The sequence below is a fragment of the Nocardia sp. NPDC059154 genome, from assembly GCF_042755705.1.
Lineage (GTDB): Bacteria > Actinomycetota > Actinomycetes > Mycobacteriales > Mycobacteriaceae > Nocardia.
The window spans coordinates 1-44,546 of sequence record NZ_JBHZCS010000077.1 but is presented as its reverse complement, the minus strand read 5'-3'; the positions used below and the strand labels follow the sequence as shown (position 1 = coordinate 44,546).

43 protein-coding genes are annotated in these 44,546 nt (G+C 65.6%); 11 read left to right on the top strand and 32 right to left on the bottom strand.

What is annotated here, in order from left to right; genetic code table 11:
* Positions 1–168: 168 nt before the first annotated feature.
* From ACFXN1_RS42640 to ACFXN1_RS42630, 3 genes are read left to right on the top strand one after another with little or no spacing between them, the layout of a single operon-like run.
* Entirely contained in the window at positions 169–924 is a 756-nt protein-coding gene (locus ACFXN1_RS42640) for a hypothetical protein (RefSeq protein ID WP_379446508.1), read from the top strand.
* On the top strand, positions 921–2,060 hold the full coding sequence (locus ACFXN1_RS42635; protein WP_379446507.1) for a radical SAM protein: 1,140 nt from the start codon (positions 921–923) through the stop codon (positions 2,058–2,060). Before ACFXN1_RS42640 ends, ACFXN1_RS42635 begins: the two co-directional genes overlap by 4 nt.
* Before the next feature lie 5 nt (positions 2,061–2,065).
* Positions 2,066–2,737 carry a hypothetical protein gene (locus ACFXN1_RS42630; RefSeq protein ID WP_379446506.1) on the top strand — a complete coding sequence of 224 codons (672 nt, stop codon included), beginning with the start codon at positions 2,066–2,068 and terminating at the stop codon, positions 2,735–2,737.
* On the opposite strand, the gene ACFXN1_RS42625 is transcribed toward ACFXN1_RS42630, so the two are convergent.
* From ACFXN1_RS42625 to ACFXN1_RS42550, 16 genes are all read right to left on the bottom strand, one after another.
* A complete protein-coding gene (locus ACFXN1_RS42625; protein ID WP_379446505.1) occupies positions 2,734–3,660 on the bottom strand; it encodes a carbohydrate kinase family protein in 927 nt (308 codons plus the stop codon). The genes ACFXN1_RS42630 and ACFXN1_RS42625 overlap by 4 nt on opposite strands.
* A 5-nt stretch (positions 3,661–3,665) precedes the next feature.
* The gene (locus ACFXN1_RS42620; protein WP_379446504.1) at positions 3,666–4,130 is read right to left on the bottom strand and encodes an NUDIX domain-containing protein; all 465 of its coding nucleotides are present in this window, start codon (positions 4,128–4,130) and stop codon (positions 3,666–3,668) included.
* Positions 4,131–4,678: 548 nt separating this feature from the next.
* Entirely contained in the window at positions 4,679–5,563 is an 885-nt protein-coding gene (locus ACFXN1_RS42615; RefSeq protein ID WP_379446503.1) for a DUF4913 domain-containing protein, read from the bottom strand.
* The gene (locus ACFXN1_RS42610; protein WP_379463901.1) at positions 5,560–7,410 is read right to left on the bottom strand and encodes a type IV secretory system conjugative DNA transfer family protein; all 1,851 of its coding nucleotides are present in this window, start codon (positions 7,408–7,410) and stop codon (positions 5,560–5,562) included. The genes ACFXN1_RS42615 and ACFXN1_RS42610 overlap by 4 nt, the downstream gene beginning before the upstream one ends.
* 31 nt (positions 7,411–7,441) lie before the next feature.
* Entirely contained in the window at positions 7,442–8,731 is a 1,290-nt protein-coding gene (locus tag ACFXN1_RS42605) for a hypothetical protein (RefSeq protein WP_379442827.1), read from the bottom strand.
* The gene (locus ACFXN1_RS42600) at positions 8,728–9,534 is read right to left on the bottom strand and encodes a hypothetical protein (RefSeq protein WP_379442829.1); all 807 of its coding nucleotides are present in this window, start codon (positions 9,532–9,534) and stop codon (positions 8,728–8,730) included. Before ACFXN1_RS42600 ends, ACFXN1_RS42605 begins: the two co-directional genes overlap by 4 nt.
* Positions 9,535–9,836: 302 nt before the next feature.
* Positions 9,837–10,766 (bottom strand): hypothetical protein, encoded by a 930-nt coding sequence (locus ACFXN1_RS42595; protein ID WP_379442830.1) that lies wholly within the window; start codon positions 10,764–10,766, stop codon positions 9,837–9,839.
* A 58-nt stretch (positions 10,767–10,824) separates the two neighbouring features.
* A complete protein-coding gene (locus ACFXN1_RS42590; protein WP_379442831.1) occupies positions 10,825–11,763 on the bottom strand; it encodes a hypothetical protein in 939 nt (312 codons plus the stop codon).
* A 43-nt stretch (positions 11,764–11,806) separates the two neighbouring features.
* Positions 11,807–12,712: a hypothetical protein gene (locus tag ACFXN1_RS42585; RefSeq protein ID WP_379442832.1), complete on the bottom strand. Its 906-nt coding sequence runs from the start codon at positions 12,710–12,712 to the stop codon at positions 11,807–11,809.
* A 74-nt stretch (positions 12,713–12,786) separates the two neighbouring features.
* Positions 12,787–13,644: a hypothetical protein gene (locus ACFXN1_RS42580; protein WP_379442833.1), complete on the bottom strand. Its 858-nt coding sequence runs from the start codon at positions 13,642–13,644 to the stop codon at positions 12,787–12,789.
* A gap of 110 nt (positions 13,645–13,754) precedes the next feature.
* Positions 13,755–14,639 carry a hypothetical protein gene (locus tag ACFXN1_RS42575; RefSeq protein ID WP_379442834.1) on the bottom strand — a complete coding sequence of 295 codons (885 nt, stop codon included), beginning with the start codon at positions 14,637–14,639 and terminating at the stop codon, positions 13,755–13,757.
* Between the two features lie 67 nt (positions 14,640–14,706).
* Entirely contained in the window at positions 14,707–15,690 is a 984-nt protein-coding gene (locus tag ACFXN1_RS42570) for a hypothetical protein (protein ID WP_379442836.1), read from the bottom strand.
* Positions 15,687–16,253, bottom strand: a complete 567-nt coding sequence (locus ACFXN1_RS42565; RefSeq protein WP_379442837.1) for a hypothetical protein — start codon at positions 16,251–16,253, stop codon at positions 15,687–15,689. The genes ACFXN1_RS42570 and ACFXN1_RS42565 overlap by 4 nt, the downstream gene beginning before the upstream one ends.
* A complete protein-coding gene (locus tag ACFXN1_RS42560) occupies positions 16,250–16,666 on the bottom strand; it encodes a hypothetical protein (protein WP_379442838.1) in 417 nt (138 codons plus the stop codon). The genes ACFXN1_RS42565 and ACFXN1_RS42560 overlap by 4 nt, the downstream gene beginning before the upstream one ends.
* A gap of 125 nt (positions 16,667–16,791) precedes the next feature.
* Positions 16,792–17,679 (bottom strand): C40 family peptidase, encoded by an 888-nt coding sequence (locus ACFXN1_RS42555; protein WP_379442840.1) that lies wholly within the window; start codon positions 17,677–17,679, stop codon positions 16,792–16,794.
* 227 nt (positions 17,680–17,906) lie between these two features.
* A complete protein-coding gene (locus ACFXN1_RS42550; RefSeq protein ID WP_379442841.1) occupies positions 17,907–19,694 on the bottom strand; it encodes a hypothetical protein in 1,788 nt (595 codons plus the stop codon).
* A gap of 176 nt (positions 19,695–19,870) precedes the next feature.
* Here ACFXN1_RS42550 and ACFXN1_RS42545 point away from each other — a divergent pair, with 176 nt between their 5' ends.
* From ACFXN1_RS42545 to xerC, 3 genes are all read left to right on the top strand, one after another.
* Positions 19,871–20,944 (top strand): tyrosine-type recombinase/integrase, encoded by a 1,074-nt coding sequence (locus ACFXN1_RS42545; RefSeq protein ID WP_379442842.1) that lies wholly within the window; start codon positions 19,871–19,873, stop codon positions 20,942–20,944.
* Entirely contained in the window at positions 20,945–21,274 is a 330-nt protein-coding gene (locus tag ACFXN1_RS42540) for a helix-turn-helix domain-containing protein (RefSeq protein WP_379442843.1), read from the top strand. It abuts the gene before it with no gap.
* Between the two features lie 96 nt (positions 21,275–21,370).
* Positions 21,371–22,960 (top strand): tyrosine recombinase XerC, encoded by a 1,590-nt coding sequence (gene xerC / locus ACFXN1_RS42535; protein WP_379442845.1) that lies wholly within the window; start codon positions 21,371–21,373, stop codon positions 22,958–22,960.
* A gap of 26 nt (positions 22,961–22,986) precedes the next feature.
* Here xerC and ACFXN1_RS42530 read toward each other — a convergent pair whose 3' ends face one another.
* The 12 genes from ACFXN1_RS42530 to ACFXN1_RS42475 all read right to left on the bottom strand — a co-directional run bounded on the left by ACFXN1_RS42530 (position 22,987) and on the right by ACFXN1_RS42475 (position 35,206).
* A complete protein-coding gene (locus tag ACFXN1_RS42530; protein ID WP_379442846.1) occupies positions 22,987–24,462 on the bottom strand; it encodes an SCO6880 family protein in 1,476 nt (491 codons plus the stop codon).
* The gene (locus ACFXN1_RS42525; RefSeq protein WP_379442848.1) at positions 24,459–25,910 is read right to left on the bottom strand and encodes a hypothetical protein; all 1,452 of its coding nucleotides are present in this window, start codon (positions 25,908–25,910) and stop codon (positions 24,459–24,461) included. The genes ACFXN1_RS42530 and ACFXN1_RS42525 overlap by 4 nt, the downstream gene beginning before the upstream one ends.
* Before the next feature lie 818 nt (positions 25,911–26,728).
* Complete coding sequence (locus ACFXN1_RS42520) at positions 26,729–27,343, bottom strand: hypothetical protein (protein ID WP_379442850.1); 615 nt, start codon at positions 27,341–27,343, stop codon at positions 26,729–26,731.
* Positions 27,344–27,386: 43 nt separating this feature from the next.
* On the bottom strand, positions 27,387–27,623 hold the full coding sequence (locus ACFXN1_RS42515; protein ID WP_379442851.1) for a hypothetical protein: 237 nt from the start codon (positions 27,621–27,623) through the stop codon (positions 27,387–27,389).
* Positions 27,614–28,552 carry an alpha/beta fold hydrolase gene (locus tag ACFXN1_RS42510; RefSeq protein ID WP_379442853.1) on the bottom strand — a complete coding sequence of 313 codons (939 nt, stop codon included), beginning with the start codon at positions 28,550–28,552 and terminating at the stop codon, positions 27,614–27,616. Before ACFXN1_RS42510 ends, ACFXN1_RS42515 begins: the two co-directional genes overlap by 10 nt.
* A 116-nt stretch (positions 28,553–28,668) precedes the next feature.
* Positions 28,669–28,959, bottom strand: coding sequence for a hypothetical protein (locus ACFXN1_RS42505; RefSeq protein ID WP_379442854.1), 291 nt, complete (start codon positions 28,957–28,959; stop codon positions 28,669–28,671).
* Positions 28,956–29,618 (bottom strand): hypothetical protein, encoded by a 663-nt coding sequence (locus ACFXN1_RS42500; RefSeq protein ID WP_379442855.1) that lies wholly within the window; start codon positions 29,616–29,618, stop codon positions 28,956–28,958. Before ACFXN1_RS42500 ends, ACFXN1_RS42505 begins: the two co-directional genes overlap by 4 nt.
* 3 nt (positions 29,619–29,621) lie before the next feature.
* Positions 29,622–30,356: a hypothetical protein gene (locus ACFXN1_RS42495; protein ID WP_379442857.1), complete on the bottom strand. Its 735-nt coding sequence runs from the start codon at positions 30,354–30,356 to the stop codon at positions 29,622–29,624.
* 118 nt (positions 30,357–30,474) lie between these two features.
* Complete coding sequence (locus tag ACFXN1_RS42490) at positions 30,475–31,923, bottom strand: cutinase family protein (RefSeq protein ID WP_379442858.1); 1,449 nt, start codon at positions 31,921–31,923, stop codon at positions 30,475–30,477.
* Positions 31,924–32,067: 144 nt separating this feature from the next.
* Positions 32,068–33,180 carry a lipase family protein gene (locus tag ACFXN1_RS42485; RefSeq protein ID WP_379442859.1) on the bottom strand — a complete coding sequence of 371 codons (1,113 nt, stop codon included), beginning with the start codon at positions 33,178–33,180 and terminating at the stop codon, positions 32,068–32,070.
* Between the two features lie 2 nt (positions 33,181–33,182).
* The gene (locus ACFXN1_RS42480) at positions 33,183–34,421 is read right to left on the bottom strand and encodes a cutinase family protein (protein WP_379442861.1); all 1,239 of its coding nucleotides are present in this window, start codon (positions 34,419–34,421) and stop codon (positions 33,183–33,185) included.
* The gene (locus tag ACFXN1_RS42475; RefSeq protein WP_379442862.1) at positions 34,418–35,206 is read right to left on the bottom strand and encodes a hypothetical protein; all 789 of its coding nucleotides are present in this window, start codon (positions 35,204–35,206) and stop codon (positions 34,418–34,420) included. Before ACFXN1_RS42475 ends, ACFXN1_RS42480 begins: the two co-directional genes overlap by 4 nt.
* 714 nt (positions 35,207–35,920) lie before the next feature.
* On the opposite strand from ACFXN1_RS42475, the gene ACFXN1_RS42470 reads away from it, so the two are divergent.
* Positions 35,921–36,793 (top strand): helix-turn-helix domain-containing protein, encoded by an 873-nt coding sequence (locus ACFXN1_RS42470; RefSeq protein ID WP_379442863.1) that lies wholly within the window; start codon positions 35,921–35,923, stop codon positions 36,791–36,793.
* Positions 36,794–37,491: 698 nt separating this feature from the next.
* On the opposite strand, the gene ACFXN1_RS42465 is transcribed toward ACFXN1_RS42470, so the two are convergent.
* Positions 37,492–37,713, bottom strand: coding sequence for a DUF397 domain-containing protein (locus ACFXN1_RS42465; protein WP_379442865.1), 222 nt, complete (start codon positions 37,711–37,713; stop codon positions 37,492–37,494).
* A gap of 134 nt (positions 37,714–37,847) precedes the next feature.
* Positions 37,848–38,297: a hypothetical protein gene (locus ACFXN1_RS42460; protein ID WP_379442866.1), complete on the bottom strand. Its 450-nt coding sequence runs from the start codon at positions 38,295–38,297 to the stop codon at positions 37,848–37,850.
* Positions 38,298–38,909: 612 nt separating this feature from the next.
* On the opposite strand from ACFXN1_RS42460, the gene ACFXN1_RS42455 reads away from it, so the two are divergent.
* Together ACFXN1_RS42455 and ACFXN1_RS42450 are read left to right on the top strand one after the other, a co-directional pair.
* The gene (locus ACFXN1_RS42455) at positions 38,910–40,190 is read left to right on the top strand and encodes a helix-turn-helix domain-containing protein (RefSeq protein WP_379442868.1); all 1,281 of its coding nucleotides are present in this window, start codon (positions 38,910–38,912) and stop codon (positions 40,188–40,190) included.
* A complete protein-coding gene (locus ACFXN1_RS42450; protein WP_379442869.1) occupies positions 40,187–40,774 on the top strand; it encodes a GNAT family N-acetyltransferase in 588 nt (195 codons plus the stop codon). The genes ACFXN1_RS42455 and ACFXN1_RS42450 overlap by 4 nt, the downstream gene beginning before the upstream one ends.
* Here ACFXN1_RS42450 and ACFXN1_RS42445 read toward each other — a convergent pair.
* On the bottom strand, positions 40,771–41,055 hold the full coding sequence (locus ACFXN1_RS42445; RefSeq protein ID WP_379442870.1) for a hypothetical protein: 285 nt from the start codon (positions 41,053–41,055) through the stop codon (positions 40,771–40,773). The genes ACFXN1_RS42450 and ACFXN1_RS42445 overlap by 4 nt on opposite strands.
* 15 nt (positions 41,056–41,070) lie before the next feature.
* Here ACFXN1_RS42445 and ACFXN1_RS42440 point away from each other — a divergent pair, with 15 nt between their 5' ends.
* Entirely contained in the window at positions 41,071–42,372 is a 1,302-nt protein-coding gene (locus ACFXN1_RS42440; RefSeq protein WP_379442872.1) for a LysR family transcriptional regulator, read from the top strand.
* A gap of 133 nt (positions 42,373–42,505) precedes the next feature.
* Complete coding sequence (locus tag ACFXN1_RS42435) at positions 42,506–42,745, top strand: hypothetical protein (protein ID WP_379442873.1); 240 nt, start codon at positions 42,506–42,508, stop codon at positions 42,743–42,745.
* Positions 42,746–42,969: 224 nt separating this feature from the next.
* On the opposite strand, the gene ACFXN1_RS42430 is transcribed toward ACFXN1_RS42435, so the two are convergent.
* Positions 42,970–44,364 (bottom strand): ATP-binding protein, encoded by a 1,395-nt coding sequence (locus ACFXN1_RS42430; protein WP_379463900.1) that lies wholly within the window; start codon positions 44,362–44,364, stop codon positions 42,970–42,972.
* Between the last annotated feature and the right edge of the window lie 182 nt (positions 44,365–44,546).

Sequence of the window (44,546 nt, the reverse complement as noted above, 5' to 3'; positions counted from 1 at the left end):
CTGAAGGATCACGCGGTGGCCACCCTGCTGTCCGGGGATTACGACAGACTCAACAGCCGATCGCTGCTGCTACACCACGCTATTGGACGCAACCCTCCCTGATCTGCGGAAGTTACCACGCACCCGCGCATACCAGTATGCGTTCAATACATATCTCGGGGGCGGTTCTTGGCATGGTCCGACCGGCGCGCACATCGGACGCTTGGACCGTCCGAAAACGCGCAGAGAAGGGAGCAGGCCGTGGCGCTTTTGTTGGTAGTTCCGCTGTTCGGCCCGCCGGCCGCGGGCAAGACCACGCTAACCATGGTGCTCGGCGGATACGATGGCAGGCGGGTCTTCCGCCTCCGCGAGCATGTGCCGCACAAAGTCCTATCGACCACCGCTGGCAGTAGCGAGCAATTGGGGTGGATCGACGATTACATCGTGGAAGCGACCCTCGGCGACTACTTCCGAGGTGTCGCCGATGATCCGGACGCGCACACGGTGCTGATGGACAACTTCCCGGGATCGGCCAATCAAGTCGGCCAATTGCTCTCGGTGCTCAAAGAATTCGATCCGCCCAGCCGTGTCGAGGCCGTCGAGGTCCACACCGATGCACGGACGTTGAAGCAGCGCGCGCAGAACCGGAAGGTATGCCACCGCTGCGAACGCGACCCCATCTCCGATCCGCGGCTGCCCGCGATCCCCAAACCCGACGACATCTGGGCCTGCTCGCGCTGCGATGGCGTCCTGCACCCACGCCGAGGAGATTCCCCGCGGCTGTTGCGCGCCCGCAGCCAGCGCTACCAGAACGCCGCCATCGGTATTCGCACGGCCTTCGCCGATTGGGGTATCGACGTCACCGATCTGGACACCACCACGACCATCGACGGCGCAGCGAATCTCCTTTCCCCCCTGCTTATTTCACGGAGTCCAGTTCAATGACATCGGTTTCCTTACCCACCCCCAAAGTCGGCGCCGACAGCTACGGCCACGCCCGGATGCCCCGCCGCATCCACATGCCCGAGCCCGAGCGCATCGACCCCGTCAAGTACGGCCGCTTCCGCAACGTCTACCTCTACATCACCGAAGCCTGCCAATTGCGTTGCGAACACTGCTATATGGGCGAGCGGCTCGATCGGGCGTTGAAGCTGGACCTGCCCGTGATCGTCGACTGGCTCAAGACCTGGCGCAAGCTCGGCGGCGGCAAGGTGACCATCCTCGGCGGCGAGCCGACGCTGCACCCGTACTTCATCGACGCTATCCGCGCGGCCGGCAAGCTCGGATACGAAGACGTCATCACCACCACGAACGCCCAGCTACCGGCGGCCAAGAAGTTCCGCAACATGGATCCCTCGGACTTCGCGTACGTCCAGGTGAGCCTGGACGGCGGCAGCAAGGCCACCCACGACGCGGTCCGAGGCCCGGACACCTTCGACACTGCGATGGCGACGACGACCGAGCTGACCGAGCGCGGATTCGACACCCGGATCATCTGCACGGTCAACAAGGCCAACGAGGGCGATGTCCTTCGGCTGCTCGACATCGCCGACGACCTGAACGTCAGCCTGGTCAAGTTCCATGTGTTCAGCACCATCGGAACCGGCCACGGAAATCCCGACATGGCGATGACGCCGCCGGAGTGGGTTGCCTTCTGCGACAAGCTCAATCAGGTCGCCCCCGAGTTCAAGACCAGGGTGTGGTACCAGCCGACCTACGTGCGCCGCGACCAGATCGACCGGCACGCGCGCGAGGGCTACGCCGGCTGCATCGGCCGCACGCTGGATCGCATCTCGATCTTCCCCGACGGCCGGGCGTACGTGTGCAGCTACCTATTCGACACCAAGATGAACTACGCCCAGATGACCGACGGGCAGGTCCAACTCAACCACGGCCCCAATGAATTCGAGCTGTTCACCAGCGTGCTGACCGAATCCAGCTGCGGGGGCTGCAAAGCCAGCGCCTGCATGGGCGGCTGCCCGGCCGAGGAACTCGTGATGGGCGCGTCTTCGTGCAGCGCCTACCCCGACATCGTCCCAGTGTGCCGGTTGTGGAAATCCAGCGCCAAGCCAGAGGAGTGAATGCCATGTACGAAACCAACATCGCCGAAGGGCTGGACCTGGCGGCGACCGCCTTGTGCGGCATCGACTGGAACGACATCGACGAGGTCGAAAAGGCCGCGCTCGAGTTCTTCGAAACGGTCGCTGCCGAGCCTGCGATCGTCCGCTCCCGCCTCGACGAACTGCCGCAGCGGCCGGAGCTGCTGGACCTCTGCGAGCACTACGACATCCTGGACAAGGTGGTGTTGTTCAGCGACGATGCATCCGGCGTCCGGATCCGGCTGCACCTGTTCCTGCCCGGGTACTACGACCGGCCACATAACCACCGCTGGTCCTACGCCAGCCGGATCCTGCGGGGCCAGTACCGGCACTACCTGTTCGGCAACGCCGAAATCGACGACCAGCTCGACCCCACGAAACTGCCTGTGTTGCAGGTGCGGGAGGAACCGGTCGGCGGCACGTACGCGCTGCACCACACGATGGTGCACGCCGTGGTCGCCCAGCCCGACACCGTGAGCCTGGTCGTGCGCGGCCCCGCGGTGAAGGACCGCTTCGTGGTCAGCGACCGCGACACCGGAGAAGCCTGGTGGCAGTACGGCGCGTTCAAGGAATCCGTAGCGGAGGCAGCGAAGAAGCGAATGACGCCCGCGCGGCTTCAGGAAGTCGTCGACCGCTTGAAAGGCTGGGAGCTGTTCTAGTTTGAGGAGGTTCGCGCCAACGACGCGATCACCGACTCCAACTCCAACAGCGTCGGAAGCGGGGCGTTCTGGTGCCGCACGCACCGGAGCGCCCCGCTGGCCGTGGCTAGCAGCAGGCTGCGCTCGATCGGCATGGCGTACCGCAGCCCATAGAGCAAGCCGCCGGAGAACGCGGCGCCGGCGCAATGTGTATGGCGCACCTGCACGCGAAACGCGGGCACCGTCACGATCCGCTCCCGGCTGGCGGCGCTCGCACCGTAGGCCCCGGCGGTGACCACCACCCAGCGCGCGCTGGTCTCGGTCAACAGCTGCTTGGTGACTTCCGGTACAGCGCTGCGAGATTCATCGTCGACGTTGGTTTGGATGATCAGGTTCCGGTAGCCGGCCAGCTCGATGCGCAGCGCCTCCGACAGGGGCGATCCGCCCAGATTGACCAGCAGCTCGGTGCCGCAGTCCCGCGCGGCCCGGACCACGCGCAGCGCCGCGGTTTCGATGAGCTGGTACGCATCGAGATACACCAGCGACGCCGTGCCGATCGGCGAAAGGTCGCTGCGGCTCAACTCGTCGGTGATCCCGGGCAGATGCGCGAACCATGTGCGCGTATCCCGTCCGTCGGCGACCACGACGATCTTCGGAGTCGTGACGTCGGTGCTGACTACAGCAGTGGAGGGCACGTGATGCTGCTGTAGCCAGCGACCGACTCTCCCGCCCACGTCGTCATTGCCGATCCTGTTGGCCACCAGAAGAGTTGGGACGTCCAGCGCGGCGAGAACCGCGGCCGTCATCGGGCCGTCCGCGGCGATGGACTCTTCGGTGGTCAGGATTTCGGCCCCGTGGTTCGGAGCGGGGAACTTCGGCACGCTCCACAGCTCGGCCGCCGCCAGGTAGCTGACGCACACGACCGGTCTGTCTTGCGTGGTCATGCGATCTACCAGCCGTACACCGAGAACTGCTCGCCAGCCTCGATGTGTTCGAGCGCGGTGCGGCAGTAATCGATCAGGTGATCAGGCAGTGCGCTGAGCGAAAACCATTCCAGCTCACTGCATTTGTCCGGCTCGCGGTTGACCGGATCATGTTCCCACTCGTCGACGAGGAAGAAGAACGCCACCCGGCCGCCCGAGGACGAGTTGTGCATGATGTGGGCGAACTGCACGTCTTCGGGCTTGATGCTGACGCCCACCTCCTCGTCGGCCTCGCGGACCAGTGCTGCGATGACCGATTCTTCTGCCTCAAGGTGCCCGGACGGCAGATGCCATGCTCCATCTTCGTACCCGGTGTTCTGGCGCTGGCCGAACAGCACCTGGCCGTCGCGACGCAGCAGCAGATGCACATCGCCAGTCACCTTGTGACGCGGCGGCTTTGCGACCTGGCTCGGCTGGATTGCCGTGTCCACAACCTCTCCCTTCAAGAACCTTCGCATGTGCGTTGAGCTGGACTGTTTCTGGGGAATCGTGTCGAGCGCACCGAGCCTAGTGCCATTCAGGGCGGTCGATTATGCGTCGAATGCATACCGAATGAGCACAACCGTGCATAGCCGTCGGTCCGGCGGTGATCCAGGCTAGCCAGAGGGCAGCTGAGCACGCGAGCATTGCTCACGACCTCACAAGAGGAGTACATGATGAAATACGAATTGCCGGAACGGATCCCGGGCACGCACTATCCATTCGACCACGCACCGGTCGATCTGCCGCCGCTTAAGGACCTGATGCACGTATTCGAGGCAGTCCAGCAATGGGCGGCTGCAGACTCGCGGCTCGGTTCATCACAGTCTGCTGACACCCCTGGTCTAGCCGAACGGTCGCGAGATAGACTCCGGCGGTCACAACTCGGCAGTCCACGACCGCAATCCGTTAGCTACGGCTTGCCAAGGCCATCGCTCAAACTCGGATTATTATCATGCCCAGATCGCAGGCAATAGACCTGCGAACTTGAAGGCAGATATCAGCTCGGCGGGATGCCACGCAGCACCCGGAAGTCAGGCCCGAATCCGAGCTCCTCGACCGGCAGACTCTCCCCGGGTGATTCGAACCACGCAGCCGGCACAGCGCCGAAGGGGAGGCCGGGCTGAGGTACATGCCGAGTGGGAGTGCATCGATGTAGTGGCCCCTGTGCCGCATCCAGGATGACCCGCATGTGGGGGTCGATGTGCGATGCGAACAGTGTGCTCATTGCTGTGCGGTCTTCGGTGATACGTGCGGCTTCGAACACAGCATGTAGAGCGGCGAATCGGACGGCCACACCGTGGTGTGCCCACCATTGTCGGCACCAGGTGTATTGGCCTTCACGGTGATTCGCGGCGACGCGCACTGCCGTCACCGGCAATAGCCATCGGTCGACGAAGGCGGAGTAGTGCGTGAATCGCGGTGGCTTGGTCTTGGGTTCGTTGCCGTCACCGTTGGCGGACGGCGGAAGTTTGGGTGGTCCGAACCATCCGGGCGGGACCGGGTCGGCGGACAGTGATTGCAGTGCAGTGTGTTTGGTTCTGGTGCATCGGTGCAGTGGGCCGTTGGCGGCATCGAGGATGATGCGCATGTGGGCGTCGATGTGGCTGAGCAGGAAGGCCGATATGGCGCCTCCAGATTGACTACGGCGTGATGCTTCGAATGCGCTGTATAGGTGAGCGATTCGCACGGAGACGGGACGATGTCGCCACCATTGCGCGCACCACGTGTAGGTTTGTTCGCGGTTGGCTTCGGCCAGGCGGACCGTGACGAACGGGAACAGCCATTTCTCGCCGAAAGTGACGAAGTCGGTATAGGCGGGGGGCTTGGGTGCCTTCTTGGCTGTTCCACCTTGCGAGGAGGCTGCCCCTGACGGTGTCGTCACGATAATGAATCTCCTTCTTGTTCAGCACTATTGGGCCTTCGAGGTTGTTTCACCAGCGACACAGTGGGTTCGAATTCGGCCAGGGAGGTGTTGACCATTGCCGAGAATTCGGGGTGGTCCCACCAGAAGACCTTGCGCACGAGGATCGGTTCGTGGTTCGGGAGCCGGACCAGGGCGCGGTCTTTGGGTAGCGCACCGAGTTTGGCGACGTTGAGGACGGGTTCGGCACGCCAGGAGACGGTGTGGTTGACCCCGCCGGGGCCGATGGAGCGGGAGCGGTCGGCGACGTCGTGCTCGTCGATCAGCTTCGACCATTCGTCGAGGTAGCCGACGGAGGCGATGTTGCCGCCGTAGAGTTCGATCGATTGGGCGCGCATGGTTTTCACCCCGTTGACGCCCCACAGGTCTTCGCCTTGTTCGAGGACCTGGATGATGGTCATGAGGATGATGCCGCAGCCGCCGCAGTAGGTGTAGTAGCTGGGGAGTTCACCGATGCGTGCGCAGTTGGCGGCCTCGTCGAGGACCGCGAGCAGCGGTACGGCGAGCCGGCCATCCACGCGTGAACGTGCCACGGCGAGTGCGGCTTCGAGGATCTGCCCGACCAATGCGGCGGTCAACGGTCCCGCGGAGTCGGGGCCGGTCATCGACAGTGCGTAGAGGGTGTCGTTGCTGTGGACGAACTGCGCGGGTTTGAACTCCGGCAGTGTGTGGGTGGCGGGTTCGCGTGCGACGTCGATGACGATTCCGTTGTCGCCTTCGTAGACGGTGAAGCGTTTACGGGAGGGTGGGGTGATCATGCGGGCGTAGGCGGAGTCGCTGAGCACGTTGAGAAATCGGCGGCCCATGTCGTAGAGGCCGTCCCTTTGTCTGGCGTAGAGACTTTGCGCGTCGAGGATTCGTTGGGCGGGCCGGTGGTGGCCGTGGTGGCGCAGGATCAGCTCCGGTGTCTGGTCCTGATCGCCGGAGAGCCATTCGGCCACATGCAGCAGGTCACCGCCGACACAGGCCGCGGCGAAGGCGTACAGGGCTAAAAGTTCTTGAGCGCCACCGTCGAAATAGGAGTCGACCTTGGCGTTTGCTTGCTGTGCTGCCGACCCGGAGGAGCCGCTGACGAAGAAGGCTGCCAGCTTGCGTGCGGCAGGCAGGTTGTTGACTTGGACGAGTAGATCGACCCAGAATCCGCATTCCGCGTGCCCGGTGACGGCCTGCAGGTCACACAGCCACACTCGACCTCGCTGGGAGCGCCCGAATCTGGTGTGCCGGTAGAGATCTGGCTTGTTACTCGTGGCCAGGGCAGGGCCCCATGCGGACAGTAGTCCGGGGATGGCCCAGGCCATGGTTTTGCCGGTGCGCTGTCCCGCGGCGATGAAGACGCCGAGTTCGGCGGGGACGAACAGTTCAACGCCGCTCACGACGGTACGTCCCAATGGCGGCCCGTGGCGCTGCTGCGCGTCGGCGGGTGCGTCCTTGAGTAGGCGGGTCGCGGCGGCGCGGTTGTCCTGGGCGCGTGCGACGGTGATGGTGCGTGGTCGGGCCATCGTTCTCGCCGCGGAGTCCAGCCGGCCCCGAGCGGGGATTCGACGGCGGACCATGAGGCCGGCGGATGCGCCTATGCCCGTGAATACGATTGCGGTGCAGCTGGATTGCCAGGGCCATGGGTGTCGGCCGAGTGCGAGTTTGAGCAGAGCGGCGACGGGGTTGGCGGTGACCGGCAGTCCTGCCCACCAGCTCCCTATGCACAGGGCCGCCCAGCCCAGCAGCGCGAGGGCTACAGCGGCGAGAAACAACAACAGCAACCATGCCTCTTCGCCGAGGCCGCCGGTGGTGCGGCGGCGCGTCTCTCTCACCGGCATTACGCAAGCCCCGGCGCAGCGGCTTTCATAGCTGCATCCCCTGTTGGATTTCCACTTCCGGGGGCGCGGGTGCCGGGAGGGCTAAGCCGGGTTCGGTCCAGTTGTCGGCGTCGGTGTCGGCGAGGACGGCGTCGATGGCCTCGACGATCCGCGCGCCGCCATCACCGTGGCCGACAGGCGAGTCGAGCACAGTCGGTCGTGCGCTGGCCAACTCGGCGCTCGGCTGGGAGGACTGATCAGAATGGGCCGGTTCGAGCTGGCGGGGGTGTTGGTTGCGCAGGGTGGCGGCCTCGGCGCGGGCGCGGTCGCGTTCGTCGGACAGTTGCGCGATGCGGCCCAGGCGCGGGTGGGAGGGCTCGGTGCTCCAGTAGATGCCGTCGCGACCGAGGATGTAGGCGCGATCGACATCGGGTCCGGGGACGCCGGCGCGAAGGGCGTCGCGGCGAGCGGAGGCCAGTCCGTCGCGCAGGGCTTCGAGGTGGGTGATGCGGGCTTGGTCGTCGTGTCCGTCGAAGGCGTCGGCGACCGTCGTGTGCTCGCAGGCGAGGTCTTGCACTTCGCGCAGGAGCGCGGCTTGCCGGAGCTCCCATACCTCTGATTGCGCGTAGTTGTAGCTGATCGGCGCGTCTCGGACGGCGCGAGGCAACAGCATGCGGCGGGCCTCGCGGCCGGTATCGAGATCTCCAGCAGTTTCTTCGGTGCCCAGCGCGTCTTCGGTGGCGGCGATGATGTCGCGGACGTGGTCGAGACTGGTCACCGTCGAGGCAGAGGCATTGTTTCGGGGTGCACCGAGGGTGCGCTCCACGGCGGTGCGCGCATCAGCTTCAACGCCGTCGTAGTGGGGCTCACTCGCCAGGGCGCGACCGGGCTCCAGGTTCGGGAATCGGCGGGCCGCGTCGAGGATCGAGTCCGAGGGTGCAACGTCGCTGCCGTGGCCGGTGATCGCGCGTGCTTGTTGCAGGCTGCGCCACAGGGTGTCATCGACGGTGAGGTCTCCGGCGCTGCGGGCGCGGGCGAGTTGGTCGAAGTTTCGGCGGGCGAGGTCGGGGCGGACTTCCCAGCCCATGACGGCCGCTTGCAGCGTCTCCCACATGCGTCGGTGGTCGGCGGATTGGTGATGGCCCCACCGCATGGCGAGTTCGTCTGCGCGCTGGGTCATTTCGGCGGTGTCGGCGGGTGTGTCGCCGAAGGGCGCGATTTCGCGCAGCTGGTAGTACTTGGCGAAGTCGGCGCGCAGTTGTCGTTCGCTGTGGTCGGCCGAGTCGGAGTAGTAGGCGGGGTTGGCGTACCCGACCGGTTCGGTGATCCAGGTCATGGTTCGAGCTCGCCTTCTGGTGCGGCGTGGGGGTGCTCTAAGAGCGGGATGGCAGGCGGGGCGGGATCCTCGGCCGTGGGTGGGTCGGCGCCGGTCATCGCGACCTCGACCGCGGTGCCGATGTCCGCGCCGGTCCGGGGGCGGTGCTCGGCCGGGTCGGGGGCGTCGAGGGCGTCGAGTACGTTGGCGGTGGCGAGCACGGTGTTGGCGTGACGCAACTTCGCCAGGGAATCCAGTTCCCGGACCGCGTCTGCGTGGCTGGTGATCCAGTGGTGGTCATCGACTTCGCCCAGGAGTTCGCGCAGGGAGACTTCTTGTCGGGAGACCGTGTCTCCGAGGGCATCGATGGCGGCCTCGGCGGTTTCGAGTCGCTGGGTGAGGTTGCGGATCTGTTCGGCTTGCTCGGCGTTGTGGTTGCCGAGGTCGAACAGTTCGCGGCTGAGGTCTTCGAGGCGGCCGAGGAGTCGATGGGCGGGCTGTTGGTCCCAGGCCAGGCCGCTGCTGCCGATCTTGTCGGCGTCGTCGATGGCGGCGGAGTCGACGCCTGCCTGCGCGGCGTCGATGCGGGCGGCGTGCAGGTCCTCGGCGATGCCGTTGACGTACATTGCCCAGCGGGGCCGGGGGTCGCTGATGTCGAGGTCGTGGGCGACGGCGTTGGCCATCCAGGCCGCGCGCAGGAACGCCGCGTTCTGGACGGCTTTGAGTTTCGCCGCGTGGATCGCGTCGACGTCGCCCGGTCCGAAGCGGTGAGCGATCGCACCGTCGCGCAAGGCTTGGGGCACATCGAATTTCGCGTCGTACAAGCGACGAACAATCGGCCACAGGTCTTCTGGCGAAACGTCGCCGGAACCTGCGCCGCGTGCATGTGTTCGTGGGGTCGATCCCGACGGGTCGGAGGGTCTTTCCTGCTTGAGCTCGGGATCGGGTGCTGAGTGGTCGAAGTATCTGTCGGACACCATGTTTCCGCCTTCGCGGTTGCGTGATGTCCCTCGCGGAATGGGTTCTGGTTGTTCTCACGATGGTCAGCGCCAGCGCCACCGTGAGCGGGATATCGTTCGGGGCCCTCTCATGCCGAGTCCGTGGTCGAGCAAAATTCACCAGTCGTTCAGGGCTCGGGTCCAGGGCTGGGTGGAAGCGGGGTTGCGGTGGTGTCGGCGGGGGGCGGCTCGGGTGCCCATTGCCAGTACGTGTCGGCTTGTATTGCCACGTCGACCGCGATTTCGATGTCCCAGTGCGGAGTCGGTGGCTCGAAGGGGTACGCGCGCAGCGTCTGTGCGGCCTGGGTGATGAGCTGTTCAGGGGTGGGTGGCTGGATGTCGCCCGGTGTGAGTGGATGTTCGCCGTGGTAGTCCGCGTCCAGGTAGGGCGGGACGGCGGAGGCGGGGTTGGGTTGCGCGTATTGCCGCCACGCGAACTCGAGCGTGAGGTTGTCCCAACTGTTGACCGCCACGGCCGTAACCTGCTGCAGGTCAGCGTTGTCCGATGAGCCCCACAGCTTCTCGGCATCAGCAGGAGTGAGGTGCGCGGCGTCGGCGAGGGCGCGGACCCTCAGGTGCAGCAGTTGCATGTTGTGCTGGTATTCGGCTCGGGCGAACGGGGCTGTGCCGAACTCGTAGGAGCCTTCGGTTTCGCGGAGTTCTCGCGCGGCGGCCACGTACGCCATCCGTTGCAGGTTCCACACGTCGACGCTGAGCATGTCGAGGTAGAACTGTTGGGCTTCACTCGCTGGCGGCTGGGACAGATCCGGTGGCGGCGTCGGGGAGTATTCGGCGCCGACGGTGCGGGCACGCTCGATCCAGGGTTGCGGGATCCCGGCCGACAACGCGACGCGCTCGGTCGCTTCGCGCACAGCTGAGAGGGCGTCGAGGTGATCGAGCCAGTCCTTCGTGCCGTCGCCATCGGTACCGTCATAGCCAGCGGCCCCGAGGGCCTCGATGCGCCGGAACTCTGCCGCGTAGTCATGTACCTGCTGCAGCAGATCGATCTTCCACCGCTCGATCGGCTCCGGCGGCGGCTCGAAGTCAGGGCCGGTCATCGCGGTCGCTCCGACTCGCCACATGTCTTATGCCCCAGAATAACTCGGCTCGCGGTGCTCATGGCTCCAACTCGCTGTCGGCACGACGCTCGTTGTTCGGGCTCGACGTTTCCGAGACCGGACGGTTCTCAGCCGCCCACTCGAGCGAGGGTTCCTCACCGGGCAGGGCGGCTTCTACAGCCGCACTGATCGCGGCGCTGTGCGCGTGGTCGAAGAATTCCGGGTCGGCGAACGCGTTATGGGCTTCGTTGAGCATTTGCTGCGGCAGCATCGGCATATCCGGTAGCGGAACCCCAGGACCGTGTTCGCCGGCGCGGCGCAGTCTGCCCAGCGACTTGCGCGCAGCGTTCGCGATGGCTGGATCGCCGTGGCCGCGCCAGCGGGTATGGAGTTCTCCGAGGTCTTTGTCTACGAGGTAGTGCGCGACGCGTTGCTGCCACTCCTGCGGTGTCACGGCCCACAAGACCGCGCGTTCCCGCGTGCTCATGCCGATCGATGCAGCGGTGCGCCCAGCCCGCATCCACACCGCGACCATGTTTCGGCGAAGCTGTTGTGTCACCGCCTGTTCCATGTCGGACACTGGCTCGTCGACGGGCCGGGTGTGCAGATACGCGGCGTGGACAGCCGCCATATCCTTGAGCTGTTCGACGTCATCGGCAACCCGCCGCATCGTGCTGCGGCGTGCGCGGGGTGCGGGATCGGGCAGCGGCTGACCCTCACGCCAGGGGTAGCCGCGTTGTCCCAGAGTTCGGACACGATCGATCCACTCGTCCGGTACACCCGCGGCGCGGGCCATGATTTCGGTCAGGTCCCTGTCGCGGTCGACCGTGTTGATCTCGGTGATCGCCTGCACCGAGGTTCGCGCGTCGCCACCGCTTTCGTACATCTGCTGCAGCAGCTGGCCGCTACGCAACGCCAGAGCTTGGATGCGTTGCAGCAGCGCGACCTGATCCGCCGGGATATTTCGTGCGCCTGCCGCGCGGTGCGGTTCGGTCACAGCGACCTCCCCCCTCCGCTCGCGTGCCGAACGACTCGGCCACTCACGGTTCGGCCCCGGCTGACGGGCCTGTGTGCGGAAGCGAATTGTTCGACACGTCAGGGGATTCGGGGATCCATCCCAACTCGGCCTCGACGGGAAGCGCCGCATCGATGGCGGTGTCGATCGTGTGCGCAAGGGCGGCATCGTCGCTGGCATCGAGGGCGATGGAGATCTGCTCGTATATCGCGCGGGGTGAAGGGATGGGTTCCGGGGCGAAAGCGTCGGCAGGATCGATGCCGAGGGCGCGCAAGTCTCGGTGCGCTTCGTCGGCGAGCCCGGGCCAGGCGTAGACACGCCAGCGTTCTTCCAGGTCTTGCGTGTCGTAAGTGTCCACGGTGGCGGCCAAGACCCGCTGCCATCCGGTGGTATCGGTGGCCCACATGCCCGCGCGTTCCTCGGCGGTCAGCGAGATCGCGTGCGAGACCGCGGTGGCGCGCATCCACACGGCGGCCATGTTGCGTTCGAATTGAGCGGCTGCTTCGGAATCGGTTCCCGGGCCGATGGTGCCGGGATGCAGCGCCCCGACCACGTGGAGGGCGGCCATGTGCTGCAGTTGCCAGGTATCGGCCACGACATCGTCGATCATCTTCTCCCGCACAGGGTTTCCGGATCGCGCATCGGAATGCACGCGAAATCCCCTGTTGCCGAGCAGCCGGGCGTCATCGATGTGTTCTGCCGCGATGCCGATCGCGGTGGCGTGGGTTTCGACTTCCTCGCGGGCATCGGCCAGCAGATGTAGCTGGGTGCGCCACGCCAACACCGCAGCGTCCCCTCCCCCGGCGCCGGTCTGATATCCCTGGTGTAGGACACGGGCGCGATCAGCAGCCAGGTCCTGGATTCGCTCGAGTAGCCGTAGCCGCCAGGCAGGCTCACCTGCCATTGCGGTTGGCGGATTCGGTTCGGTCATTCACTGCTCTCCTACTCGCATCTGCGTGTTGTGCAATGGTTTTGATCGACCCGCGGGCGCGGGAGTTCCCGAAGTCAGGGTTCGGGGCCTGGCGCCTCGAGCAGCGGAGGCCGGTACTCGCCCGGCTGTCTCGCGATGTCGTCGAGTCCGGAGCCTGGGGGTTGCTCACCGTTGAGTGAGGCTGCGGCGACCGCTTCGGCGATCGCTTCGCCGTTCCCGGCGTCGATCGGGACCGTTGCCGCGTCCGTGTCGTCCGCGAGTCGCTCGACGGGATGTTCCAGGCTGCGGTGGGCGGCCCCGACGAGGTCCACCGATGTGGGATAGGGCGGCACGATCCGGTGCTGCTCGGCGATCGGCAGCTCGGCCAGAAGTCGTGTGTGGTGTGCCTCGGCCGGTTCGGACAGGGTGAGGTCGCGGTCACGCCAGTCGGTGAGTGCGCGGTGATCCCAGGCTCGTACCGTGGCGACGGCGGTGTAGGCCGATTCGGGGTTCGTCGGCCAGATCTGTTCTCGTTCGGCGGCGGTGGGATCGAGCAGCGCTCCGATCCTCGAGATGCGGTTCCAGGACGCGTCCATGTAATCGTTCAAGGCGCCGACGGGCCAGAGTCGCTGTCCGTTGGCGTCGAAGATCTTGCCCGTCGCGGCGACTGCCAGCGCCAGCCGCAGCGTGCGGGCCTCGGCACTGACGTTCTCGATCAGTGCACGGCGGTCGACGGGTTCGGGGGTCCGCCAGTATTTGTGCACGTCGTGCAAGGTCGTGGAGTGCTCACCTTTGGTGCGTACGTGGGTGATCCAGTTCTCGGGCACTCCCCCGGCCCGCGCGATACCTTCCAGTTCGCGGCCCCGCTCGTTGTGGCGTTGGTAGACCGAGTAGAAGGCGTCGGGCGCTATGGTGCCGGTGACCTCACCGAATTTTCGGTGCGCTTCGAGCATGTCCGTGCACTGTTTGGCGGTGTTTTGTATCTCGCGCAGGACCACCTTGTGCGCTGGGCTTGGCGCGGTGAGCTGTGTTGGCTCGCTAGCGATTTGGTCCGAGGTGTCACTCATAGCTCGATCCCTGGCGTTGTCTCGCGCGCGGGAGCATGCGGCACGCTCGTGTCGACATCGAGTGGTGTGTCCACCCCGTCGGGGATCCCGGCGACCTCGATCGCTTCGGTGATCTGTGTGCCGGGTGGCGCGTCGGCGCCTGGCTGGTGTGGGGTCGCTGAGAGCCGAGTTCTGATCTCGTCGATCATGTGGGCCGGAGTCATGCGCTCCCACACGCCGCCCTCCGCGGGCAGGCCGACGTCACCGAGCGCTTTGGTTTGCAGCGCAAGATCAGTCGTGTAGATCCCGGCATACCCACGCCATCGCTTCCCCAGTTCAGCGGTATTGAGGTCGCGCACGGTCGTGGCGGCCGCGTCCCAGGTGTGTGCGCCCCACAACCGATCGCCTTCCGCGGCAGAGATCGTCAGGACGCTGGCGATGGCGCGAGCATGTTGGGCCAGGACCCGCAGCTTGCGGTCGAACAGTTGGGCGGTGCCGACCTCGGCGCGAGCCCCGACCTCGCCATAGATTGCAGCCACTGCGGCCATGCCCTGCAGGTGCCGCACCTGTCCTTCGAGCTCGGCCACGAAATGGTGTCGAGGGATCGGCGCGGGCTCGCGCCAGTGCAGGTCGGCTCGCCATCGCATCCCGCGATCGCCGCGTTCGCGGCATTGGTCGATCCATGCGGTCGGGATCGCTGCGGCGGCAGCGGCGTTTTCGAGTTGTTGGCGCAACAGCGCGTGCCCGTGGAAGTCCTCGTACCAGGACGTGGGCCGCGCTTGACCGGTCGTCTGCTCTCGGGCGTTTGCTCGGTCCTGCATCAGCCGCGCCATCGCCGCCTGGTTGTGAACGGCTTTGAGGACTTTCATCTGTACCGGGGTCGGTTTGCTCGAGTTGCTCATCGATTTCTCCTGACCGCCCACGCCCAGAGAGGCGGCAATGCGCCGTCGGACGGCTCGCTGCGGCTGGTCATGGTTCGAGTCCTTGGTCCGGTCCGAGTGCTGGTCCTGCCGTCGCCTCGGGCGTTGTGATCGGGGCGATGCCGGGGTCCTCCACGACCTCGGCGTCGATGACGTCGGCCAGATCAATTGCTGCGTCGATCACGCTGCCGTCGACGGCTTCGGTTGCCGCAGTGCCGGTGTCGGAGTGCGCGGCATGGTCAACGACGATCCAAAAATTCATTTCCTCGGTCAGGCCACGGGTTGCCTGCCACACAGCGAGGTCTTTTCCCGGGTGCGGGCCGAGATCCTGCGGCCCGGGGTCGGAGAGGTCGGAGGCGCTCATCCCGGTGTCCTCGGCGAATCGCTCGTCGAATGCGTCGGCGTGCGACTTGTGTGTCTCGGAGAGATCGGCCGTGCTGTGGGCGGCCGCGTAGGCGGCGGCCGAGCGCATTCCGGCGGCCTGATCGGGTGCCTGGGAGTTGAGAGTCTCGGTGAATCCCGCTGCGCGACGGCGGATATCGATGAGCAGCGTCTTGTATTCGACGTCGAGGTCGTGGCGTTGTTGCTCCCAGGCACCGCGGTTGATCAGGTTCTCGCGCTGGATGTGATGCAGGTCGTCCTTGTTCGCGCGATCGGCCGCAGCGTCGGTGGTACGCCGGTCGAGGTCGGCGTCGCCGCGTTCGATGATCCGTTCTTTGATCCGGCGTTCGAGCACGTGCAGTTCTTCGGCGCGTTCGATCTGGCGGGCCTTGAAATCGGTTTCGAGCGTGTGGAGTTCTGACTCGTTGCGGGCGCGGGCCTGGTAGCCGACGGCCTTGAGATCGTGGATTTCGCGGTTTTGCTGCAGCCGGACCTCCGACTCCTCGGCGCGGCGTTCGAACTCAGCGGTCGAGCGAGATTCGGCACCGCGCCGTTGCAGCAGGTTCATCGTCATCGCCGCGGTTTGCATGGCCTGCACGAACCCGGTCCGGACGGCTTGCCCGCCCTCCTCGACCGGGTCGCCGCCGCTCACGTTCTCACCTCGAGCGCCGAAACACGCCATCCCACTAAGGAATCCGCTCGCGTTGCTCGGACAAAGACCGTGAGCAGGATCGAAGGGTCTCGGTTGTCGGGCGCAAGGGTGACTGCGGCGACCCGAGCGAAGGTGACGCCGGTGTCGGGTGGGTGGTCATCGGCACCCAGGCGCGCGGTCGCCACAACCGAGACGTTCGAGTCGCGCCACCGCTGCCACTGCGCGCTGGTGATTGGTGCCAGGATGTGGGCGGTCGTGTCCATGTGAGCGGCGAGCGCCGAATCCATCAGCGGCGTCGCCAATTGGAACGACGCGCCTTGGTCGGCCTGCTGATCGGGTCGATACGTGAAGGTGGTCTGGACTGCCGCCAGGACTACCTGCGATGGCGAGCAGCCATCGAGATGTTCGAAGGGGGGTGCGAATTCTGCATCGCGGCAATTGCTTTCGGAATTATTCCCGGATTGTCCGGGTTGAGCGCAGCCCTCGAGTGCCGCTGCAGACAGCAGCACAACCACCGCCACCGCTTTATGGAGGATCTGCTGTTCGGGATGATCGCGTGTCATAGCAGCCCCTGCGGGTTGCGGATCAAGGAGCCGAGATCGCTGGTCCACCAGTCGATGAACTGGTTCTCCGGGTGGGAGAGGGCTGGATTGGCGGTGGCGTCGACGACAAGGTCGAGTATCAGTCCGTTGCTGATCGCGGCAGTGGTGAGCTCCTCGCGCTCGAGACCTGACCGCGCCACGACCAGTCGCAGCGTGGCGACATCGGCACCCCATTCCTGCCGAGCGCGCGCAGCGATCCAAATCGCCTGTAGCGCTGCAACTTTTGCAGCGACAGTCGTGGTGTCGATGACCAGATCGGAGTGGAACCTCGCGTGCCAGATGACCGTTTGGTCAGGTCTGCACAGCGTGAACGTTCGCAGCGTCGCGCTCGACCACAACATCAGCTGTGGTCCGCGGGCGGCCAGGAGGGCCATCCGCTCCTCGGGTGTCGTGTTCTTCCCCGACCGGACTCCCCGCGCGCCGAACCCGGAGTGACCGGCAGGCGACTCGGTGCTGGCGGAGGATTCGCTGCGCTTCGAGGGAGGCGTATCAGGTTGTGTCACAGGCTTTTCCCAACTTCGCTGGTGCGGGGGTCGGCGGGGATCGAATAGCGGCGCAGGTCGAGGTGGTCGCCGTTCCACAGGGGCGCGATCGTGACGGTCTGCCCGCTCTGGGGTGCATGCAGGACGAGGTCCTGGCCTTGCTCGTTGCGTCCGTAATAGATCGCGACGTGATGGGAGGTGCTCTCTCCTGGGGCGGTGATGAAGATCAGATCGCCGGGCTGGCGTTGTTCGAACGGGATAATCGTTGCGGCGGGGTCGTCTTGTTGGGCCTGGGTGAAGTGCGGTAGCCGCAGTCGGCCGCCGGAGGCCTGGTAGAGCGCGTACAGCGTGAGTCCCGAACAGTCGAAGCCACCGCCGGTCGGCCCGTTCTGGTCCCCACCGCCCCAGATATAGGGGGTGCCGATCCACTTCTCGGCGGCTGCGATGATCGCGGCCCCGAAATCGCTCGTCGTCGCGGGCAGCAGCCCACCTGCTCCGCCCGCGCCGCATCCGCTCGCCGGTTGACCGGCTTGGTCGGTGGACAGCGGCGCAGGGTTGATGCCGGCGAACGTGGAGTACAGGCTGCGCGCCAAATCCAGTTGTCCCGCATACGCGTTGACCCTGGCCACCTCGATGGCTTGTGCCAGGTCGGCCGGTGCCATGTGGTCTCTGCCCGGGATGCGATCGGCCTGGTCGTAGAACCAATTGATCTGATAGACCGGGTTCATCAGGGTGGCGATGCCCACCGAGCCCCACACGCTGGCACGCATCTGGTGCGGGCCCACGGAATCGCCGTCGTATCCGAGCCCGTCCGAGCTGTAGTTCAGCGAATCGGGCACTGCTGGATTGGCCAGGTTGCGGAACGTGGATTCGGTGGCTTGCGCGGCGAGCTCGGCCAGGATCACCGTGTCGGGTTCGCCGCGTTGTTTCCCGATCACGACCCCGTTGCGGGCCAGCTGTAGTTGCGCTTCGGTCAAGCCGTCGACTTGCACACCCGTGGAGCCCTGTAGCCCAGTGCCCGACAGGGACGTCGCGCACGACGAAATCGGTGTGGCTCCGATCATCACCAGGAACAACACGATCATGAGTAGCGAGAGCGAAAATGCTCCCGCCACTGCGATTTTCGGCAGATTCAAAGGTCACCGCCTTGTCTCCCGCCGTCGGAGGCTGCCCCAGTGCTGTGGGCGCTGTGCATCGCAGGTGCGCTAGGGTGGTCGTGATCGCTCGGCGTCGTGGTGGTGAGGTGGTCGAAGCGCCGATTGGTGTTGTGGATCTGCGACTCCCGCTCCGTCGGGGTGAAGGTCATCCGAAAGGCGATGCCCGGCTCGGCGGCTTCACCCGTTTTGAGCAGGAAACAGCCTGTGCCCGGGGGTGTTTCGCGGATCGGCGAGCCGTCGAGGCCGTCATCGGTCGGCGGCCGGGGTGCAGCCCAGGAGGTGACGAGTAGTTTCTCGGTCTCGGTGATCGAGACCGTGGCGCGGATACGCTCGATTTCGTCGGGGCCGACCGGCCCGACGATTTTGGCGCGGGCGCGTTCGAAGAAGCCCAGCGCCTTCATGGTGGCGAGGTCTTTGATGGTGTGGCTGCACATGACCAGCCAGCACGCCAAGACCCGGTTGAGCCGCGTCAACGCGTCGACTCGGTCGACCATGTATTCCCCGACGCCGAGGACCCGCCAGATCTCGTCCATGACGACCCCGAAGGTGCGGGGAGGAGCAAGCCCGGCGTCGGCGAGGGCGTGCGCGGCGGCTACCACCCCGAAACCTTCACTCCAACACGTCATCAGCACCGCGGCAAGGAGTTTGGTGTCTCCTTCCGGGATGCGTGAGACGTCCACGCACACTGCGGGGCTGTGCAGGTCGATCGGTGTGCTGGTGTGCCGATCGAAGATCTCGCCCCAGGGGCCTTCGATCAGGGCGCGCAACGATCGCCGCAGCATTTTCGTGCTGGCCCGATAGGAGGGGTTGTCGTCCTCCTCGGCGAACTGGCGCAGTTGATCGGCACCGTTAGAGATGACGGCCAGCAGATCCGACAGCAGCGGTGGGCTGTCGGGCGTGAATCCTCCTGTCGGGCTGTAGAGTTCGCGCAGGCTGGCTGCGATGAGGGTCTCTTCGTAGTCGGCGATGCGTGTGCCGCGGACCAGCTCGATGAGCCCGGCGACGATGGTCACCTGTCCGGCTTCCACGCGTGCGGCGACGCGGCGACGCAGGTCGGGATCGGGGAGTTGATCGATGACCGAACCCAGCGCCCCCACGGCAAGGGGGTTGATACTGCCGTAGCCGTACCCCAGTTCGATGACCTGGCCGCCCAGTTTCTCGACCAGGTCGCGGTAGTCGGGCTTGGTATCGCCCATGCACAGCACGGTCTCCCCCATGGCGACCGATCCGGTGACGAGCCGACGGATCAGCGAGCTCTTGCCGAATCCGTTGAGCGCCAGAATGAAAGCGATCGGCGCGGTGATGAATCCGCGTAGGAACCAGCTCATCGGGTCGAAGTGCACCGGAGCGCCGGTGATGTAGTGCGTGCCCACGGGGGTGCCGACCGTGGGTGCTGCGGCGCCGACCGAAAAGGGCCACAGGCCAGCGACTTGGACAGTGGTCGAGCGCCATTCGGGCATCGCTGGCACCACCGAAGCGCGCCCACCGCCCAAGCCCTGGTAGCCGCGGTCGCTCAGGGCCGCGCGTGGTAGGTGATAGTCGCTGTGGTTCTCGGCGTCGCTGCGCCGCTCGGCATTCGCGCGCCGATGGTCATCGGACGACAGCGCCCACCGCGCGGTGAGACCACGCAGTCCGCGCTTCTGCGCGGCAGCTTCGGCTCGGAGCCGCGCTTCGGCAGTCAGGATCGCGATCCCGCCGACCTTAACCGTCCTCGGTGTCCGGGACGCGACCGAACGAGTACGGGGGCGACGTCGGCCGGTCATGCCAATTCCCCATCACTCAGGTTCGATTGGTGGTGGGCGGAGGCGGTTAGCCGCAGACCAGGGGCCTTAACCGTGATACGTGCTGTGATCGGCGTGTTGAGGTTGTCTCGGCTTTTCTGAAGCGGTCTCATGCTTCTCGATCTCCTTCCACGTCGGGTGAAGGCGAGGTGTGTGAGTTGGGCGTCGCGGCGGTCCGGGATCTGCGGTCGGTTCGGCCGGCGGCCTCGGCCGAGGAGTTGGAGCGGTTCGAGACCGATGTGCTGGCCGAGTTCGTGCTCGCGCGCTCGGCAGCGGGGTGGGCGGATGCAACGATCCGGGGTGACCTGAGCAATCTCGAACAGATGCGGACCTGGTTCGGTCGCCCGTTGTGGGAGATGGAGCCGCCGGACGCGGACACCTATTTCGGGCGGGTGCTGCGCGGGTCGCCGAGCGGCACGCGGTTGGCGCGTTGTGCGGCGTTGTCGGTGTACTTCGAGTTCCTCGAGCTTCGGCACAAGGTCGAGTTGCATGCGATGACCGGCCGGGTGGTGGAATGCCCGATCGATGAGATGAACCGGCCCCGTGGCCACAAGGACACCAGGGTGCGGATCCCACCGCTGCGCGAGGAGGTTCAGACCTTGTTCGCGGGGTGGGCGCAGGAGCTGACGACGTGCAGGAAGTTCGCACCGGCCGCCCGGAACTACACCGCGTCGCGTCTGATGGCCGATGTCGGGTTGCGGATCAGCGAGGCCCGCCATCTCGATTTGGACGACATCCGTTGGGAGCTGGGATATTTCGGCAAGCTCCATGTCCGCGTCGGCAAAGGCGCGCGAGGGTCGGGACCGCGGCAACGGATGGTGCCGTTGCTCAACGGCGCCGACTGCACCCTGCGCTGGTATGTCGAGGACGTGTGGGGACAGTTCGGCGACGATCACACCCGCCCCGGCGCGCCGCTGCTGCCCACCGAACGCATCAACGCGGACCGATCGCGAAATCGCGTCGGCTACAACGCCTTGCGTCGCAGTTTGGCCGAGGCGACGGCGGCGTATCTGCCGACGTGGGTAGGGCGGATGTCGCCGCATGTGCTGCGCCATTACTGCGCCTCGCAACTGTACTTGGATGGCGTGGACCTGATCTCGATCCAGGAGATGTATGGCCATGCCTGGGTGACCACCACGATGAAATACGTTCACGTGCACCGAAGCCGGATCGAGGACGCCTGGATCGCCGGTCAACAACGCGTCGGCACGCGCTTGAAGGGACTGATGTGAATGCGCTGGAATCTGCGTCTGGCCGCGGCGAACCGCGGTATCTGGCAGGCCTCGCAGTTGCAGCGCCTGCTGGCCGAGCGTGGCCTGGTCATTTCCGCGGGCAAGATGTCGCACCTGTGGTCGGGCCGGCCCGCCTCGATCAAGCTCGCCGATCTGGACGTGGTCTGCGCCGTGCTGGGCTGCGACATCGGCGAACTGCTGATCCCGGAACCGGATTCGGTGCCGCGTCCCGACTCCGGCAGCGACGACGACGTGCTGGCGGCGGCACAACGACCTCGCCCCAGGGTGGTGCCCCGCCGCCGGGACGGGCGTTCGATGCCGCCGACCTGAGCGATGGTCGCCCGAGACGGTGCCCGGCCGCCGATCGCGCGCTCGGTGACCAGCTGCTCTGAATGTCTGGCATGGGGCCCGACCTACTCTCAGGGCGTGTGCCTGGCCTGCTACAACTTCGCTGTCCACTACCGCCGCTGCGTCGACCACTGCCTGGCCTGCCACCGCCGAGTCCCGCTCAGGGATGGCTACTGCCGCCTGTGCTGGTGCCAGGCCCGGCTCGACCGGGCCGCCACCGCCGAAAACTCCCGCGACAGAACCGTTCTCGCTCCATATGCAGCGAAAGTCCGCTACCACCAACTGTTTCTGGCCGACCTCCATCAGCCCCACGCGCCACCGCCGACAACGCCACGCCGACGCGGGGCCAAGGGCCGCCGGCCCAAACAAGCACCGCCGGCCGCGTCGCGCCCCAGTCCCGACTCCGCGCAACTGCTGTTGCTGACAGACCTGCCCCGCACCTACCGGCGTGGCAGTGTCGATCTGAGATCGACTGCCGCGCCGGACAATCCGTGGCTGGCCTGGGCCCTGCACCTGGCCTGGACAACGGCCGAGACACACGGCTTCGCCCCTGAAGTGCGCCGGGCACTCGATCGGAACCTGATCATGCTGCTGACCACGCACACCGACGGCGACCTCGTGCGGGTCTCGCAGTTCCACCGGCTGATCTGCCATCAGGGAGGCAGCGCGCTCGTCCACGTCATCGACATCTTGTCGGCGATGGGGATCCTCCTCGACGACCGACCCACAGCGTTCGATACCTGGCTCGACGCCAAACTCGACGGCCTCGCCCCCGCGATCGCCCACCAGGCCGAACGCTGGGTTCGCACCCTCCACGACGGCGGACCCCGCCAGCACCGCCGCACACCCGCGAACGCGATGGCCTACTTCAACGGGGTACGACCCGCGCTGCAGACATGGTCGGCCAGCCACGATCATCTGCGCGAGATCACCCGCGACGAAGTCCTCGCCTATCTCGCCGATCTGCACGGCGAGCCGAGGATCCTCGCGCTGGGAGGGTTGCGGTCCTTGTTCGCCTGGGCCAAACGCAACGGCGTGGTCTTCCAGAACCCCTGCACCCGGATCCGGCACACACCACGAGTCCGACGGATCTGGCAACCACTGTCCGACGACGAGATGACAGCCGCGCTGCGCGCCGCCGACACCCCACAAGCACGTCTGTGCGTCGTGCTCGCCGCCGTCTACGCCGCCCGGCCCGGACAGATCCGGGCCCTGCTGCTCGACGACGTGGACCTGGGCAACCGGCGCATAACCGTGGGCGGCCGCAGCCTCCCGATCGACGAGATCACCGCCACGGTGCTGCGCGAGTGGCTCGACCACCGGCGCAGCCGCTGGCCGCGCACTGCGAACCCGCACCTGCTCATCAGCAAGGAAACCGCACTGCGCACCGGACCGGTCAGCACCGCGTTCCTGCCGAACCTGCGCGGCCTGGCAGCGACCCTGGAACGACTGCGCATCGACCGCGAACTCGAGGAAGCCATCACCTGCGGCGCGGACCCGCTGCATCTGTCGGTGATGTTCGGGATCTCCGGCACCAACGCGATCCGGTGGGCCACCAACGCCCGGCAACTGCTGACCGACCCTCACACCGCCAACCCGCCAGGTTCCACACCAACCCGAGCACCCACCCACCCGGATGCCGCCGGAGAGCACTCGGGTTCCCCCTGAAAACGCTTCAGTTTCCGTGAACCCGTTCACATCGATACTCGTTTGGAGATCGATGTGTGCTCGGGCAGGATGAGCCCGATACCGAGGCTGGCGGCGAAAGTTGCGGCCTGAGCGGCGTAGCAGCGACGCACACGTAGTCGTGCCGCGGCCGACATCGCTCGTACTGACGCTTCGATTCCTGGAAGGTCGCCGTCGAGAGCGTCGGTGATGGTGATTAGGGCACCGAAGCGAGTCAGGCCTGCACCTCGGGCTTGCTCTTGCCGGGCGGCGCGCGTGTTGTCCACACGGATCGAGGCCGACGCGGACGTGATGCCGCGTTCGGTCTGCTCGGCGGCCAACGCGTCCTTGTAGTCGGAGTCCACGAGGTCGACGGCCTCGGCGGCGGAGTGCAAGCGATAGACCACGGCGACTCGCTTGCGGGGTACGTCCAGGCGTGGGCGCAGCAGTTCTTCGAGACCGGTTTCCAGGACCGCGCCGCGTGGGGGTGCGTCCATTTCCCAGGTGATCGACCGGGCGCCGTCGTGGACGTAGTGGTCCCAGCGGTCGGCGTGCGCGATCGGCCCGACGCTGTCCCAGAATTGGGTGCGCAGGATGTCTCGTCCGGCCGCTTCGATGTCGCGTTGGGAGGCGATGTCGTAGCGCGATCGCACCAGGCCCAGGACTTCCCACGCTTCCAGTGGTGTGGCGGGCAGGCCGGCGCGGGCGAGTTGGGATAGCACGCCTTGCAGGCGTTGTCCGATTTCGCGGGCCTGTTCGGCGGTGTCGCCGCGGATGCGGCCCTTGCCGATTGCTCGGTAGGTGATCGCGATCCTGGCTTCGATGCGCACGCCGAGTCCGCCGATGTCGCTGGCGGCTTCGCGCATGACAGTTTTCGCGAACTCGGGCGCGTCGTTGCGTACCAGCCGGGCGACTTCGCGGCGTTGCTTGAGCCGGGTCTCGACGACGGTGTCGACCACGGAGGTGACAGCGACGACTTCCCCGCCGCGCGATTGTGCGGCCAGGAACTGGCCGTAGTCCTCGACCCAGGCGTCGATCTGGGATTGGTCGACGAGCTCTTTGCCTCGCGGCAGCACTCGCAGGACCACGCTGTAGTGGTCGGTCCGGCGGATATGGATCAGCGCGAACCGCTTGCCGCCGGGCGTTTCGTACTCCGAGAGCCTCGAGTCAGCCAGCAGACCAGGCAATTTCGCCAATCCCGGAATCCGTGAGAACCGCCCCGCGCGATATTCCAGCTCGCCGCGCGCCCGCGCCATCGCGTACTGGTACCGCAGCACGACGGTCTCCCAGCCGGTCCTCCCGCCGATAGTGACCGCCAGCGGGGCGAACAGTGTTGCGCTGCACCCGATTACGGTGCCGGTTAGCGACAGGGAGTGGCTGACCATGAAGGTCAGCATCACCACGATCACCAGTCCGAGGCCGACCATACTCACGCCCCAGGTCAGCCCGAAAAAGCCTGCCGAGCGCGGCTTTTCCCATCTGCCGTACATGCGTGCGGATGTCATCGCCGCACCTCCATGGGACTCGGTGCGTCCACATCCCACCCGGCCTCAGTGGCATCTCGGAACTTGTCATCAACCGCCGAAGCAGCCTGCTGCCCAGCTTGTTTCGCGCCTTCTGCGGCAGCCATTACCGCCCCGGCGGTGCCTGCCGCAGCTGCCGCGCCACCGGCGCCCGCTGCCCCGCCGCTCTCCCCGGCGGCTGCGGCCTGGCCACTGCTTGAGGCTCCGGATCCACCGCTTCCGCTCGGTGATCCTCCCGATCCGGAGCCGCCGCCGGAGCCGCCGGAATCGCCCGTTCCGCCGGACATCGGACGTCCGCCACCCCCACCGCCGCCGGGAGGAGGTCTGTCACCTCCACCGCCGCTGGGTTTCGAACCACCGCCTGTGTCGTTGTCCCCCTCGGAGACCTTGCGTGCGTTCGATCCCCCGCCGCCGATTGATCCCATCGCGACACCGAACGCGCCGCCCGCGAGCGCCGCCGCCGCACCTCCCCCACCTCCCAGGGTCGACACCGCTGGCGCGATCAATCGCATGAGTGCGGGCAGCACAATCGGTACCGACAGCAGCAGAAGCAGGCCCAGCAGTACGAGCTGGGCATCTTGTTGATCACTGCTCTTGGTCCCGGCCGCGGTGAACGCGATGGCGTAGACGAGCGCGCCGACCGGTTTCCACAGCACGAACGCCAACGCCCACGACAGCATTCGTTTATAGGCCTGCGAACCAGGACCCGTACCGGCCGCCGAGGCCGCAAGCGGAAAGGCGGCGACCACCAGAATCAGCACGGCCTGCCTCATGACCAGCATTACCAGCTGCGCGAGCATGCTGATCACGCCAAAGATCCCAAGCAACAGCAAAAGTGCCGATCCCAGCCCACCATTGTGTCGAAGGTCGAAGTCCACCAACCGTGAGACAGCGCTGTTGAGGTCACCCCTCGTTGCGTCGAATATCACCCAATTGCTGAAGGCGTCACCCGCTTTGGTGCCCATCGTGATCAGCGCCGAAAACATCATCGAGGCGAAAATCGCACGAGCAAAGACAAGAAAGCTCTCCTGGGCCTCGCCCGCGACGCCGCCTCGTTTGGCCATGGCAAGCCGGGCAGCACCGAAGAGAATGCCCGCGATCATCAGTAGCACTTGCAGGCCGCCGGTATAGCCCTGAATCGATGCAAGCACAGGACCGGGGTCACCAGCTGTCGAGGCCAATTGCGGCGAAGGTAGGCTGACCCACCAAGTCATCGCCATCCGGAGTGCATTGCCGAACGCCTCTCCGAACATGTTGGCGATGTTGTCCAGGACCGAGCTCCCCGCCGCTCCCACGGCCTTTTCGCCGAGATTTTTCAACTGGCACACGGCTCCTACGACATTCGGCAGGTTGCACAGGATCTGTCCCGGTGAGTCATGCAAAGGACCGGCCTCAGCGGCCGGATATGCCAAGAGAATCGGGCTGCTCATAGTGAAGTTCCTTTCCAGGAACCGAACTCTGCAAGGGAGGTGACGGGAACTGCGGATGCCCAGAGGGATTCGATGTCGTCGGGAACCCGCACTCGCCAGTCACCGTCGCTCCATGCCATTGGCCAGTTCGCGTAGGCCCATCCACCGGTCGCGCGAACGGCGATCTGTACTACGGCAAAATCTGGCTGATATCCCGGGAGCACCCGGATTCCTTCGGGTACGACGACATAGGTCGCGGCGTCGAGCGTCTCGAGGCGGCTGCTGGCGAGGCGATCGGTCAGGGCTGCACCACCGCCGAGGAACCGCTGGTGGACAACGTTGCGCCACAGTTCTTCTGGCGCGGACAGGGCTCGTGCGATCGCGTCGCACGCGGCCAGGGCAGCGCCTTGTGGGGTGTCTGCAAACCCTGAAGCGACTCCTGCCGCGATGGTGGCGGGTCCGTCGCTGCCGGAGATCGGCAGCGCCGCGCCTCCCCATCCGCGCTGCCATTGCAGTCGAGCAGGCGTTGCGGTGAGGTAGTCGGGCCGATTCGGGTTCGGCCGCAGTATCGGCTCCTGGGGAAGGGGGACGCCTCCCGGATCGGCTGGGGTTTCGAGTCTGTTGCCGAAGATGTCGGTGGTGGGCAGTCGAGACGATCCGGAATCTGTCGTTGTGTTTTCCGTTGGGGGCGTGATCTTCGCGGCCGGTGTCGAGCCACTATCAGAATTGCCGTGGTATCGAATTGCGGCGAGAACAGTGAGAGTGATGATCAGGACCGTGATTCCGATAGGCAGCACGGGTCCAGGACGTCGAAGGCTCATAATCGGCGCGTCCTCATCTCATGGAAGTGGTAGCGGAATGAGATTGGAAGGCAACGCGGTGACCGTTTGCACAGGCGATGTTTGGAGCTGGCTGGGAAGCAGTAGCTTCCAGTCACCGAGTTGCCAAATGACAATTGCGGTGTTCCGAGTGAGCGATTGATCGGACTGGATCGTGAAAATGACGATCTCGGCGCGACCCGCGGTATAGGTCGCGACGTGGTATCCAGCGATTCTCGGTGCGTTAGCGGTAATGGGGTCGGTGATGGAGATCTGCGATCGAGCTATCGCCCAGGCGTCACGACCGGGTCCTGACGCGAGCATCCGCTGACCGATCAGCGCCCATTCACTATCCGGCGCAACAGATATCCGAACTGTCGCGTTGATCGCCGCCAGAGCGGCACCAACGGGACTTCTATCGAATCCGCTGACCACAGCGCCGCCGCTGTCTCGTGGACCCTGATCCGCGACCGGCAATGAAATGCGTTGAAATACAGTCGCTTTCAGGTTGCTCGGCGGGGCATCGACGTTCGCGGTCGTGGCAGTGCCGGGCGCGGAATCAGTGCTGTGGTGACTGCACCCTGTCAGCAGGATGCTCGACCCGAGCAGACCCGCGCTGAAGGTCAGCGTGCCCATGACCGTCGAGGGTGAACAACGCATTTCTATCCCTTTATGAGCGTCAGTGGGTTGGGTAGATCGCGGCGGCGATGCCGCTGGCGGAGCCGACCAGGACTGCGGCCAGCAGAGATCCGGCCAGTCCTTCGGTGGCTTCTTCGCGGTAGATGCGAATCCCGAGCAGGCCGGCGAGAAAGATCGTGCGCGCGATGCACAGCAGCAGCACGATCCAGGCGAGCCATCCCAGCATCGGAGTGAGGTATTGCGTGACCTGTGACGGAAGGGATTTCGCTAGCACCACGGTTCGTCTCCTGCTGCGGTGGCGGCACGTTCGGCTCGGACGAGGGCGTCGTCGATTGCGTTGCGTTCGACGGCTTCGAGGGCAGGCACAATCGCGTCCGCAGCCCGGCCGGGCTGTGCGTGTGGGAGGCTGTGGCCCACGCCGGGCACCAGTTCGTAATCGGCCCAGATGCGTTCGGCCAGCCGAGCAGATTGGGTCGGTGGGACTACCCGATCGCGTTCACCGGCGATCACGAAGGTCGGAATCCCGCGCAGCAAAGCGGCGGCTTCGCCATGGAGGGTGAACTCGCCGTAGGCGGCGAGCACGTCGGCCAGGACCCGCGGGTCGCCTCGACGTGCGCCGCAGACCAGTGGCGCCCGGGAGCCCAGACGTCGGCTCAAAGCGCGGAAGCGACGTTCGAAGAACGCGATGATCGCGACCGACACGGCGTCGAGGTGGGTTCGCCGCAGTCGCTGCACCCGGCGGGGCAGTTCGCGGTAACGCGGAGCGAGAGAGGGGAATTCGGGAAATTCGCCGCCGCCACTGAAGATGACCAGCGCGGACAGGGCCGAGGCTTGGGTCGGGTGGTGTTGTGCGTACGCGGCCGCGACGAGCGACCCGGCGGAGTGGGTAACCAGGATGACCTCGCCGCTGGCGTGCGCGAGTACAGCGTCGAGGTCATCGACCAGATGACGCAGCGTGGTGGCGCTGCGGCGATCGGGTCGACCGGAGATGCCGTGGCCGCGTTGGTCGTAGGCGATCTGGGTGATGGTGTCGCCGAGACGGCTGTGCACGTGTTCGACGACCGGCGACCAGTAGCTGCCGTCACTCAAGAGGCCGTGGACGTAGACGACGGTCTTGGCAGCGTCAGGTGCACCGAGCCGCGTAGCAGCGAGTTCGAGATCGTCAGTGGCGTGGACGCTCAATACGCAGGGGTCGAGCAGGGTCATAGTGCTGATTCCTTGAATTTCGCGACGAAGGGATCTTTCGGCCGAATCGGCGATACACGCGCAGGCCGGTGCCGATGTCGACAGGCGTTCGCGGGTCGTGGTTTTCGCTGGGGATGTCATTGCGCGCTCGTGATCTGCGTCATGATCGTTCCTGCGCTGGTGGCGATGATCCCGCCGACGAGGGCACCGAGGACGATCTTGGGAGCTTCGACCGCACCGCCGTGCCAGCGTTCCCAGGCGAATTTGCCGCCGGCGTAGATGAGCGCGGCGATTCCCGCGAGCATCACGAACCAGGACAACCAGTTCACGATCTTGATCAGGCCGTTGGCGCCGGGAGGTTGCTCGGGGGTGATGTGGACCTGCTGAGCCAGTACCTCGACGGTGGACAACATCAGTGGCAACGTCATTGAAGGTCCCCGGGCACGTCTGGGTCGGTTGTCGGACGAGTGGCGGCGATCCGTGCGGTGATCGCTGTCCCCGCTCGGTGCACATCGATGGGCACCGCGCTGCTCGGGTCTGCGCGTCGCGGCGGCGGCGGATCGTTCGGTGTGAATTGCGCCAGCTGGGCGAGGTCACAGACGAGGAGCTCCTCGTGCCAATGGATCGACCAGATCGCCTCGTCCACCAGATCGGCGACGATGCGTCGATAACGGCGAACCGCTGCGGGGATGCGCCCAGGCCGGACGGGGGTCAGCACCAGTCCGAGGACGATGACACCCGAGGGAGCAAGCCCGGCATGCCATTCGCGAAGACGGTCCGCGGCGGCGGTGAGTCCGGGGAGGCAGTCGCGTGCGGCGACGACGACGCGTTGTGTGGTCTGCGGAGAGGCGGGCCAGGCTAGTCCGGTATCTGCTGCGGGGGCCCACCAGTGGGCCAACGTGGTTGTGCCGGCGCCGCCGTGCGCTCCTTGCACGGCGAACAGTGGCGGATAGGGGCCGGTCGTGGGCAGCGGGGTCGAACGAACCGGTGCTTGACGGTCCGGAGTCGGCGCGGTGACGGTATCTGGCTCGAAACGTCCCGGCTCGGTGCTGTCGGGATGGTGGAGATGAATGACGTTGGCGCGCATCTGTTATCCCTGCTTCTGGATGTTGTCGATCAGCAGCCCTGCCGGTGTGCGGCGGAGGTTGATCACCTGCAGGTAGTCCGTTCGGGTGTGGTCGGGGTGCAGCTCGACCAGGTGCACGTTGGCCGTGGCGTCCGCGATCGGCGTGATCGCGACGCAGTGCATGGTCCCGGCGGGAATGGACGCGATGCCAGCGGTGAGCGGATCGCGTGCGAGCCCGGCTTCGGGGGTGACCAATGCAAGCGCCGCGTCCGCCGAACGCTGCTGGTAATAGGCGTACTCGAAGGCGGCGATCACGCCAGTGACGCTGGCTGGGTCGCCGGGGCCGGCGGTGACCGTCGTGGCGGTCAGGCCCGTGCAGGCACCGGTCAGTGCTGGGGTCTGCGTCGCACTCGATGTCACAGTCTGCGGCGCTGACACGGTAGACTCTGTCCCGCCGCCCAGGGCAAAGACGGCAAAAACGATCACCAAGATCGACACCAGGATCGACACGATGGGAACGACCCATCGCAGGCGTGCTGTCCTCGACACCGGCCGCCCGTCGAAGGCGTCTCGCGACTCATCGTACGTTGCCGCGGCATCCAGATCGTCGGGGAGCCAGCCCCATTCGGAGTTGGTCTCGCGGGTTGGGTTGGTCGGGGCGCTGGGCTGGGCGGGCAATGTCGTGGGTGTTGAGCTTTCGAGCCAGCCCCACTCGCTGTTGCCGTGGGTGCGCGAATCGGTGGTGGTGTTGTGGGGCATCGAAATTCACCTCCTGTGCTGGGTGATGTGGTGAGGGTGGGCCCTTCGGGCAGACGGCCCGCGAGGGACTGGTCTGGTTATCTCTCTGGCGCAGAGACCACCGTCTGCCCGAAGGGGTCTAGGGAGCAGGCGTGCTGCTGGTGGTCGCTGACGGTGCGGTCGCGACCGGGGGCGACGAGGACTGTGTGGGCGTTGCGGCGCTCAGTGTCACGCCGGTGGACGGTGTCGCAGATTTCGGTAGCGACGTCGCGGGGTTGGTCGCGGCGATGTCGTGGGCCAGTGCGGCGAACCATGTGGCGGCAGCGCTGAGCGGGGCTGTTCCAGAGGAGTCGGCCGAAGCGCTGGTGTAGGAGTCGTGTCGTCCGGCGGTGTCGCTGTATTGGGTGTATGTCGCCAGGTTGTAGAGGTCGCTGTCGTTGGTGACAGTGGTTGTGATGGCGGTGAATGCTTGATTCACCCAGCCCAGTGCGGTCGCCGGAGGAATCAATTCCGCCACCGCGCCAACGACTTTCGCCCCGAGTGCGGCCAGGGCCGCGACCGGATCGGCCATGCCTACTGTGGCGAGTTCGCTGATCGTGCTTGTGGTGAATACTTTCTGTGCGACTGAGACCACGGTGTTGAGTCCGATCGTGCCCAGCCGGAACAGCACCGAGAGGGCGTCACCGATGCCGGGGATCGGTGTGCTGGGATCTGATGCTTCGGCCAATCGCTGCCCGAGCGTTTTGGTCGGCTGGTAGGACAGCTGATCCAAGCTCGTGCCGGAGAGGTCTTCGGTGACCACCCCCACGGTGGTCTTCCACACCGTGGCCGCCAATGCTTGCGCGATCGTGGAGATGGCTGTGATGGGATCCTTGGTATCGGACTGTGCGGCAATGTTTTTCACAGTCTTGGTCAGCGGTGTATCGGTAGAGGAGTCACAGGACAGGTCGCCCGGGGTGCAGAAGTCAGCGACCCGTCCGGCGAGTGAGCCGTAGTCGACAGCACTGTTGCTGGCGATTCCGGATCCGCTGGTCCCGGTATCGGTCAGCGTGATCTGTGCGACCGCGGTGCCTGCGGTGCCGGGCGCGGCGGTCGGGGTGGTTTGCCCCGGACGGCCGGGCAGCACAGCCTTGTCGGCGCGAGCGGGGTTGGCGAACAGGACGATGCCCGCCACGACGTCCGGCTCTACGGGACCGGCACCCGTGCCGACAGTATGGGCGAATGCAGAGACGGCGGCGGCACCCTGTCCGTAACCGGCGGCGGCGATGCGAGTGGCCGGGCAGCGTTGGGCAATCTCGGCGGCATACCTTCCGAGCAGGTCCGCAGCATCGGTCACGGCTTGCTGATACGGCGTCTCGGTGCCGTCGTCGGCGTAGCCGTAGCGCACGTAGGCGCGCTGCACGGTGGCTCCGGCCGCAGCGATCAGTGCGGAGAAGAACTGTCCGAGAGCTCCGGTGTCGGTGGTCGGTGCAGCGTCGGAGGGGCCTTCGTCTGTTCCTTGAACCCCGAAGACGTACAACGCGGGGCATGCGCCGTCGACGGGGACATCCGCTTCCGAGCGGGCGAGCAAACCGGTCGATAAGTACACGATCGTCACCACAAGGGTCACCAGAGGTGCGGCCGTGCGGCCGAAGGGTGTGGGCTGAGTATTTGAACTGTGCAACAAAGGATTCACCTCGCATTCCTGATCTCTGAGGGCGTGTGGCGACAACGCGAACGTCACGCTCGAGCGTTAGGGGCTGGGCGACGGCCCGCCGCGGGTCGGTAGCCAACGGAGGAAGCTGGCGAGCGTGTCGGCGACCTCTGGTGTGCTGTCGATGGCAGTGCGGAAGTGGTTGGCGTCGTATTCGCGCCAGCTGACCTCGATGCCGCGGCGCTGATACTCGATGAACAGTTCGCCACTGGATTCGATCGGCACGATCGGATCCTGGGTGCCGTGATACAGATGGACAGGGACCGCGGGAGTTGCTGCGCTGCTTCGGCTTTCGCGAGTCAGGACGAAGCGCCATATGGCGTCGTTCCACGGGTCCGGGCGTTCGCACCAATGTTGCAGCGGCTGTCGATACTGCGCGAGAAGCGTTGCCGCGCTGAGCTGCTCAGCGTTTCGTGCCACCCTGCGGCCATCCTCGGTAAGGACATGACGCAATGGCAGATGGTGGTACGCGCGTGAGAGTCCGATCAGTCCAGCCAGCGCCAGCGCTGCCCACGGTCCGCGGTGTTGTGTGCGAACCAGCGCGCCAGGATCAGTCACGACCGCGCCGGCCGCGACTCCGCACAGGTCGAGCTCCGGAGCGTATTCAGGCGCGAGCTCAGCGGCCCATACTGCGGCACGGCCGCCGTCGCCATAGCCCCACAGCACGATTGGTGCGCGCGAGGTGTGCGAAGGTGCGAATTCCGGAATCGCTTGGGCGGCTCGGGCCAGGTCCAGCGCGACGTGCGCGGCCGCGCGGGCGGCGAGGAAGGTGTGCGGGCCCAGGCCGGTGATGCCGAGGTTCTCGCCGTCCGGCACAGCCACTGTCCAGTCTCGATCGAGGGCTTCGCGGATCTGTTCGAGCGGTTCGTCGCCGGTGAGCAGATGCTGGGAGGGAGCGCACTGGCCACCGAGTCCGTGGAAGCTGGGGCAATACACGACAATCGGCGCCGGTTGCGGCTGCGCCGTCGACGTCGCGGAGAGCACCGTTCCTGTGACGGGGATCGGCTCTCCCCGCGAGTCGCTGGAGACGTACATGATGCGCCAGCCTCTCGTCCGGTGATCCAGTTGCGGGACGGTGATGGCCTGTGTGCGCAGCAGTTGGCCTGGGCGGTCGCCGTGCTCTGCGGGAAGCAGTGCGTAGAAGTCGGTCATGGTCAGCTGCCCGCGAGGTCGTGCGCGAGGGCGATGAGCCACGCGATCCCGGAGTTCAGCTGTCCGGTGGTGGCGTAGCCGTTGTGGCGAGCAACCGTGTCCGCGAATCGGAGCCAGACCGCAGGATTCACCAGGTCGCTGTTGTCAGCGGCGAACTGGCCCCACGCCCCGGACAATTGCGAGACGAGTCTCGGCACCAGGACGAGCGGGTTCTGGCCGACGGTGGCGGTGATCTCGTTCCACCGCGAGGTTGCCGCAGTGGTGTCCTCGGTCGACGGTCCGGGTATCCGAGGATCGGTGGCGTCGGTCAGCCGTTGTGCCAGCGTGCGTGCCGGTGTGTAGTCGACATTGCCGGAATCGAGACGGAAGTCGTTGAGCACGAACGAGGTCCACGCATTCCCCAAGGCGGCGGAAAGCAGGGATTGGATCGATCCGACTGCCGAGATCGGGTCACGTAGGTCGGCCTGCGCCGCGAGATCGGCCCCCGCCCGCAGCACCGCGGCGTTGCCCGGTGCCGAACACGCCAGATCCCCCTCCACACAGATATCGGCCACCCGTCCGGTCAGCGCACCGTAGGTCGTGCCGTCGTCAGCGATTCCGGCACCAGCGGACGCGGAATTGGTGAGCTGCACTGCCGATACCGCTGCTCCGGTACTTCCTGGGGCAGGATCAGGTGTGGCCTGCCCGGGGCGGCCGGGGAACACGGGTTCGCCCGAGGATCGAATCGGATTGGAGTACAGCGCGATTCCCGCGATTCGTTCTGCCGGTATCGGACCTTTGCCGGCACCGACGGCCTGCGCGAACTCGGCGACCGCTTGTGCACCTTGGGAATAGCCGACGACCGCGAGCATCGTGGCCGGGCAGGCCACCATCACCTGGGTAGCCGCGTCGTCGAGTTCGCTCAGGGCCGACGCGACCGACGCCGCGTACGGGTCCGCACCGCCGCCCGGTACCACCCCGCCGAATCCGGCCTCGTAGGCGACGTAGCTGCGCTGGACCAAGCCCGGTACCGCGGAGACCACGGGCCCCAGCAGCGCACCGATCACCCCGGTATCCGCTGTCGGACTCGCCCAGGGTGAGGACTGACCGGTCCCTTGAACACCGAGTGCGTAGAGCGCGGGACAGGCCGGACCGATCGGAATCTGCTGAGCGGCCGCTGGTTCCGACCCGCTGACCAGCGAGGCACCACACAGCAGCGCGATGGCCGTGCCACCGGAGATCCGTGAAATCCGTGTGCTCACTCCTGGCCCACCCCGACTCCAGCCCCGAAGCCCGCACCGACCGTCCCTCCCGCGATCGCACCGACGATCGCGACCGGAATTCCCGCGATCGCGGCTCCGACCGCCCCGCCGGCCGCGGCACCCAGCGCTGTGCCGAAGACTCCGGAGGTCACCGTTCCCAGAACCGGCACGGGCACAAGGGTTCCCACCGCGGCTCCGGCGATACCACCGACCGTGCCGCCGACGAGTCCGCCCACGACCGCGCCGATCGCGGCAACCGGGCCGCCTGCGATCACCGCCCCGGCAGCGCCCCCGACGCCCGCGCCCGCCAGGGTGGCACCGCTGACACGGTCCGAGCGCCCTGCCGGGAAACCGATCGAGTCCAGCGCAGTCGCTACCTGGGCTTCGGCACTGGCGGACGTGTCGTTGATCCAGTCGCGGACCGGCGTCGGGAGCCAATCAGGCGAGGGTGTCTGCCACTCGCCGATGCGAATCGTGTTGTCCGGCGGCGCGATCGGCGCGACGGGAGCAACGGGCTCGGGCGCATGAAGATCTTGAAGTTGCACGGGAGGTGCGGGATCAGCCGCCGGCTGCGGCCGCGGCGACCTACCGTTGCGGATTTCCGGGGGTTGCTCGGAGTACTGCTGATCGGGCTGCGGCTGCTGCTCGACCGGCGGTGGAGACGGTGCGGCGGGGGTCGTGGTACCTGGCTGCGCGGGGCTGGTGACGCCGGGTTGATTCGCTATATCGCTGAGCCCCGCGGCCACGGCCATGCCCGGTGCCGACAACACGAGCGACAACGGCACGACTCCCGCGATAACAAGACGTCCGCAGCGAACGATGATCGGCGTCGACGACATCGCTGCGCTCGAACTTCCCACACCGTGTGCACGTCGGGTCGACCGTGCAGGACCGGCTGAATTGCGTCTGGAAATTTGCATGTCAAAGAGACCCTTCATAGCAAGAAAGGCAGTCAGCTCGGATTCAACGAGCGTTCCGTACTCGATGGCGCGGGTGCGCCAGGCTGCGAGAACGCGGCCCGGCGCACCCGCGTAAAGGATCGGGACTTACAGGAACTGCCCCACCAGCGAGATGAGCTGGGTCACAATGCTGAGAGCATTAGATGCGATCGCCGAACCAAAGTTCAGGTAGGACAGGATATCCATCGGATCCACGAATTTGCCTCTCGTAGCGGTTGCACTTGCCTCATCATCAAAACCCCGGGATCCACGCCGACGCCATACTTGCGACTGGTAAAGAATTTACTAAATAACGTCTTTACCAATGGCCGCACCTCAGCACGCAGGCAAAACCCCGCAATTCGGTAATAGAATTACTTGAGAATCACTCCAGAATGCCCGGACTCGGTTCGACGCCAGAGTCCGCTGCTGCCACACTCGCAACCGCCCCGCAATCCGCATGAACAAATAGCGTTGCCGAGGTAGCTCGCCCCTGGTAGGAACGGCTCAACTCACAGGGGGAGTTACACCATTCATCGCAGTTAGCCATGCGACCTGAAAATGACCGCAGAAGAGGGGGGAGAGGACATGGCTCCGTCTCCTGGTAGAAGAATCCGACGACTACAACCGGCCATCCACGACGGCGAGTCCGCCGACATCGAGATGCCAAGCCTCGGCGCATGGCTTCGGCGGGTCCGAGACGATCGCAACCTGACTCGCCAGCAAGCCGCCGACCGCGCAAACATCAGCGTCGACTACATCAACAAAATCGACCGCGGCTACGTACCCACCCGAGAAGTGGTCGAACGACTGATCATCGCCTACGACATGAACCCGATGCAAGGGCGTCACACCCGTCACCTGTGGGAGCCGGCAGTCCCCCTCCCCTCGATCGACGAGCTACGCGAACGAATAGACACCCCGAGCCGCCGCGAAGCCCTCGCACACATGGACAAGATAGGAATGCTGTGCGTATATATCGATCCGCTATGGAACATCCTGTCCGCCAATGAAGCCTTTTACCACGCACTGCCAGGACTCGACGCCGCAAACCACAATGTCGGACTGTGGCTCTACCACGCGCAAAAGGACTCCAGCCCAGCAAGGAGCGTGACGCTGACATGGGAACAGGAGGCGCTGTTCCACACAGCGATGACCCGCGGCGCCCTGGGCCTCTACAGAACCAGCCCACGAGCGAAGGAGCTCCTGGAACAACTGAAACGCTATCGAGACTTCCGCCGGATCTGGAGCAGCGGTATCCACGTCGCCTACGCGCGGCAGCCGTCCGACCTCGCCCACCTTCGCGACCCGTCGACGGGCCAACCGTACTCAATAAGTGTCGACATCGCAGAACTGGGCGACAACCGCGACATCCGCGTTTGCCAAGCATTCAGACAACCCCAAGCCAGCCCGCCCGCGTCGCCTGTGCGATAAGTTTCGGCAATCCCGAACCATAATGTACCGGTCGTCACAAATGGCGAGGGCTCGACATAGGAGCAGACGCACACTCGGCAGGTAGCAAATCCACAATTGGACTACGTGTAACCTCTGGCGATACTCAGGCCGCAACCGTCCGCCGCACGCAGAACTCGACAAGCATGCGGCGGACTTCACACAGAGCCGGCGCCTTCCAGACCCGCACTCGCCACAATATGGCGGAGCGCCTCAAGCGATCGTCGTTTTTGAGCTGATGAATGGCGATCCGTGAGCTTTCGGGTTCACCAAGCCCAACAGTGGATTCTGGCGGTGGCCTGCCCCTACGGTGAGGCCACCAGTACTTACACCCTGAGACGGGTTGCAGCCCTGTATGGGTGCACCTCCATCACCTTGCACCCCTGAGCCCCATCACCACTGACACCCCCGCAAAGGGCAACCAGGCCACCCAGATTGTCCCGACTGACTGGCCGATCCGCACCCAGCCAGAAGCGGGCCAGCGATTACGGCGACGAGCAGGGCAAAGGCTTCATCTAGTCCTCTCGCGTGATGGCCGGGACGCTACTGCGGGACGCGTTAACGGTCCATACACACGTCCGCAAACAGCACAATTCGTCAGTGCCCCAGCCGGTTTGAACAAAGCTGTGCCCGGTCGCAGGTGCTCGCGACCGGGCACAGCGGGTGACCCTTGCCAGCGACTACACGGCGTCGAATTCGCCGTCCTTCGCGCCTGCCAGGAATGCGTCGCGCTCACCGCGGGTAGCGGTGATGAACGCGGCCGGATACCGGCCGTTGCGCAGCGCGATCCCGCCGTCGGGCAGTTCGGCGATTTCGAGGCAGTTGCCCGACGGATTCGAGTGGATGCTCTTGCGCCATGCCAGATTGGCGAGGTCGATGGCGTTCTCGGAATTAGTGGCCATGGTGGTGGTTCTCCTTCACACTGGACGAGGGAATCGATGATGTGTCTGGTTCTCGGAGACGGGCGCACGGCCGGTGCAACGGCGGATGTGCGCCCGTTCTGCATGCGGCGGCGATCGGCTCGTCGGCTGCCCTCTCATCCCGGTCCTGGGCTTTCCTCTGGCGAGTCGGTATGGTTCGCGTCGGCTTGCTGGCGCATGAGCTCGGAACGCACACGCCGCCAAAGGATTTCGCCATCGTTGATGCTGGCGATGTTGATCAATCCGGTTGCGACGGCGAGATCGGGAATGTGAGTGCGGTTCGGCACGACGAGGATCTGAGCCTCGGAGTACCCGCAGGCGAGCATCAACTCATCCATGGCGCGTGGGCGGCGGACCCACTTTCCAACCTGTACGACATCCGACATCGGCCGGATATAGCTGACCGGCGGAACCTGCCAACGGTTCCCGGCTATGTACATCCGGACCCGATTGATATCAGCGACGAGGTTGTCGCTGTACCTCGCCCACACCCATCCAAGGGCAAGAATCGGTTTGTCCGAGTCGAGGTCGATGTCGGGTGCCGACTCGAAGGCATGCATGTTCACGGGGCGGCTCGCAGGGCACGCAGGTATCGGCCGAGACGGCCGGAGTCCGGAACGATGACACCCCTGCGCGCCAGCTCGAGAAACGCGATCGTTTTCGTGATGCACGTACCGACCTGGCACGCGCGGTGGACCTGCCATGCCTGATGCGGTGCGCGCTGCGCCTGATCCGGGCAGTTGTGGGACGAGATGCGACGGGCGACGCTCGCGTCTGTATCCGCTTGCAATTCAACGAGGTCCGGTAGATCGGTCACCGCGACCTCGCAGGCCTGCAGGTTCGGCCCCACTCTGCGGCGAGGCGGGCCCAGACGTCGTCCACAGTGAGATGCCCTCCGCGCCGAGTTGTGGTGATTCGGCCGCGCACGACTGGCATCGCGAATAGCACTAGCGCGCCACGCGCAACGGCGGCGATTACGGTCATGTCGAGTGCCCTTCCGGTCTTGCACTTCGAGGAGGCCCGGCGCGAGCGGTTCGCGCTAACTGCCGGGACCCGCAGGCCCCCGCAACCGGGCTGATTCGAGCGTCGGGGAGAAAAGGCCGCGATCCCACATACGGAACTCCTACGGCGGTCGTACGCTTCGCCTACGGGCATTGCGGGCAGGCAGAGGGGCATAGATGATCGTTGGCGATTGGACGAGCGCTGAGGTCAGAGCCTTGCGCGACGCACTCCTGAAAACTCAGGAGGAGTTCGCCGAAACGCTGGGCTACTCAGTCCAGGCGGTCCAGAAATGGGAGTACCTTCCTGCGGGCCGCAAACTCGGCAGACGCAAGACTGTCGAGGACCTTGAAAGCCTGTTCGGGCGGCTCGACCCCACGCAACGGGAACGGTTCCAAAGTGCCTTAGCCCGTTCGTACTTCGGACCGACCGTCGCGGAACTCGCCGTCGAACTCCACAGCAAGGAAGTGGTCGACGACGTGAAACGTCGAGAGTTCGGAAAAGCAATCGCCGGGGCGCTGGTGGCTGGAACCCTGCATATCGATGTCGGCGACGCACACCGTGTCTCGGCGTACGTCAATCTCGTCGAGGACGAGGCGCGCCGCGTCGGTGGAGCCTCGCTCGTGCGGACGGTTCTTCACCAAACCGACCGAGCCCTGCGGGCGCTCGACGTCGCGAGCTTCGGGAACTCCAAGGCCGAAGCCACCTATGCCTCGGCGGTCGGCCATCTGGCGGCAACGGCAAGTTGGCTCGCATTCGACTCGACCCTCGTCAACCAGGCAAAACGATCGGTCAACGAGGCGTTCACCGTCGCAAATCAGGTCAGAGACGACGATGTCACCGTGCACGCATGCATGGCGCTGTCACTCGAGACTCTCGCACTCGCCAAAACCGGCGAGGGCAGCCCGCAGCACGCTCTTCGTCTAACCGGCCTGGCGCGAAACCTGCTGCGAGGCCGCCCGCCTGCTCGCATTCATGCCCTCGTCGCTACCCGGGAGGCTCAGGCATACGCTCAGATCGGCGACCGCGAGAAATTCGTCCGCGCCATATCGACGGCATGGCGCGAGATGGAACAAGCCGCCGACTACGAACCGATCGAACAATGCCCGGTCTGGCTCCAATTCGTCTCACGCAGCGAGGTCAGGTTCCACGAGGCACGCGGGTACGCGCGGCTCGGCGAAACAACCGCCGCGGTCGAGATCTTCAGCGATATGGAGCGCGGCGCGGGCCGCAACGCCGCGTTCTACCGGGCAGGCAAGGCCGCGACACTCGCCGGTGGCGGCGACATCGCGGCAGCGGTCACAGAGGGAACCCTCGTGCTCGACGAGCTGGAAAACGACCTCAGATCACCCCGGACGATCAAGTTCCTCGAGCCCGTCCGCTCCGCAGCCGACCAACTGCCAGCGGCCGAGGAGTTCTGTCGACGATTCGATGCGGTAGCGAGCACAGTAAAGGTATGAGTACCAACCTGATTCAGGGGCTGAGCTTCGCTCGATACTCCGCGGCCGGGGCCCGCGACATCCGCCACGTCGTCGAGGCGATCTACCGCAGCGCCTACGCCGACGCGATCGAGGCGGGCGACCCCTTCGAAGCACCCGACTCGTTCATGCACAGATTCGACGCCTATACAGATCCGCAGGCCGGCCGATTCGAGCTCGTCGTCGGCCGCATCGACGGCGAGCCCGTCGGACAAACCTGGGGATGGCCCTTGACCGCTCAAAGCCGTTGGTGGACCAATCTACGGCTCGATACCGGCGACCGCGCAGCCTTCGTAGCCGAGAACGGCATGCGCACCTTCGCGCTATCGGAAATCATGGTGTGCAAGCCGTTCACCGGCCGAGGTATCGCGCGGGCCCTCCACGACGAGATACTCCGGACCCGCCCGGAAGAACGCGCGACATTGCTCGTCGAGCCGGACAACACGCGGGCCTACCAGGCCTACATCAACTGGGGGTGGTCGAAAGTTGGAGTGCTCCAACCGAGCTGGCCGAACGCTCCGCAACTGGACGTCCTGATTCGTGAACTCGGCAACGGCCGCAACTAATAGCGGTCGTCCACATCGTCGTCGTGCTGCACAGCATCCCGCAGTTGCGCTAGCCGTCTGAGCACGTCGTCGGCCGCTCCGGTGCGATAGACGACGAGGGCCCAGATGCGTTCGGTATCGAGGGCATTGGTGTCGATCCCGGGCAAGGTCAGTCCGTCTGCCAGGTGGTGCGGCGGTGACCACGTCACCGGCAGCCACTGGGACAGGTCGCACGCGAACTTGGTGTACAGATCGACCACATCCGGCTCGCCGCGGAACACCTGGACCGGCCGCAACGACACTGGGCACCCAACTCCGTGCCCGCCCGGTGGAAGACGGAGCGTCATGCCGCGGGCGTTCTCACCCGCGACTACTTTCTGCGCGAATACGTTCAGCGTCGGCGCGGCCTCGCCGAGCTGGCCACCGAGACCGGTATTCCCCGACATATTCTCAGCCGCGTCGCCCGCGAAGCCGGGATCGAGATTCGCAGTGCCAGTCCATGTTTCCCGATCGACGAGAAGTGGTTGCGTGAGCAATACCTGATTCACAAGCGCTCCACCAATGCTCTGGCAACCGAGCTCGGGATCGAACAAGCAACCCTCGTCGGGGCTCTCCACCGCCACAACATCAGCGTGCGGTCGGCCGGAACCCGCAGCTTCCCGGAGATGATCGCCACCTACGAACACCTCCCGCCTGGCGTCCGTGCCGCAGTGGAAGGAACACTGCACGGATGGCAGCGACTTCACCGTTTCCAGGTCACGATGGCCTTTCCGACCATCTGCTTGGCAGCGAACTACCTTGGAATCAACAAGTCCGGTCTGCAAACCCAGCTGCAACGTCTCGAACGCGATCTGGGCCAGACGCTGTTCGTCCGATCAGCCGGTCGCCGACCCCAACAGCCAACCCCTTACGGCCGGGCACTGCTGGATGACTTGTCCGACAGGACGGTCCGCGCAGAGCTCGCTGCCGCGCTCGACCATGACCCGCACCCGGACCCAGGCGTGGCAAGCCCCGCGCAGATCGCCGCAGCGGTCCATTCGTTCACCGCGCCCCGACCGGCCCGCACGCCGCAGCCACTACCAGGAATTCCGGTTGCCAGAATCAGGATGAATGCCGCCACCCGAGCTCTGTTGCGCCAGATGATGATCCGACCGACCCGGGAGTTCTACGGCTATGAGCTCGCCCAGAGCACCGGCTTGAGTACCGCGACGGTCGGACCTCGACTACGTCAGCTCGAGCATCTTGGCTGGATTACGAGCAGGACGGCAGACGCATACACCCCGGTGACACACGCCCCGCATCGCCGACGCGTCTATTTCCGATTCACGCGGCTACCGAGCCGCCACATACCAACTCGGTCTACCTGCACCCCGCAACTCACCGTCCCCAACCCGCCGTCATTGAAGGCCAATGGGCGAACATGCGCAACTTCGGGCACCATTTCCTCCAGTCACCACGGCCAGGTGCGGACGCAGCCTCGGCAGATAGTGGGCGGTACCCCTGAGCGCTACAGGCCGCACGCCGATTGTCCTTGGAAATCGTTGTGGAGGGCGATCTTTCGCGGGCACATCGCAGAACCGAACGTCCTCCCCGGAACCCTCGCCGACAAACGGTCCTGATGGCGCTCACCCGATTCCTCGGCCATTCACCGAATTTCCGGTAGTGCAAGCTTCGAACAAGCGAAAGATGCTCCAAGCTGGGAGAATTCCACCTTCCTTGGACCGAATACGCATTTGCAGGAGCACCGTTCTGGTGGGCAAGATCTGCGTCGTGGTACCCGTCGCTGAAAGTCGACGGGGAGAGTTCGGGTGTGATCTCGAAGGCCGGGCGGTGACGCTGCTGCGCACCGCGGAACAGGTCGGGTTGATGATCCGGTTGCTGTCGGACGTGTTGATTCCGTGGCGCAAACCTGGATCGATCCACGACCCGGGCCAAACCGTGGCAGATCTGGCCGTGGCGATCGCTGTCGGCCTTGGCTACGCGCCGATCTAGCGGTATTACGTTGTGAGCCAGTGGTTTCGGCATCATGGCCTGGGACCCGGCGGTGTCTCGACTCTTCACAACCCTGACTGCTGACGCGCCCGAGGCCCCTGCAGCGATCGGCGCCGCGCGCATCGGCGCCCGGGCGGTGTGGTTGCGGCGATCGAACGAATCGATGAGACGAAAGGCGGCCTCGAGGATCCCCCGGTACCGGATCCCATGGCCGGCCGGCACGATCAATGAGCCTGTCGTTCGGCGTCTTCTGCGATCCAGGCCGCGATTTGCGCGCGGGAGGTGAATCCGAGTTTGGTGAGGATGTGCTCGACGTGGCCCTGGGCGGTGCGTTGGGAGATCACCAGTTTGGCCGCGATCTGCTTGTTGCTGAAACCTTGCGCGATGAGATCCGCGACCTGACTCTCGCGCTTGGTAAGAGCCACGGCCGGGCCCGATGCGGGCACGGTGTCGGCAGGTTTCTCGCCGAGTGCATAAGCCACGGCATCGTCCATCCCCATCGCTCGGCCTTTGCGGAATGCCGCATCGAATCCGCGGGCGCCGAGAGCGGATCGCGTTGTCCGGACGCACTCGTCGTGATCGTCCACCATCGGCAAGATTGGCGAAGGGTTACCCATGGACCGCTGTAGTTCTTCCACGGCTCCCATCAGTACGGCTGCACGCTCGGCGTCATCGTTGGCGCCTGCAACCCAGGACAGCGTCTCGAGGCTCAGCGCGGCGATGAGCGGACTGTGCATTCGCCGGTTGACTCGCAATGCATCTTCGAGCAATTCGGCTGCCCGCGATGGTTCGCCTTGCTGCCAGGCGGCAACGCCCAGGCCCCACAAGGCGGTCGAGCGGAAGAGCGATTCGCCGCACGCTTCGGTGACGGAAAGTATCTTCCGGTGGCACTCGATCGCCTGTTCCGTATTCCCGGCCAGCGCGTACACCGAACCGAGCGCGGACAGGGCAGCAGCGTAAAGGAATCCTTGCCGATTCGAGTCGAGGATCCCGACAGCGCGTTCCAAAGAGGAGGCCGCCAGAGCAAGTTCACCGCGATAGATCGCCACGCCGGCGTCGGCGTAGGCGATCAGTGCCTGGGTCATCGGGGTGGGATCCTGTTCGGCGAGCGCGTGTCCCTCCTCGAGAAGGGCGGCAGCCGCCGATGAGTCGCCCTGCATCACTGCCACGATGCAGCCGGCATGAAGCGCTCTGACACGGTCGGGTACGGATTGGTGGGCAGGGTGGTCGAGGAGCAGGTCGATCCAGCGGCGACCTTCGCTGTACAGACCTCGGAAGGTCCAGAACATGAACAGTGCTGCGGCGGTCTGTAGTCCGGCTTCGGCTGCCTGCTCGGTGTCTTCGGCCAGGCTGTATTCGAGCGCCTCGCGCAGGTTGGGTTGTTCGCGTTCGAGCCTGGCGGTCCAGTAGGGCTGCCGGTCGCTGACCCATCCGGCCTCCGCCCCCAGCGCCAACTGCTGGTACCAGTCACGGTGCCGGCGACGTAGTTGCTGATCCTCGCCGGACTCCCGCAGCTTCTGCCTGCCGTAATCGCGAACGGTCTCCAACATCCGGAACCGCACGATGCGGTGTGACTCGTCTCGGATCAGGATCGACTTGTCCACCAGCGAGGACAGCACATCGACCGGATCCTCGGGAGCAAGGTCGACGCCGCACACCTGTTCGGCGGCGTCGAGTTCGAAGCCTCCGGCGAATATCGACAGCCTGGCCCACAACCGCTGCTCGGCCGGGGTGCACAATTCGTAGCTCCAGTCGACACACCATCGCAGGGTCTGCTGCCGGGTCGGCGCGGTGCGGCTGG

Bases quoted from the DNA above. Each gene is read 5' to 3' on its own strand.
- ACFXN1_RS42500 (WP_379442855.1), bottom strand. From the start codon at position 29,618: ATGCGCGCCAACGTCATTCATCTCCACCATCCCGACAGCACCGAGCCG.
- ACFXN1_RS42565 (WP_379442837.1), bottom strand. From the start codon at position 16,253: ATGACACGCGATCATCCCGAACAGCAGATCCTCCATAAAGCGGTGGCG.
- ACFXN1_RS42470 (WP_379442863.1), top strand. From the start codon at position 35,921: ATGACCGCAGAAGAGGGGGGAGAGGACATGGCTCCGTCTCCTGGTAGA.
- ACFXN1_RS42465 (WP_379442865.1), bottom strand. From the start codon at position 37,713: ATGGCCACTAATTCCGAGAACGCCATCGACCTCGCCAATCTGGCATGG.
- ACFXN1_RS42450 (WP_379442869.1), top strand. From the start codon at position 40,187: ATGAGTACCAACCTGATTCAGGGGCTGAGCTTCGCTCGATACTCCGCG.
- ACFXN1_RS42560 (WP_379442838.1), bottom strand. From the start codon at position 16,666: ATGGCCCTCCTGGCCGCCCGCGGACCACAGCTGATGTTGTGGTCGAGC.
- ACFXN1_RS42540 (WP_379442843.1), top strand. From the start codon at position 20,945: ATGCGCTGGAATCTGCGTCTGGCCGCGGCGAACCGCGGTATCTGGCAG.
- ACFXN1_RS42510 (WP_379442853.1), bottom strand. From the start codon at position 28,552: ATGACCCTGCTCGACCCCTGCGTATTGAGCGTCCACGCCACTGACGAT.
- ACFXN1_RS42520 (WP_379442850.1), bottom strand. From the start codon at position 27,343: ATGGGCACGCTGACCTTCAGCGCGGGTCTGCTCGGGTCGAGCATCCTG.
- ACFXN1_RS42595 (WP_379442830.1), bottom strand. From the start codon at position 10,766: ATGACCGGCCCTGACTTCGAGCCGCCGCCGGAGCCGATCGAGCGGTGG.
- ACFXN1_RS42455 (WP_379442868.1), top strand. From the start codon at position 38,910: ATGATCGTTGGCGATTGGACGAGCGCTGAGGTCAGAGCCTTGCGCGAC.
- ACFXN1_RS42525 (WP_379442848.1), bottom strand. From the start codon at position 25,910: ATGAGCAGCCCGATTCTCTTGGCATATCCGGCCGCTGAGGCCGGTCCT.
- ACFXN1_RS42530 (WP_379442846.1), bottom strand. From the start codon at position 24,462: ATGACATCCGCACGCATGTACGGCAGATGGGAAAAGCCGCGCTCGGCA.
- ACFXN1_RS42625 (WP_379446505.1), bottom strand. From the start codon at position 3,660: ATGACCACGCAAGACAGACCGGTCGTGTGCGTCAGCTACCTGGCGGCG.
- ACFXN1_RS42635 (WP_379446507.1), top strand. From the start codon at position 921: ATGACATCGGTTTCCTTACCCACCCCCAAAGTCGGCGCCGACAGCTAC.
- ACFXN1_RS42495 (WP_379442857.1), bottom strand. From the start codon at position 30,356: ATGCCCCACAACACCACCACCGATTCGCGCACCCACGGCAACAGCGAG.
- ACFXN1_RS42580 (WP_379442833.1), bottom strand. From the start codon at position 13,644: ATGCTCGAAGCGCACCGAAAATTCGGTGAGGTCACCGGCACCATAGCG.
- ACFXN1_RS42605 (WP_379442827.1), bottom strand. From the start codon at position 8,731: ATGACCTGGATCACCGAACCGGTCGGGTACGCCAACCCCGCCTACTAC.
- ACFXN1_RS42575 (WP_379442834.1), bottom strand. From the start codon at position 14,639: ATGAGCAACTCGAGCAAACCGACCCCGGTACAGATGAAAGTCCTCAAA.
- ACFXN1_RS42550 (WP_379442841.1), bottom strand. From the start codon at position 19,694: ATGACCGGCCGACGTCGCCCCCGTACTCGTTCGGTCGCGTCCCGGACA.
- ACFXN1_RS42505 (WP_379442854.1), bottom strand. From the start codon at position 28,959: ATGACGTTGCCACTGATGTTGTCCACCGTCGAGGTACTGGCTCAGCAG.
- ACFXN1_RS42485 (WP_379442859.1), bottom strand. From the start codon at position 33,180: ATGACCGACTTCTACGCACTGCTTCCCGCAGAGCACGGCGACCGCCCA.
- ACFXN1_RS42630 (WP_379446506.1), top strand. From the start codon at position 2,066: ATGTACGAAACCAACATCGCCGAAGGGCTGGACCTGGCGGCGACCGCC.
- ACFXN1_RS42585 (WP_379442832.1), bottom strand. From the start codon at position 12,712: ATGACCGAACCGAATCCGCCAACCGCAATGGCAGGTGAGCCTGCCTGG.